At 71.7% G+C, this 57,671-nt stretch carries 51 protein-coding genes (2 of these 51 only partly in view); 23 read left to right on the top strand and 28 right to left on the bottom strand.

The window, feature by feature from the left end; all coding sequences use genetic code 11:
* A protein-coding gene (locus tag ABH941_RS23640) for a DUF2637 domain-containing protein (RefSeq protein ID WP_370131547.1) crosses the window boundary here: on the top strand, nucleotides 1–371 show its 3' portion. Its footprint begins 721 nt before the window's first position; 371 of the gene's 1,092 nt are visible here — the last part of the coding sequence; the start codon falls outside the window, past its left edge; it ends in the stop codon at nucleotides 369–371.
* Nucleotides 372–889: 518 nt separating this feature from the next.
* Here the strand turns inward: ABH941_RS23640 and ABH941_RS23645 are convergent.
* From ABH941_RS23645 to ABH941_RS23660, 4 genes are all read right to left on the bottom strand, one after another.
* A complete protein-coding gene (locus ABH941_RS23645; protein ID WP_370131447.1) occupies nucleotides 890–1,948 on the bottom strand; it encodes a hypothetical protein in 1,059 nt (352 codons plus the stop codon).
* Nucleotides 1,949–2,085: 137 nt separating this feature from the next.
* Entirely contained in the window at nucleotides 2,086–5,508 is a 3,423-nt protein-coding gene (locus tag ABH941_RS23650; protein WP_370131448.1) for a hypothetical protein, read from the bottom strand.
* A 256-nt stretch (nucleotides 5,509–5,764) separates the two neighbouring features.
* Nucleotides 5,765–6,700 (bottom strand): hypothetical protein, encoded by a 936-nt coding sequence (locus ABH941_RS23655; protein ID WP_370131449.1) that lies wholly within the window; start codon nucleotides 6,698–6,700, stop codon nucleotides 5,765–5,767.
* Between the two features lie 8 nt (nucleotides 6,701–6,708).
* Complete coding sequence (locus ABH941_RS23660; RefSeq protein ID WP_370131450.1) at nucleotides 6,709–9,423, bottom strand: DEAD/DEAH box helicase; 2,715 nt, start codon at nucleotides 9,421–9,423, stop codon at nucleotides 6,709–6,711.
* 450 nt (nucleotides 9,424–9,873) lie between these two features.
* Between ABH941_RS23660 and ABH941_RS23665 the strand changes: the two genes are divergently transcribed.
* From ABH941_RS23665 to ABH941_RS23675, 3 genes are all read left to right on the top strand, one after another.
* The gene (locus ABH941_RS23665) at nucleotides 9,874–10,257 is read left to right on the top strand and encodes a hypothetical protein (protein ID WP_370131451.1); all 384 of its coding nucleotides are present in this window, start codon (nucleotides 9,874–9,876) and stop codon (nucleotides 10,255–10,257) included.
* A gap of 84 nt (nucleotides 10,258–10,341) precedes the next feature.
* On the top strand, nucleotides 10,342–11,106 hold the full coding sequence (locus tag ABH941_RS23670) for an NUDIX domain-containing protein (RefSeq protein ID WP_370131452.1): 765 nt from the start codon (nucleotides 10,342–10,344) through the stop codon (nucleotides 11,104–11,106).
* Between the two features lie 615 nt (nucleotides 11,107–11,721).
* Entirely contained in the window at nucleotides 11,722–13,674 is a 1,953-nt protein-coding gene (locus tag ABH941_RS23675; RefSeq protein ID WP_370131453.1) for a hypothetical protein, read from the top strand.
* Between the two features lie 528 nt (nucleotides 13,675–14,202).
* Here ABH941_RS23675 and ABH941_RS23680 read toward each other — a convergent pair.
* The 5 genes from ABH941_RS23680 to ABH941_RS23700 all read right to left on the bottom strand — a co-directional run bounded on the left by ABH941_RS23680 (nucleotide 14,203) and on the right by ABH941_RS23700 (nucleotide 21,721).
* Nucleotides 14,203–14,976 carry a glycosyltransferase family 2 protein gene (locus tag ABH941_RS23680; RefSeq protein ID WP_370131454.1) on the bottom strand — a complete coding sequence of 258 codons (774 nt, stop codon included), beginning with the start codon at nucleotides 14,974–14,976 and terminating at the stop codon, nucleotides 14,203–14,205.
* 483 nt (nucleotides 14,977–15,459) lie between these two features.
* Nucleotides 15,460–17,376, bottom strand: coding sequence for a TniQ family protein (locus ABH941_RS23685; protein WP_370131455.1), 1,917 nt, complete (start codon nucleotides 17,374–17,376; stop codon nucleotides 15,460–15,462).
* 3 nt (nucleotides 17,377–17,379) lie between these two features.
* Entirely contained in the window at nucleotides 17,380–18,666 is a 1,287-nt protein-coding gene (locus tag ABH941_RS23690; protein ID WP_370131456.1) for an AAA family ATPase, read from the bottom strand.
* On the bottom strand, nucleotides 18,663–20,978 hold the full coding sequence (locus ABH941_RS23695) for a transposase (protein WP_370131457.1): 2,316 nt from the start codon (nucleotides 20,976–20,978) through the stop codon (nucleotides 18,663–18,665). The genes ABH941_RS23690 and ABH941_RS23695 overlap by 4 nt, the downstream gene beginning before the upstream one ends.
* Nucleotides 20,978–21,721: a TnsA-like heteromeric transposase endonuclease subunit gene (locus ABH941_RS23700; RefSeq protein WP_370131458.1), complete on the bottom strand. Its 744-nt coding sequence runs from the start codon at nucleotides 21,719–21,721 to the stop codon at nucleotides 20,978–20,980. Before ABH941_RS23700 ends, ABH941_RS23695 begins: the two co-directional genes overlap by 1 nt.
* Nucleotides 21,722–22,080: 359 nt before the next feature.
* Here ABH941_RS23700 and ABH941_RS23705 point away from each other — a divergent pair, with 359 nt between their 5' ends.
* From ABH941_RS23705 to ABH941_RS23780, 16 genes are all read left to right on the top strand, one after another.
* Nucleotides 22,081–23,073 (top strand): conjugal transfer protein, encoded by a 993-nt coding sequence (locus ABH941_RS23705; protein WP_370131459.1) that lies wholly within the window; start codon nucleotides 22,081–22,083, stop codon nucleotides 23,071–23,073.
* A 94-nt stretch (nucleotides 23,074–23,167) separates the two neighbouring features.
* On the top strand, nucleotides 23,168–23,395 hold the full coding sequence (locus tag ABH941_RS23710; protein WP_370131460.1) for a TcpD family membrane protein: 228 nt from the start codon (nucleotides 23,168–23,170) through the stop codon (nucleotides 23,393–23,395).
* Between the two features lie 14 nt (nucleotides 23,396–23,409).
* Nucleotides 23,410–23,979: a hypothetical protein gene (locus ABH941_RS23715; RefSeq protein WP_370131461.1), complete on the top strand. Its 570-nt coding sequence runs from the start codon at nucleotides 23,410–23,412 to the stop codon at nucleotides 23,977–23,979.
* A complete protein-coding gene (locus ABH941_RS23720; RefSeq protein ID WP_370131462.1) occupies nucleotides 23,976–24,818 on the top strand; it encodes a cell division protein FtsK in 843 nt (280 codons plus the stop codon). The genes ABH941_RS23715 and ABH941_RS23720 overlap by 4 nt, the downstream gene beginning before the upstream one ends.
* Nucleotides 24,815–25,678 carry a hypothetical protein gene (locus ABH941_RS23725; RefSeq protein WP_370131463.1) on the top strand — a complete coding sequence of 288 codons (864 nt, stop codon included), beginning with the start codon at nucleotides 24,815–24,817 and terminating at the stop codon, nucleotides 25,676–25,678. Before ABH941_RS23720 ends, ABH941_RS23725 begins: the two co-directional genes overlap by 4 nt.
* Nucleotides 25,675–28,299, top strand: coding sequence for an ATP-binding protein (locus ABH941_RS23730; RefSeq protein ID WP_370131464.1), 2,625 nt, complete (start codon nucleotides 25,675–25,677; stop codon nucleotides 28,297–28,299). Before ABH941_RS23725 ends, ABH941_RS23730 begins: the two co-directional genes overlap by 4 nt.
* 47 nt (nucleotides 28,300–28,346) lie before the next feature.
* Nucleotides 28,347–28,868 (top strand): hypothetical protein, encoded by a 522-nt coding sequence (locus ABH941_RS23735; protein WP_370131465.1) that lies wholly within the window; start codon nucleotides 28,347–28,349, stop codon nucleotides 28,866–28,868.
* A complete protein-coding gene (locus ABH941_RS23740) occupies nucleotides 28,865–30,922 on the top strand; it encodes a hypothetical protein (protein ID WP_370131466.1) in 2,058 nt (685 codons plus the stop codon). The genes ABH941_RS23735 and ABH941_RS23740 overlap by 4 nt, the downstream gene beginning before the upstream one ends.
* 99 nt (nucleotides 30,923–31,021) lie before the next feature.
* Nucleotides 31,022–31,807, top strand: a complete 786-nt coding sequence (locus tag ABH941_RS23745) for a hypothetical protein (protein WP_370131467.1) — start codon at nucleotides 31,022–31,024, stop codon at nucleotides 31,805–31,807.
* Nucleotides 31,808–31,814: 7 nt separating this feature from the next.
* Nucleotides 31,815–33,023, top strand: a complete 1,209-nt coding sequence (locus ABH941_RS23750) for a peptidase M23 (protein WP_370131468.1) — start codon at nucleotides 31,815–31,817, stop codon at nucleotides 33,021–33,023.
* Between the two features lie 153 nt (nucleotides 33,024–33,176).
* A complete protein-coding gene (locus ABH941_RS23755; RefSeq protein WP_370131469.1) occupies nucleotides 33,177–34,022 on the top strand; it encodes an LPXTG cell wall anchor domain-containing protein in 846 nt (281 codons plus the stop codon).
* A 103-nt stretch (nucleotides 34,023–34,125) separates the two neighbouring features.
* Nucleotides 34,126–34,947 (top strand): tryptophan synthase subunit alpha, encoded by an 822-nt coding sequence (locus ABH941_RS23760; protein WP_370131470.1) that lies wholly within the window; start codon nucleotides 34,126–34,128, stop codon nucleotides 34,945–34,947.
* A gap of 49 nt (nucleotides 34,948–34,996) precedes the next feature.
* Nucleotides 34,997–35,722, top strand: a complete 726-nt coding sequence (locus ABH941_RS23765; RefSeq protein WP_370131471.1) for an HNH endonuclease family protein — start codon at nucleotides 34,997–34,999, stop codon at nucleotides 35,720–35,722.
* 15 nt (nucleotides 35,723–35,737) lie between these two features.
* The gene (locus tag ABH941_RS23770) at nucleotides 35,738–35,926 is read left to right on the top strand and encodes a hypothetical protein (protein WP_370131472.1); all 189 of its coding nucleotides are present in this window, start codon (nucleotides 35,738–35,740) and stop codon (nucleotides 35,924–35,926) included.
* A gap of 141 nt (nucleotides 35,927–36,067) precedes the next feature.
* Entirely contained in the window at nucleotides 36,068–36,460 is a 393-nt protein-coding gene (locus tag ABH941_RS23775) for a hypothetical protein (RefSeq protein WP_370131473.1), read from the top strand.
* A gap of 266 nt (nucleotides 36,461–36,726) precedes the next feature.
* A complete protein-coding gene (locus ABH941_RS23780) occupies nucleotides 36,727–37,728 on the top strand; it encodes a hypothetical protein (RefSeq protein WP_370131474.1) in 1,002 nt (333 codons plus the stop codon).
* A 303-nt stretch (nucleotides 37,729–38,031) separates the two neighbouring features.
* Here the strand turns inward: ABH941_RS23780 and ABH941_RS23785 are convergent, their stop codons facing one another.
* From ABH941_RS23785 to ABH941_RS23795, 3 genes are all read right to left on the bottom strand, one after another.
* Nucleotides 38,032–38,922 (bottom strand): hypothetical protein, encoded by an 891-nt coding sequence (locus tag ABH941_RS23785; protein ID WP_370131475.1) that lies wholly within the window; start codon nucleotides 38,920–38,922, stop codon nucleotides 38,032–38,034.
* A gap of 127 nt (nucleotides 38,923–39,049) precedes the next feature.
* The gene (locus tag ABH941_RS23790; RefSeq protein WP_370131476.1) at nucleotides 39,050–39,952 is read right to left on the bottom strand and encodes a hypothetical protein; all 903 of its coding nucleotides are present in this window, start codon (nucleotides 39,950–39,952) and stop codon (nucleotides 39,050–39,052) included.
* Nucleotides 39,949–40,083, bottom strand: coding sequence for a hypothetical protein (locus ABH941_RS23795; RefSeq protein ID WP_370131477.1), 135 nt, complete (start codon nucleotides 40,081–40,083; stop codon nucleotides 39,949–39,951). The genes ABH941_RS23790 and ABH941_RS23795 overlap by 4 nt, the downstream gene beginning before the upstream one ends.
* Nucleotides 40,084–40,348: 265 nt before the next feature.
* Between ABH941_RS23795 and ABH941_RS23800 the strand changes: the two genes are divergently transcribed.
* Nucleotides 40,349–40,888, top strand: a complete 540-nt coding sequence (locus tag ABH941_RS23800) for a hypothetical protein (protein WP_370131478.1) — start codon at nucleotides 40,349–40,351, stop codon at nucleotides 40,886–40,888.
* 113 nt (nucleotides 40,889–41,001) lie between these two features.
* Here ABH941_RS23800 and ABH941_RS23805 read toward each other — a convergent pair whose 3' ends face one another.
* From ABH941_RS23805 to ABH941_RS23875, 15 genes are all read right to left on the bottom strand, one after another.
* Entirely contained in the window at nucleotides 41,002–42,042 is a 1,041-nt protein-coding gene (locus tag ABH941_RS23805) for a DUF4007 family protein (protein ID WP_370131479.1), read from the bottom strand.
* Between the two features lie 253 nt (nucleotides 42,043–42,295).
* Nucleotides 42,296–43,897: an AAA family ATPase gene (locus ABH941_RS23810; RefSeq protein WP_370131480.1), complete on the bottom strand. Its 1,602-nt coding sequence runs from the start codon at nucleotides 43,895–43,897 to the stop codon at nucleotides 42,296–42,298.
* A gap of 230 nt (nucleotides 43,898–44,127) precedes the next feature.
* The gene (locus tag ABH941_RS23815; protein ID WP_370131481.1) at nucleotides 44,128–44,778 is read right to left on the bottom strand and encodes a hypothetical protein; all 651 of its coding nucleotides are present in this window, start codon (nucleotides 44,776–44,778) and stop codon (nucleotides 44,128–44,130) included.
* Nucleotides 44,779–44,889: 111 nt separating this feature from the next.
* A complete protein-coding gene (locus ABH941_RS23820; protein ID WP_370131482.1) occupies nucleotides 44,890–46,092 on the bottom strand; it encodes a DUF6884 domain-containing protein in 1,203 nt (400 codons plus the stop codon).
* Nucleotides 46,093–46,324: 232 nt separating this feature from the next.
* Nucleotides 46,325–47,065: a hypothetical protein gene (locus ABH941_RS23825; RefSeq protein WP_370131483.1), complete on the bottom strand. Its 741-nt coding sequence runs from the start codon at nucleotides 47,063–47,065 to the stop codon at nucleotides 46,325–46,327.
* A gap of 33 nt (nucleotides 47,066–47,098) precedes the next feature.
* On the bottom strand, nucleotides 47,099–47,605 hold the full coding sequence (locus ABH941_RS23830; RefSeq protein WP_370131484.1) for a hypothetical protein: 507 nt from the start codon (nucleotides 47,603–47,605) through the stop codon (nucleotides 47,099–47,101).
* A gap of 251 nt (nucleotides 47,606–47,856) precedes the next feature.
* A complete protein-coding gene (locus ABH941_RS23835; protein ID WP_370131485.1) occupies nucleotides 47,857–48,537 on the bottom strand; it encodes a hypothetical protein in 681 nt (226 codons plus the stop codon).
* A 115-nt stretch (nucleotides 48,538–48,652) separates the two neighbouring features.
* A complete protein-coding gene (locus ABH941_RS23840) occupies nucleotides 48,653–49,288 on the bottom strand; it encodes a hypothetical protein (protein ID WP_370131486.1) in 636 nt (211 codons plus the stop codon).
* Nucleotides 49,289–49,376: 88 nt separating this feature from the next.
* Complete coding sequence (locus tag ABH941_RS23845) at nucleotides 49,377–49,583, bottom strand: hypothetical protein (RefSeq protein WP_370131487.1); 207 nt, start codon at nucleotides 49,581–49,583, stop codon at nucleotides 49,377–49,379.
* A gap of 607 nt (nucleotides 49,584–50,190) precedes the next feature.
* The gene (locus ABH941_RS23850) at nucleotides 50,191–50,421 is read right to left on the bottom strand and encodes a hypothetical protein (protein WP_370131488.1); all 231 of its coding nucleotides are present in this window, start codon (nucleotides 50,419–50,421) and stop codon (nucleotides 50,191–50,193) included.
* Nucleotides 50,422–50,553: 132 nt separating this feature from the next.
* A complete protein-coding gene (locus ABH941_RS23855; RefSeq protein ID WP_370131489.1) occupies nucleotides 50,554–51,513 on the bottom strand; it encodes a hypothetical protein in 960 nt (319 codons plus the stop codon).
* Complete coding sequence (locus tag ABH941_RS23860) at nucleotides 51,513–51,974, bottom strand: hypothetical protein (protein ID WP_370131490.1); 462 nt, start codon at nucleotides 51,972–51,974, stop codon at nucleotides 51,513–51,515. The genes ABH941_RS23855 and ABH941_RS23860 overlap by 1 nt, the downstream gene beginning before the upstream one ends.
* Before the next feature lie 11 nt (nucleotides 51,975–51,985).
* Entirely contained in the window at nucleotides 51,986–52,951 is a 966-nt protein-coding gene (locus ABH941_RS23865; RefSeq protein WP_370131491.1) for a hypothetical protein, read from the bottom strand.
* Nucleotides 52,952–53,506: 555 nt separating this feature from the next.
* Complete coding sequence (locus ABH941_RS23870) at nucleotides 53,507–54,658, bottom strand: DUF2637 domain-containing protein (RefSeq protein WP_370131492.1); 1,152 nt, start codon at nucleotides 54,656–54,658, stop codon at nucleotides 53,507–53,509.
* Between the two features lie 258 nt (nucleotides 54,659–54,916).
* Entirely contained in the window at nucleotides 54,917–55,102 is a 186-nt protein-coding gene (locus ABH941_RS23875) for a hypothetical protein (protein WP_370131493.1), read from the bottom strand.
* 299 nt (nucleotides 55,103–55,401) lie between these two features.
* On the opposite strand from ABH941_RS23875, the gene ABH941_RS23880 reads away from it, so the two are divergent.
* Nucleotides 55,402–56,157, top strand: coding sequence for a GntR family transcriptional regulator (locus tag ABH941_RS23880; RefSeq protein ID WP_370131495.1), 756 nt, complete (start codon nucleotides 55,402–55,404; stop codon nucleotides 56,155–56,157).
* Between the two features lie 178 nt (nucleotides 56,158–56,335).
* On the opposite strand, the gene ABH941_RS23885 is transcribed toward ABH941_RS23880, so the two are convergent.
* Nucleotides 56,336–57,220 (bottom strand): glycosyltransferase family 2 protein, encoded by an 885-nt coding sequence (locus ABH941_RS23885; protein WP_370131497.1) that lies wholly within the window; start codon nucleotides 57,218–57,220, stop codon nucleotides 56,336–56,338.
* 92 nt (nucleotides 57,221–57,312) lie between these two features.
* Here ABH941_RS23885 and ABH941_RS23890 point away from each other — a divergent pair, with 92 nt between their 5' ends.
* Nucleotides 57,313–57,671, top strand: the beginning of a protein-coding gene (locus ABH941_RS23890; protein WP_370131498.1) for a methyltransferase domain-containing protein. It continues 451 nt past the right edge of the window; 359 of the gene's 810 nt are visible here — the first part of the coding sequence; it begins with the start codon at nucleotides 57,313–57,315; the stop codon falls past the right edge of the window.

The raw sequence follows: 57,671 nt of genomic DNA on the forward strand, positions 1-57,671 counted from the left end.
CGGCCGGCGGAGCTCGGACACCGAAGCGCTCACCGCGGCCCCGGCGGTCGAAGCCCGCCCCTGCGGGGGCGACCACGGCAAAGCCCGCCCGGTCGGCCAAGCCCAAGGCCGTCAACCTCCCCCCACCCCCCGGCCAGAGCCCCAGCACACCGGGCTCACAGTCAGCCCCAGCAGCAGTAGCGCCGGCTTCGCCCGACCACCGCGCAGCGATCACCGGGATCAGCCAAGCCCAGGCCATCCGCTACGCCCTGGCCCAGAACCCCAATGCCGACGCTCCGACTCTGATCGCCTGGCTGCTTGATCACGGGCGCGAGGTCAACCGCGGCTCCGTTTTCCGGATATGGCAGTCCGTCAACCAGACAAACCCCTAACACCGCCACTGCGACGCGACCGGGGCCGCGAACGCGGGAGGTGCCGCGCCTCCGCACGTACCTCGTACATCCGTCTGCTGTCGGCGCCGGCGGACGTCGAGCCGGACTCTGCTGGAGTCCTCGCCGCTCTGGCGAGCCGAGTCGATCGCCGAACAGGCCCGGTCGCACGTCCGGCCCGCAGCGCCGGCATGCATGCACCCGCCCCGGCCCTCCGCGGCATGGAAACGCAGGACTGGACTGGACCCCATCGCGGGAACTGAACTGCAGGCCGAGCCACCGACCGGCAAGGACGGATCGGTGGCTCGACGACCCGAAGACCTGGGGTCCGGCCGCCCGGGGGGTGACTCAGCGCAGGAACCAGGAGGCCGCGCCGGCGGCCAGCGTGCAGAGCGGGACCAGGCCGGCCAGCACCCCCTTCAGGACCCGGCCACGGGGCCGGTCCTGCAATGAGCATTCGAAGCCGCCAACCTGCAGGCGTAGATACGGCCGCGGTCGCGACCCGTGGAACGGCGCGCCGCTCACCGCTCCGTCCACGCCGACGCGGTGGCCGCCGAGGTCGCCCGGGCACCGCGGCGGCGCGAGTCCTCCAGGCCGTACCGCTTCAAACGGCGCCGAACACGATCCCCGAGCGCGGCTGCATCACCATCAGGGGCCACGAGAGCCGCGGCCTGCGCCCAGGTCGCGGCACCGTCCATGGCCAGGTACGTGCGCAGCACGGCGCGATCCCGCGGTGAGAGCACTCCCTCGAGCCGCAGTTGAAGGTCCCCCGGCAGCGCGTCCAGGACGCTCTGCTCGGGGTCCACCCCGGGCGGTGACCACGTCGGAACCGGGCACGCCCTCTCGCGGAGGTAGGGGTCGACCGGGTCGAGCAGCATCAGCCGGCGTCCCGCGATCTGACGCCGGGTGAGCTGGCCGGCATCGGGCCCGGGCCCGGCGACCAGGTCCCACACGCGGCTCCGCAGATCAGCATCGCCGTACGGCCCGCTGCTCGCCTCGCGGTTCACTGCAAGGACGGCCTGGGCGAGGGCCGCGAGGAGTTGCGGGTGGTCGGCCGGCCCCGTGGGCCACAGGCGGTCGCCCTCCAGAACCCAGTCGACCAACCAGTGCCGCCGCAGGCCCTCCAAGTGCGCGTCCCGGGACGGAAGCCCGGCAGCGGCCACCGCGGTGGACAGGGCCGTCGACAGGGAGCGCATCGACCCGTAGACGGCGGAGATCCCGAACCGGGCCACCTGCTCCCACAGCACCAGAGAATCCACGCCGGGCACCGGTTCCTTGATCGGATCGGCGTAGACCTCGGCTCCGCTGCCCCAGGAGCCGTGACCGGTCTGCGTGGGAGGGAGGGGCGGTGCCGATACACTGCCCCCGCCTGCGGTCCAACCGTCGACCCGCAGAATCCGGTGGTCCCTATCGGGGACTCCCAGCACCGGGACGTAGGCCGGGAGGTCTCCGAGCGGCCGCCAGCGCGTGGCCACCCTGGGCGTCATCAGCGTGCCGGTCATCTGGGCTGCCCGCTGCGCCAGGCGGGCCAGCGGTTGCAGGCCGGCCTCCGGCTGGGCGTTGGGAGGTGAAGCGGGCAAGGGCGGTGGCATAACGGGTTCCTCCAGCTGGTCGGTTCGGGAGACAAGGACCTCTCACTGGTAGGCGACGGGCAGAACCCGGAACGGCAAAGAATCTTCGGAGCGCCGCCAGCGCCCCCGCGACGCCCGGCTACCGGCTACCGGCCCAGGGTGTGTGCGTCGATGTCACCGCTGTTGACCAACGCGATCCGCAGCCTCTCCACGGCCCGGGGCAGGTCGGGGGCGCCGTCGGCGGGGCGATCCGCTTCCAGAACCAGCCGGGCGTAGCGGCGGACCTCCGTGTCGTGCCACGGGTCCGATCCCGGGTGCTCGACGAGCTTGGCGAGCAGTTCCACCGCTGCCGGAACGTCGGGGCCCTTGGCCGCCCGGGCGGCAACGTCGTGCGGCCACTTCAGGACGCTCCCCGCGGAGCTGCCGGTCAGCTCCAGCCACGAGGACTGCGGCCAGCCGGCGCACCGGGCGAAGGCGCCCGCACCGGCAAGGCTTCCCGCTGGCAGTCCGGCGCCGACGGCGGTGCTCCATACCGCCTCCGCGGCGACCCGGCGCGAGCAGCACACAGCTTCGGGGGCGTCGCAGACCAGACCTGCGAGGCGCGCGAGCAAGCGCGAACACGCAGCCGGTCCTCCCGGGCCGTCGGCCAGTTCCTCCAGCAGCGGGGCCAGGGGGCCCAGGCGCTGGGAGTCGTGCAGCAGCAGGTCCGCGACATGGGTGACGGCGTCGTCGAGTGTGGTCCGAAGGGCGTCGAGGAGCTCGGTGCGGTCCAGGAGAGCCAGCAGGTCCGGGTCGGTAGGGCCCAGTCGGAGCCACAAGGCGGCCGGACTGCCAGGCCGCAGGGACAGCAGGTCGGCCGCATGGGCGGTTACCCACTGCGGGCGCGCGGCCAGAAGTTGCGGCAGCAGGGAAGCGATGGCCCGGGCGGTTTCCTCGTCCGTGTTCGTCAGCAAGGCGTCCAGGACATCCCAGACCTTGTCGCCTTCCACCTGGAGTGCCGGGTCGGCCAACCGTCTGACCAGCAGCACGTTCAGCGCGCGGCCGGCGGTGCGCCGGGTGTCCTGCGCTGCGACCCGGGCGGCCTCGGTGGCGGCCTCGGTGGCAGGGGCCGTGAGGCGTTCGGCCAGGGTCAGGAGCCGGACCTCGACGGCCTCGTGGGACGTGCCGACATCCGCCCCGGACCGGGTGATGGCCGCGGCCAGGGCGACCAGGGCGCGGTCGGCCATCCGCGCACCCGGGGTGGCCTCCGGGAGCGCCCGCGCTGCCGACAGCGCTGCCGTCAGGGCTGATGCCGCCGCGGCGTCGGAGGGCAGCATCTCGCCCTGGGCGACGTGGTCGGCTACGGCCTCCAGATAGGCGGCCGCCAGTTCGGGATCGTCGAGCGCGGCGGCGACCGCCCCCGGATCAGTGGCCCACGCGCTCCAGTCGATGCCCAGCAGCCGCCGAAGGGCCACGGCGTAGGGAAGGCCCCGATCCTCGGCGCGGGCGATCGCCCCGGCCGCAGTGACCGCCCCCTCGCTGCTCGAGGCCAGGAGCAGGTCGGACAGTGACACCCGGGTTGCCACGTCGTGGATGCGGTACGGCGTGAACTCGAGTCCGACGCGGGGATCCGGCGGGCCGGCGGGCTTCACGGCCCGCAGTGCGTCCAAGACGTCCTGCCAGGGCTGAAGGACTTCGGCGGGCAGCCATGGGGAGCCGTCCCACACCACCAGCCACGCTTCCGGCGGCCTGCCCGCGGCGCTGAGCTGCTGCGTGCCGAGCTTGAGAGCGTCGGCGTCGGGTACCGGGCCGAGGGTCTGGCTCAGCACGCTGTGCAGAGCGGGCAGTTGCTCGGGCGGGCATTCGGCCAGGACCGTCGAGGCCAGGTTCGCGCACTCGGGCCCCGGATGCTCGACTAGGACGCTGGGGAGAAGTGCAGTGGCCCGGTCCCACCAGTCCGGGTTCGTCGGCCCCTCCGCCTGCCGGCACTCCAGCAGGTGCGCCGCCACCAGCCGGTCGCGCAGAGCGGAGTCGGCCGACCCGATGCGCTCCAGGGCGACGGTGCGTTCCACCAGCGGGACGCCCTGGCCGGCGTCCTTGAACGCCAGGTCCAGGACGGCGCGAGCGATCACGGGCCCCAGGAAGGGCGCCGTGTCCTGGACCCGGGTACCGGTGAGGTCCTGGTTGAAGACGATGCGGGCCATCTGCGGCGCGAGCTGCGGGTCCATGCCCGCCACGTGGGCTGTCACGTCCTGGAGCAGCAGGCGCGCCAGGGAGCCGCGGAGGTACTTCGTCTCGACGGGGGCGTCGGCCAGCTCCGTGGTGCGCACCATCGCGCGCAGCAACCGGGCGGCGGCCTCCTGGGGCAGCGTCTCCTGGACCCGTTCGCGGACGAGGTCCTCGAGGTCGGCTTCCTCGAGCTGGGCCGCGCGGACGCGGTGGTCCCCTCGAACCGCCAGTTCCAGCAGCGCGGTCACAGTCTGGAGCCAGGTGGATGTGCGCCGCTCGGCGGGCACCGTGCACGCCCAGTCCGCGGCGAGCTTCTGGGTCCACCCCGGTACCGCCGGTGCGTTCTTGCGGATCCAGGCTCCCACTTGTGCGGCCATAGGTTCGGCCAGGTCCACGTCGGGACGGGCGGCCAGCCGCAGGAGTCCGTCCACGGCGTCCGGCCGTGCGTCCAGGATCGCCTGGAAGTGGTCGGCAAGCCACGCCGTGACGGCGGGGGCGGCCGTGGCGGTGAGGTGGTCCAGGTAGGGCAGGGCCGGCCAGGGTGCGGCGCCGGATTGCGGGTCGGGCAGCAGCAGGACGTCGTCCAGCAGAGCCAGCCACGCCCAGGACGGGCGTGACAGGAAGAAGTACGTGGTGGCGCGGGCGTCGTGCCATCCGGCGAGCTCGTTGGCGTCGGCCTGAGCAGGGCGGGTCAGGGCGGCGAGTTCCAGGATCCGGGCTGCCCGGCCGGGCAGTGGGACGAAGACCTGTCGGGCCAGTTCCAGTACGTCGTGGTACCGGTCGACGACGTCCGAGCGGTTGGCCTGGTGGCCGTGCAGGGTGGCGGAGGAGGAGCTGAATCCGCTGCCCCACCGGTCGGCGGCGGCCAGCTGCGCGGCTCCCAGCTCCTGTCCGTGCAGGAGCCGGGCGATCAGGGCCGCGCGTTCGCGGTGGTAGCCGCCGGGCCGGTTGGTCTGCGCGAGGAGGGCGTGGCGGGCGGCGACGAGGTTGGAGGCGTGCTCGGCGGTGATCGTCACCGGGGCGGTGGCGGGCGGGGCGCCGTCTTTGAGCAGGGCTTTGGGCAACGCCTTGCCGACCGCGGTCGCCAGGTCCTCGGCGGCACCGCGCATCCCCTTGGCCTCGCCGTTGGCGTTGTGCAGGGACAGCAGGGTGTCCATGGCGTTTCGTAGGCTGCTGTCGGCGATCTCCACGGCCTGCTCGAAGCCGGGGTCCTCCAGTAGGCGGCCGGCGTCCCGCAGCAGCCCGAGCGCGCGGATGCCGCCGGGGCCCTGCTGGGTCAGCGCACCGGCAAGGGTGTCGTCGACCAGTGCCAAAGGGCGCGGTGCGTCGGGGTCCGGCACGGGGGTGAGGCTGTTGGTCACCAGGCCACGGTAGCGGCCCGGAGGAGGAGTAATTCACCGCCCTGGGAACGGTGGTGACGCATATGCGTATCAGGGCAGGTCATCGCGTCGATATGGGTGAGCGGCGGATTCGATCCGCGTGCGGAGGACTGCCTGCGCCGTCGACCTGCCCTGGGGCGGGGAACCCCCAGGTACCTGGCGGTTGGAGGCGGGGTGGCGGTACGGCGTCGTCCGGGCCGCCGGTGTGCGGCGGACGGACGCCGACGCGTGCGGCCGCTCAGGAGGACGGCTCGGCTGCGGAGGCGGGAGCTTCAGGCAGGGAGGCCAGCCGTTCGCGGTCTCGCCTGGGGGTCAGTTGCTGCGTGGCATCGGTGAGCGGACGGCCCGGTGAGCGCAGGGCCGCGCGCAGGATGTCGGCGGCCCGGTCGGCGGCGCCGGCCGCGAGTAGTCGCGCCGCCGGGTCGGTGCCCGCGGGAAGGCCGTCCGGGATCAGGGGCCCGGGTGCCCGGGGCAGAGGCGGCAGAGGTGGGGGAGTGTTGAACATCCACCGCGAGTAGACCTCGAAGGCATCGGTCCGGTGCTCGGGCAGGGTCGGGGGGTGGTAGTTGGGCTGCAGGCTGCGATGCTCGGGATCATCGACGCCGGCGAAGAAGTCGGCGCCGCTTCGACCGTTGAGCAGCAGCAGCGTGAACGGTTCGACGTCCAGACAGCGGGCGAAGTGGTGGAGCGCCGCGGAGGCGTGGTCGCAGATGCCCTTGCGGCTGCGGCAGTCGCACCAGGTCTCGATGTCGGTCAGTTCCGGCAGCAGGTACAGGGAGCGGCTCTCCCCGATCTTGATGATCTCGGCCAGGGCGTCCTGGGCGGACCGGTCGGCCAAGACGTGGGCGCGGCTTCGGGCGAGGGACGACAGCTGGGACCACTTCGGCTCACCGAGCAGGGGGACATGGATCTGGACGCGCTGGCCAAAGGGAATGTGGGTGGAGAGGAACGCGGTGATGGTGCCGGGCTCCACGTACACGGCCGTGATCTTGCCCTCCTGGGCGAGGGCCTTGCCCGCGGCCAGGCGCCGGCGATCGGCAGCGAGAGCGGACAGGGCCCGCAGCCAGTTCCATCCGATCACCGTCTCGGGCACGCCGGACTGCGCGAGCGGCGCGACGGCCGGCAGGGCATGCCGGTAGGCCGTGCCGTAGAAGCCCCTGTACCGGTAGTCCATCGCCGGGGTCACCTGGGCCGGCGCAGGGCAACGAGGTCCGCGAGCTGGTCGTCGCCCAGCTCGGTCAGCCGCAGGTCCGTAGAATTGACGACCGAATCGGCCATCGTCCGCTTCGCGGCGAGCAGAGCCATCAGGCGCTCTTCGACCGTGCCCTCGCTGACGAGTCTGTGCACCTGGACCGGGCGGGTCTGACCGATCCGGTAGGCCCGGTCGGAAGCCTGGTCCATCACTGCGGGATTCCACCACTGGTCGTACTGGACGACGTGCTCGGCCCGCGTCAGCGTCAGCCCGGTACCCGCCGCCCGAAGCGAGAGCAGGAAGACCGGAAAGTCGCCGTCCTGAAAGCGGTCCACGAGCCGCTGGCGCTGGGCTGTCCCAGTGCTGCCGGTCAGGACCTCGTGGCGGACCCTGCGCCGCTCCAGGTGGCCCGCGATCAGGGAGGTCATCTCGACGTACTGGCTGAACACCAGCGCGGCCTGGCCCTCCGCGAGGATCTGGTCCACCAGGACGTCCAGCAGGTCGAGCTTGCCCGACCGGCCGCTCAGGTTCGCCGGGTCGGACTCCTTCAAGAACTGCGCCGGGTGGTTGCACACCTGGCGCAGCGACGTCAGGAGACGTAGGACCAGGCCGCGCCGTCCAATGCCGTCGCTGGCGCGGATCTCGGCAAGAGCCTCACGCGTGACAGCCTCGTAGAGCGCGCCTTGCTCCTTACTCAGCGGAACATACTGGTCGGTTTCGGTTTTTAGCGGCAATTCGGGTGCAATGCCCGGGTCGCTCTTGCGCCGGCGCAGCACGAACGGCGAGATCAGCGCGGCCAGCCGCGCCGCGGCCTTCGGGTCCTGGTCGGCCTCGATCGGCTTGGCGAAGCGCTCCCGGAACCGTGGCAGCGTCCCCAGCAGGTTCGGCACCGCCCAGTCCATGACAGCCCACAGATCGGACAGCGCGTTCTCCACCGGCGTTCCCGTCAACGCCACCCGGGCCTGTGCGGGAATTTTGCGCAGCGCCGTGGCGGTCGCGCTGAAGGGGTTCTTCACCATCTGGGCCTCGTCGGCGACCACGGCGGACCATACGGTCTCGCTGAGTGCGGCGGTGGACCGGCGCAGGGTGCCGTAGGTGGTCAGGACGAACGCGTCGCTCGGGAGCGTGTCCAGGCTTCGGGCAGGGCCGTGGAAACGCCGGACCGCAACGTGGGGAGCGAAGCGGCCGATCTCCCGCTCCCACGTCCCCAGGAGCGTCGCCGGGCACACGACCAGCGTCGGACCGGCTGTGCCGGGGCTCCGCTGCCGCAGCAGGTGCAGCGCGATCAGGGTGATCGTCTTGCCCAGGCCCATGTCGTCGGCCAGGATCCCACCGCCCAGCCCGTTGGTGGTCACCCGGTGCAGCCACGCCAGCCCGCGGGCCTGGTAGTGCCGAAGCTCCCCGTTCAGCGCCGCCGGGACCTCTGCCTGCTGCTCGGGTCCGGCCGTCAGGGCGGTGCGGACCTCGGCGAGCCAGCCGGCGGGGTGGACCTCGACGAGCTGCCCGTCGATCTCCGCTGTCCCGGTCAGCGCCGCGACCAGGGCGTCCGCGCCGCCCACCTCGCCCAGCCGCCAGCGCCGGGCCCGGCGCAGCAGCGCATCGTCGACGACCACCCAGCGGTCCCGCAATCTCACCACCGGGCGCTTGGACTCGGCCAGCAGGTCCATCTGGTCGTCAGTCAGATCCACCCCGCCCAGGGCGGCACGCCAGGAGAAGTTCAGCAGCTGGTCGGTGCTGAGGAGCGACGCTGGGGCCGCGGTGGCGGGCTTGGGCGCCACGACGGTCCGCCCCGTCAACGTACGCACCAGGTCACGAGGCCAGTGGACCGCGCAGTCCGCTCTGGCGAGCGAAACAACCGCCCCCCCGAGGAGATCCTGGACCTCCTGCGCGTCCAGCTCCAGGGTCCCGCGCTGGTCCCGGTCGCTCAGCAGCCGCCCGAGTGCCGACCACGCCCGAGCGGCCCGGCGCAGCGCCACCAACGACTCCATCTGCCGCACCGCGTCCGGGGACTGCGGCAGCGCCGGCTCCCTCCACAGCATTCCTGCGTCGAGCAGATGCTGCTGTCCTTCCAGGGCACCGGTGTCGTGGACCTGGACCACCGCGACCACCCCGGTCTCGGTGTCCGCGCCCAGCTCCAGGCGCAGCGAGATCCGGACCCCCAGCACCGACTGCCCGGCCAGGCCCGGGCTGCGCAGGACCAGGTGGGGCACGTGCTGCGGCGAAGGGGCGGCGAACGCCGGCGACCCGGTGGCCAGCGCAGCCCCGGGAGTGCGCGGCAGGAAGTCGGCCATCGCGTCGAGGAACGCCGACAGGACGAACGCCGGGTCGGTCATCGCCGGCCGGGCCGGGGCGGAATTCACCGACGCCGCGTGCGCGTGCGGCGGCATCGCGGACCTCAGCTGCTCGACGGCCTCGCGTTGGGCCTCGGTCAACCGCGCGAGCCTCCACGCGTCGTACCCGCTGGCGGTCAGCGTCTGATCCAGGCGGCCCTCGGCGACTAGCTCCAGCGCCAGCAGCACCGCCGCACCCCAGAACCGGCACGCCGGATCACCGCGCTGCTGAGTCCGGCAGCGCACCAGGACCGGCCACGCCTGCTCCAAGGACAGGTCGAAGTACGGGACCCGCCCCACCTTGGGACACCCGGACCGATCCGACCAGCGCACCACCGACAGGTCGCCGCTGCCCAACGAGACTCCGGCAGGCACGATCACCTTCTCTACCGGCCCCATCGTGGCCACCGGCCGCCAGAACAGAACCCGGCCCGCCCGCGGCGGATCCGCCGGGCGGAAAGTCGCCGGGAAGTCGACGAGCTCGTACCTGCCCACCTATCCCCACCCTCCCCCGACCATCGACCGCACACCATTCCCCTGCCAGTCTGTCCAGGCGGACCCAACCCCCGCCCGCAGGAGAACAGTTACACCCGAACGAGTGAATCGCACCGTGAACCGGACCCGAGCTCCCCGAGGAGCGGACACCAACCCGACACCGAGGACGTACCCGCACGCCCGGCAGCCCGGCGCCAACGAATAGGATCATCCTGGCAGCCGACGACCCGTGCCCAACCCTGGACCCCCACCACCGGAACACCTCCGCGCCAAACGGTCCGCACGGTCCATCGGGCACACGGTCACCGATCCTCAAGGAGCGATCACCCCATGGCCAAGCCCCACCAGACGACACCGGCGGCAACCGACGCTATCCGCGCCCTGCTGCACACCCACGACAGCACCGCGCTGCGCCGAGCGGCCGACGACAGCATTCTCGAGCGCGCCCGCCACGCCTACGGAACCGCCTACCACCTCAGCGGCGGACGCAGCGACCACGCCCACGCCCACGACGTCGCCCTGGTCAACGCACTGCACCACACCGCACCCGCCGTCGTCGCCTTCGCCCTGCACCACCTGACCCAACTCCTGCCGGACCTCACCGAGGAGCAGTGGGCCCGGCTGGACGAGGCGGCCGTCGAACTGGACCTCCAGATCTGCGAGGACCTGAGCGGCGCCAACGAACCCCTCCCGCACGCCACAGTCCAGCGGTAGGGCGGGACGGAACCGGCTCGGCACCTACCGCGTCGACCAGTGCACGCCGCCGGGGCCGGGCGGCAGGCCTGCCAGGATGGACCGGTGACCTCGCACCCGACGCAGCCGGACCCCGCCGTCTTCATGGACGTCCTCTCGCTACGCCTCCTGGAGACCGGAGTTCCACCCGTTCCGGCGCAGGCGATCGCGGCCATGGACCGTCTGTGGGAACAGTCGGTCGCCGCGAATCCCCACCTGTTCGACGGGCCCGTTGTCGCCTGCACGACCCTTGCCTGGAACGAACTCGATCGCGACCTTGCCCTGACCTGGACGAGAGCGACGTATCGGCACCGCTGCCTGCGCCAAGTCCTGGACAGCGCGTGGAAACCCTCCTCCGTGTTCGTTACCGTCCTGCAGCCCACCGACGGCGGCCTGGTCGCCGGACGCGAATCGCCGTCCACAGCCGCACCCGGCCGCTGGACGCTGCCCGGCGGCACCGCCGAACCACCGCCGCCAGGCCAACCGTTGGACCTGGCCGCACTGCGCAGCCACGCCGCTCGCGAGCTCGTCGAGGAGGTCGGCATCGAGACCGCACCCGAGAGGCTGACCCTGTACGGGGCAACCCAGGGAGAGCGCGGCAACGTCGGGCTGCACTTCCTGGCCGAACCCCTCCCCCTGGACGTGGTGCACGACCGGTACCAGAGCCTTCTCGACGCCGAGCGCGCCCGGGGCATCTCGGTGGAACTGGACCAGCTCACAGTCCTCGGCTCGGTCGCGCAACTACCGTCCCTGGGCTATTTCGTGGACTACCTCCCGCCGATCCTCCAGCGCTTCTCACCACCGCCCGCCCCCGGCCGGTATGGCCGGTAGACGATCCGAAGGCCATGGCACCACCACAGCCCCACCACACCGCGGCAGCCCGGGCCATCGCCCCGCCACCACCTGCTGAGCTGGCGGCTCCTGCTGCGGCGTCACAGGCGATGCGAGAGCACACGGCAGGGAGTATGCGGGACGGTCGATGAGGCCCGGTCAGAGTGAGCTGACGCTCGGTGGCCGGCAGGGGCGACGCGAGTTGGCACACCGTCGGTCGCTGCCCTGTCACAGCTCACCGCGTCCCGGGGCCGCATTCGTTTCCCCGGCACCCGTTTCGCCCCGCCGCAGCCGGTGCGACATCGCGCCGCAGTTGGCAAATAGCACGGTCGATCGCGCCTGGTCGGAGCGCCATGACGCTTCGTGGTTGGCAACGGCGACGCAGGTTAGCTGGCAAGCGGGCACCGGGCCGCTGCAGCTCACGGCACGTTGGTCGCCTTGCTCCCCGCCATTTGCCAACCAGCTCCCGGAGTTGCCGACTGTGCTGCGTTGAAACGGCCGGCCCCGGGCCTGATCAGCCCTGTCCGGCGCGACCACTGTCCACAGGCTGCTGCTCATAGCGTCGGCAAGCCGCCCATCTCCGTCGGGGCGGCGTTCGACGGAGGGAGGGTGGTCGTGGCGCGCACAGCGATGGATCAGCAGATCGAAGAGGGCGTGGAACAGGCGGCCGTGATGATCGGCCGGTTCCTGTCCGGTGCCCCACTCAGCGACGGTCCGAGGTCCCCGGGAGCCCTGGCCCGGTGGCAGCACGTACTGCTGAGACTGTTCGTACTGGCCTGGGGCGGTTGGGCGGGATGGACGTGGTGGGGGCTGCACCTGCACTCACGGGTGATCGTCGCCTCCAGTGTCATTGCTGCGGCGCTCGTGCCGGTGGTCGGTGTGGCCCACCTGCTGGGACGCGGACGCCGTGCCCACATGCGCACGCTGGTGGTGCCGCTGTCGTTGGCGCTGAAAGACCTCATGCCGGCGTGGGACGACGCCCAGCGGCTCAAGGCGGTGACCATCCCCGTCAACCGCTCGTACGTCAAGATCGCGCTCCCGGACTCCTGGAACGGGCAGGAGGGCCACGAGAAGATGCTCCGCGAACTGGTCGCGGCCCGGTTGGGCGGCAAGTGGGAGGGGCAGTGGAACCTGAGCAAGTACCCCTTCAACGTGACCTTCGTGCCCGCCAAGCCCAAGCAGGTCCACGAGGTCCCGGACAAGGTCGACTTCTTCTCCCCCGAGATGCAGGCCGCGATCGCCGCCTGCCGGCCCGGACAGATCGTGATCGGCCTGGACGAGCGCTCACAGCCGGTAATGAAGGAGATGACCGGGGAGACCCCGATGTGGGCTCTGTCGGTCGGATCCGGCGGTGGAAAGTCGAGCTTCCTGCAGCAGGTCATCACCCAACTGGTGTACCAGGGAGCCACCGTAGTCGGCGTCGACGTCAAGATGGCGTCCATCATCTGCTTCGAAGGCGTCCGCGGCATCCACCTGTACACCGACCCCGGCAACGTGGGCGACATGCGCGCGGCCATCACCTGGGTTGCCCAGGAGGTCGCGGCCCGCAACTACCTGAAGAAGCAGGACCCCACTAAGGAATTCGACCGACTGACCCTTATCCTTGAGGAGGGCAACGAATTCGGCGACGCCAGCAAGGCGTGGTGGAACGAGAACAAAGAAAAAGGCGAACCCGCCGCAGACCCCATGTGGACCGATATCGCCAGCATTATGCGCATGGGTCGGCACGTGAACGTCACCATCATCGGCGTATTCCAGGACCTGCGGGAAGCCGCGGTCGGAAACAGGGGCCTGCGGAACATGTTCCGCCTCATCATGATGGGAAACTTCAATGCCAACCAGTGGAAAATGATCGTCAACACCTCACCCATCCCCGAGAGCGTCGACAAGGCTGGCCGGATGCTGATCATCGAGGGCAACCGGCGCGTGTGGGTCCAGGTGCCGTTCGCCGAGCCCGCGGCCTTCCGCGACTACTGCGTCAAGCTGCGCCGGGAGAGGGGGTACAGCACGGCGGACCTGTACGGAGCTCCTCCGGTCCGCAGCCCCCAGCGACTTCCCTCGCTGCTGCAGGGCTCCCGCCCGATCGGCCCGCGCACCTCCCTGACGAAGGAACCCGAGACGTCGGCTGCTACCGCAGTCGCCCACCGCGACGTCCCCGCACTGCCGCAATCCCCCTCACGGCACCCCGCAGGCGAGGCCGGCCAAAGCACGGACGCCGGCAACGCCGCCCCCCGTGACCTGCCGCCGGGCATCGCAGACCAAGCGCCCGCCGACTGGGACCCCGAGGACGGGGCACCCCGGGACGAGACACCCGCTGTCGAGGACCCGGCGGACGCCGAAACCGAGCAGGCCCCCCAAGAGCAGCAGGGGCCAGAGTTGCTGTCGCTGATGCAGATCTCGCGCCGCATGGCGCAGGACGAGGGCATCGACATCGCGCCCAGCACGATGCGCTCCCACAAGCAGCGGCGCGTGGACTTTCCCAGGGGTGACATCGAGGCCGGACGAGAGGTCTACTCCTACGAGGCCATCGCGGAGTACTACCGACGCAACCCGCTCCAGAAGCCCTGAACCGAGACGGCCGACGTCCCCGGTGTGACGCCCGCACCCGGCGCCCACCGGGGCCGTCGGCCACGACCGCTTACGCCAGGGCTACGGACGAGGGAACGCAATCGCTGCTGCGCCTGCTGGCCCCTCCGCGCCAGGGCCGGCAGGGGCCCGCCGTCGACCCGCCCGAAGGCGCACCCCGGGGGCGGCGAACGGCACACCCCTTCATGATCATTTATGGTCGGGCTGCTCTGTCCCCGCTCGACGGGCGTCGGTGCCGGGACCTCGGGGCGGGCGGCCGCGGCCGCCAGGGAACTGCAGCCTTCAGCCGCGCCGAGGGGTGCGGTCCCGGGCGGTCCTCATCATTGGCCGCAGAGGCCCACCGGCTCGTGGTGAGCGCCTTTCCACAGGCCGGTGTCGAGCAGGCAGGGGCGCCTTAGTCGCCGCTCGGCTCCGGCCCTTCGGATCGCGGCTGTGTGGTGGGCGGATGCCGAAGGCGCCTGCCGGCGGATCGCCTCGCCCCTCGTTCTATGCCCCTGATCAAAGGTCGAGCTAGATCCGCGACTTGCGCAGCGAGTGCCACGCTGCTCCGGACAGGGCCAGAGTCGACTGAGGAGCCGAGAGTCGTTCGTGATCGCGGTAGAGCTTCCAGTTGTAGGGGATGAGCGCCAGCTTGTTCGATGAGAGCGATCCCGGCCTTTGTGCCCTGTAGACCGCCAGCGGCTCCTGCAGACCCCGAGCGGGAGTGCCATCCCGCATGATCGACAACCACAGTGCGTAGTCCTGCCGTTTGGGCATGTCCGGCATCAGCCTTGTGCCGAGGACGGAGCGGTCGTACATAGCGGTCAGAGCCCCGATGTGATCTTGGATCAACATCTCTCGGTAGCCGACGCGCTCTCGCGCCTTCACTACACGTCCGTTCGGAATGAAGTCGGCGGCCTCACCGTCGTACTGGGCGTCCACCTTGTAATAGGAGGTGAACGTCAGAGGCGCATCGGCCGTCGCAGCGAAGGCAAGCTGCTGCTCAACCTTGGCCGGAAGCCACATGTCGTCACTGTCGAGGAAGGCCACGTAGTCCCCTCGGGCGCGTTCCACAGCAAGGTTGCGTGCCCTGGCCGCGCCACCCCGCTCGGGCGCCGAATCCGGCAGGACGCGCTCGTCCTGCCGGGCGAGCTCCCTGAGTAGATCCATGGAGCCGTCGCAGGACGCATCGTCCGTGACCAGCAGCTCGACATCGGTGTGAGTCTGCGCAAGCACCGACCGGACCGAAGCGCCGAGAGTGGCCGCCGAATTGTGGACGGGCATCACGACCGAGACCAGCGGCACGGTTCTCCTCCATGCCAGACCAACGACGACAGCGCCCCACCAATGTAGTCGGGAGCAGCCCTCGGTCGGGTAGCCCTGCCCGCGGCCGTCGGACACCCAGGCCTTCGGTGTAGTTGCTGGGGCGGGCGTCACCAGTATCGCCGCCGCGGGTCCGCCCCAACGCTGAAGTCCCAAGCCGCCCGTTCGGCTCCTCGGGCCCACGGCCACGAAACAGGCATCAGCAGACTACGCCGAGACCGTGCTCCGGTGCCCGTGTCGCCCGCGGTTCTTCGGATGTGCGTGGTGCCCGGAGGCCGAATCAAAGTCACTGCCGGCTGGAGATCCCGCTCGCCAATAGGAAGGTCTCGGACGTACTCAGCCAGCTGCGACCGAGACTTTTAGTTGGCGGGTGGCCTTCCTCATCTGTCCAGGTCTGAGGTGTCTCGAGGGCGGTGGTTGGCGGGTCGTGTGGGTGATAGTTGGCGGGTTCGGGCCAGTCAACCGTTACTGTGCGTGAGCATCTGCGGCCTCGGCGATCTGGACCGCGAGGGCTTCGGCGGCCTCGAAAATCGCCGGGTAGTTCGGCTGGCGGCTGGTGGCCCGGGTGTCCCAGTGGGTGAGGGTGCGGAGTGCCGTTGATGTGCGGCTCAGGCTCGGGCTTGCTGGCGGGGATCCGCGGAAGGTGGGGGCGAGGAGGTATTCGCTGCCCGTCACCCGGCTCCAGATCAGTGTGGACGCGGAGTCTCGTGTCCAGTCTGTGGGCTGTGGTCCCTTGCCGCGGTGCAGGCGACGGAGCTGTTCCCATGCGCGGTCCTCGAGTTGCCAGTCGTTGAAGAGGCGGCGGCGGGCGAGGAAGTCTGCGGGCGCGTCCTGGGCTGCGATGTGCTCGGCGAGGTGGTCGATAGCGCCGGGAAAGTCGAAGTCGCGCCAGCGCGAGTTCAACCGGATCGGGTGAAGGACGCGGGGCTTCTCGGTGATCCATTCGGTGGGGATGCCGAGGAACCGCGCGGCCTCGTGGAAGTCCTCACCGGTGACTGACTGGACGAGCTGAACAGGGACGACACGCTTGAGCAGGGAACTCATGTGCCGGGGGATCCCGGTGTGCTCGGCGAAGTGCGCGAGCCATGCCGGGGGGAGGCTCTGGGGGATGTGCTCGGCGAGGAAACCGCGGTCCCGGACCGCGATGACTGGCTCGACGAGGGCGTCGGAGCGGTGTGTCGCAGCGACCCACTGGTCCGGTGCCCCGCGGCGGACCCAGAGGGCCGGGAACTCGAGTCGGTAGTCGTGGTCGATTCGCTGGCGCAAGCTCGGTGACGAGTCCCGGGCCAGGACCAGCCAGGTGTCGTCCCAGCGTTCGTTCGGTTGTGCTTCGATCTTGTGCAAGAGCGGGACGAGGGGGTCGTGGTGCGGTGCCGGCGGACGGCTGGCCAGGCGCTCGGCTGCCGCTAGGAGACCTGCTTGGGCGCGGGCGTCGGTGGGCGGGGTGCTCCAGGCGATAGCGGTCTTCCTGCCGCGGTTGCGCTCGTGAGGCCAGTCGGCGAGGGCGAGAGAGTCCTGCTCTGCGACGTGCTGGGCCAGCTCCGGGCGCAACTCCTTCGGAACCAGATGGAGAGAGCTGGGCCAGGCGGCCTTGATGATCGCTGACAGGACGTGCAGGTCGGCGAATTGCTGGAAGGCGCGGTCGGCGGGGTGGGAGGCCGCGAGCTGGTCCAGCAGCGTGCGCTGGAGGTTCGCCATGGTCGCGGTGAGCTCGGTGGCCGGCGGAGCGGCCTGGTCCAGGCGCTGGCCGCAGATCCCGGTGCGTTCGCCCGTGATGACGCGGTTGCGGCATTGAGCGGGGTGGAGTCCAGGGGTGGGGGATGCGGGCAGCAGGGACGGGCTGCTGTCGGCCTGTCCGCTCATCGCGGGCAGGCCGCAGGCGGGGCAGTCGTGCCGGAGAAAGACGTTGTGCTCCATGCAGGCGAAGGAGACCGCGAGGCGCCACTGCCGTCTCCAGGAGCCACCGAACCTGTTCTGGACCGGGGAACCGTCGCCGATCAGGCAGTGGGGGCAGAAGCGGGAGTAGGTGATCAGGATCCCGGCGGGGAACAGGTGGCGAGGACGCGCTGGGCTGCCCTGACGCACCAGCGCCCGGGTCAGGGGCGGGTAGCGCTCGAGGAACGGGAACAGCGTCAGTGCCTCGGCATCTGCTGTGGTGATCTTCGCCGCTTCGGCGAAGGCCTTCTGCTGTCCGGCTTCCAGCATCAGCAGGTGCTTGGCCGGCGTCGGCCGGCCGGGTTTGCTGCCGCCGAGGCCGATGCGCCAGATCAGCTGTGCGGGGGCCAGGTCCAGGCGGTGGGCCAGGCGGAGGAGGAAGCCGGGCAGGCTTTCGTCGGCGAGCGGGACCAGGGTCCTGGGCAGGGGATGGGGGGAAGGGTTCACCGGTCACCCGGCCGCTTCGGCGCCCTGCGGCCCCTTGTCGTCGAGGACGCCGTTCCTGGGCCGCTTCGTGCGGGCTGTCTTGGGGCGGGCAGCGGGCGGGTCGGCGGGGATGTCGGGTTCGTCCGATGGCTCCTCTGGCTCGTCGCGCCGCAGCACGATCTCGTCCAGCAGGGCCTCGTTGATCAGTTCCTTCCCGGAGTCCATCGCCTCCAGGGCTCCGTCTTCGAGCAGGCGACCCAGCAGTCCGACGACGCCGTCGGTGCGGCGCATGAGGTACTCGGGCATGCCGTGACCGGTGAGCATGCCCGGTTTGGCCTTCAGCAGCCGCAGGTGGCCCTCGATCCCTTGCAGGTGGTTGACGAAGACGTTGATCTGCCGCGGGGTGCCGTAGCGGAAGCGGTCGAGCTCGATGAACTCGAAACGGTGCTCGGTCTGGGTGATCTCCAGGCCGTGGATGCGGGTCGATTCCAGCGGCGTCATCTCCCACCGCCTGGTCTTCTTGTCCCATTCCGCCTCGCGCAGCAGGCCGGTGCCGGGGATGTTGACGCCGGCCAGGATCAGGGTCACCCCCAGGCTCATGAAGGCCCGGATCAGGTCCAGGACGTCCTGGTCGTCGGCCCGGTGCATCCGCAGTCGGCTGATGTCATCAAGGAGCATGGCCTTGACTCTGTGGTCCTCGAGCGAGTCGGCGACTTGACGGACCAGCTGCGGCAGGGTCGCTGAGCTGCGGATCTCCGCGCGGAAGAAGTTCAAGATCGCCTGGCATAGGCTTTTGGGGGTCGCGGTCACCGGGGTCGGGATATAGACGACCGGCGCGTGGAGGTCACGGGTTCCCGGCAGCGTCCCGGGGCCGAGGGCGCCGTGCAGGTCAAGCCAGCTGTCCTCGAAGACCGCCCCGGCCGAGCAGACGGAGGCGGTCTTTCCGTAGCCGCCCCAGCCGCTGACCATGACACCGGGGAAGGTCGGGTCGTCCTGCTTCATGGTGTTGCCCCGGAGCCGTCGCCGGATCAGCCTGCCGACCTTGTCGTGCATGGGTGTCTGCTGCAGCGGGAGGTTCACGTTCGTCAGCTGCCGGTAGAGGTCGTAGTCACCGCGGCGGGCCTCGGGGACCGTCCGCCACTGGTTCACGGTGATCGCCGCTGCGGGCAGCACCTGGCCTCGGTGGAGGCGGTAGTGCTGCCAGCCTGCGAAGGTGTCGCGGTGCGGCCGGTTGCCAAGGATTAGCTCGGCGATCCGGGCCCTGGAGGGCAGGCCGGCCAGCACGTCGTCGAGGTCGGGGGTGCGCGTCATGTGTCCTCCGGGACTGTCGGGTCGGTGTCCGGGTCTTCGCTGGCAGGGATCAGGAACATGGGGCGCTGGCGCAAGGCCTCGTCCAGCGTCGGTGGCGCGACGGGCTCGGTCCCGGCCAGGGCCTCTTCGCGCCGGCGTCGGCGGTCCGCGTCGACAGCCCGGTCGATGGCGTGGGCGTGCTTGGACCAGGCCACTGGCATCTCGGCCGGCACCGGGCCGGTCGGCTCCGGAACGGGGGTCGGAGCGACCGACGGAGCCGGAGCGGGGGGACGGTCCGCGGTGGCGGTCTCGGCGCGGGTGATCTCGCGGGCGCGGGCGACGCGGTCACGTTTCCCGTCCTGCTTCTTCGCCTGGCTGGGCCACTGGTCGACCGGGGTGACCGATCCGAGGATCTTCAGCAGGTGTTCCAGCAGTTCGCGCTCCGACCTGATCGTGATCTTGTTCGTCCTCAGATGTTCCAGCAGGGCATCGACGGACTTGTCGGAGAAGGCGGGGACCTCCCCTTCGGGTGGAAGGCCCTTCCAGGGCAGGACGTGCCATTCCTCGTGGTCGTCGGGGTCTTGGAAGAACACCTGCCGCCGGTCCCTTCGGTCACTGCGGACCACCCACTTGCCCGCGTGCTTGCCGCCGCGGGCGGAGGGCTGCAGGAACTGCGGCTTGTCCAGGACCGGGTGGTGATACCAGAGCCCGAGGATCTTCACTCCGCGTCGGGCGTGGATCTTCACGTGGTGCTTGCGCAGGGCCCGGTAGTAGAAGCTCGGCTCGGGAAAGTCCAGGTCGAAGCCGCCTTGCTCCATCGCTGCGGCGAACAGGGTGTTGGGGCTGTGGTCCTCGCCAGGAGCCCAGCTTGGGGCGTATTCGCCCAGTTTGTGGTTCTGCCAGATCTGGACGATCCAGGTGGCGATGATGTGTTCGGCCTGTGCGAGCGTGAGCGTGGCGTCGCGCTCCGGGTCGGCGCCGCGGTCGGCGACATCGACGCCGGTGAAGCCCAGCAGGTGCTCGAAGAGCATGGTCTGGATGGTGAGGAACTGGCGCTCGACCGCGAACTTGTCGGTCTGGCGCAGAACGCGGGCCGGCAGGATCCGGCAGCCCATCTCCCGCTCGGCCTCCACGAGGTCGTGGTTCTTGTAGGGGCCGCCGTGATCGGCGGTGACCGTCTCCGGCGCGAAGAACGGCAGCGCGGCGACCCGGTGCCCTGTGAACTCCGCGATCACGTCCGCCGGGACGCCGGTGTAGGGCCACTCCATGTCCTCGCCCCAGCCGTCCCTCATCGGCAGCGGCAGCATCACATCCCGCAGCAGCATCGCGATGTCGACCGAGGTGTCCGATTTCAACGTCAGCCGGAAGGCCGGCAGTCCGCGTGTGTAGAGGTCGAGCGCGAGGGTGAGGGTGGCTTTGACCGCGTCGCCGAACACCGTCTCGCGCAGCATCACCGGCATCGGTGTCGAATCCAGCACCAGGACCTGGCCCGGCCGGTGGACCACCAGGCCCTTGGAGACCCCGGCCTCCGCAGCGGCCTGGGCTGTGCGCGCGTAGCGCGGGCGGGCGCCCCCGGGTCCGAACCACTCCTCCCAGACCTCCGCGAACGTCCAGCGGGAAGGGACCTTCTCGATCGGGAACAAGGGGAACCGCTCATGGATGTACTGGTGCACCAGCCGGTGCCTGGCCGCCATGGTGATGCGGGCGCGATCCTCGCACTCCGCCTTGACCGCGAAGATCGCCTCGCGGACCTCTGGGGTGACGCTCCGGTGCCCACTGCGACGCCGAGTCCACCGCCCATCAGCGCAGGCCAGCAGCAGACTGTCGCCCGCCAGCCCCGACACCCGCTCCAGGCTGCGGAAACTCAAGTGCTGCAACCCCAGGCGCACAGCCTCGGGCCGGGGCATCGCCTTCACCTCCGCCACTTTCGCCCGGCGACGCTCGGTCAACGTCGTCCGATCCGGGTCGTAGGCCGGCCGGGGCTCGCCCGGCAGGGCCCGGGAAGGATGCCCCTCCCGGAATCCCGTCTCGACCTCCAGCACGTGCGCGGCCCGCAGCCGGGCCCGCACCAACTGGTCCGGAGTCAGGTCGGCCAGGGACCGCGACTGCCGGGACACCGGTGGCCGCCGGCTCTCCTGCGGTGCCGGCCGTAGCAGTCGCAGACCGGGGTGGTTGACGAGCCAGCGGAACGACCGCGTCTCGGCGCGGCCCGCGTCGTCGGCCAGCACGACCCGCCCGAACTGGGCCTGGACCTCCTGGATCGTCCACTCCGCGCCGTCGAAGGCAACCCGCCTTCCCGCCGCGACCTGCAGGAACCCACTCGCCGCCTTCATCACACCGCCCAGACCATCGAGCCGTCGACCAGGGGACTACCCAGGTCGACACCGAGCTCTCGCTGCCAGAGAAGCCGGACGATGCTGGCCCGGGCCACCGCGGGCAGGCTCGTCCTCCCCGCCAACTCGGCGAAGGTCACCGCGCTCCCGCCCAGGTCAGCGACCGCAGCAAGGAGTTGGTCCCTCATACCGAGCAGATCCCTCGCCAGCCGTCGGCGAGACGAGAGGTGATCGAGGACGCTCCACACATGCGGGCGCCAGCCCGCCACGACTGAGTACCGCCATCCACAGGCAGCGGCCGTCTCCCGGGCCGCCGCGAACTTCACCGCGTCGTTCTCCTTGACCAGATCCATCGGGCGGACGTCCAGCAGCCACATCCCGCCGTCGATCAGGGCCAGATAGTCCGGGATATGCCAGGCCCAGCCACCGGCGTACTCGAAGTCCAACCGGAACGGCTGTGACAGCACCTCCGTTGCGCGCAGGAAGTCCAACGCGACCAGCAGCTTCAACTCCTCCAGTGACTCGAAGCCGTGCCCGCGGCCGGTCGACGCCATCACCTCGAGCCCCGGCCGATGGCGCTGTCTCGCCCGCCAGGTGAAGCCGCGCATCGGCCGCGACGACAGGACAGGCACATGTCCCATGTCCCGAACCGGCCAGCTGACCTTGCCGTCTCCTACCTGCCAGGTCGAACTCCACCGAGCCGGCCAGTCGCCGCCGAGCCGGAGCCGTTCCCTCAGCTCCATATCGCCGTCGTACGAGACGGCCAAGTGATCCAAGCCACTCGAATCCGACGGGATCTTCGCCCTCGCTGCTGCCTCATTCACCTACCCACGACAGCACGGCCCCCCAGGCGCACGAGGCGGATCTTCGGAACTTTTCGTAGCTGAGCGTTACCGGGCCAAGGCCCGCCAACTATCGCCCACATCCGCCAACTAAAAATCTCGGTCGCACCAGCCAGCCGCACGCTCGTGCACAGAAAAATCCTCGGAAGTTATCCACAGGTCCCCTCTCGCAGGATTAGGAAGCGCCTCCCGAAGGCGGGGCGAATACCGATCGCCATTTCCCGCGCCGGGATCTGGACTACGCGAGCGAGGAGGAATTGATGGCGGGACTCAGGAAAATGCTGAACCTTCCCGAGCGTGCGCCCAAACCCGACAAGGCTCCGTCCGAGGAACCGGGGGCACCGCACGAACGCGGTCGGTCCGGTGGGGCGATGTGGGAGGAGGAGGCCGAGTCCGGGGCCCGGTCCGCGGCCCGCGGAGCCGGGCGGCTGCTGATCTGGGCGGTGATCGGCCTGTTGGCCCTGTCCGGCCTGCGGACCTGGATCTTCCCGGCCAAGAGCGCCCACGCGCCCGCGCCCGCCCCCTCGTCCTCCAGCGCCGACCAGGTTCCCACCGCCGAGGCGCAGCAGGTCGCGGCGCAATTCGCCCGCTCCTACATGTCCTGGGACAGCTCCGACCCGCAGATGCGGGCCAGCGAGTTGGCTGCTGATCTGCCGCAGGGCGCGGACCCGAAGATGGGGTGGAACGGCAGTGGCTACGAGAGCGCCGCGCAGACGATTCCGGGTGCGGTCACCCAGCTCGGCGGCGGCCGGGCCCGGGTCAGCGTCGATGTGCGCGTCTCGGTGACCGCCACCGTGGGCGGGAAGCAGATCGTCACCAACGGCTGGCGGGGCCTGCAGGTCCCGGTCGCCGAGGCCCGCGGGCGGGTGATCGTCACCGGGCAGCCCGCACTGGTGGGGCTGCCCGGGCCTATCGCCTACACCGTCCCCGCCCCGCCGGATCCCGACAACGCGCTGACGGGGGCCACGACCCAGACCGTGCAGCAGTTCCTGACCGCGTGGGCGGCCGGGAACCAGGGCCAGGCCGCGGCCCCGGGCGCGGTGATCCTGCCGCTGGGCGGGTCGATCTCGCTGTCCTCGCTGGACGGCTGGACGGTCGACGCCGGGACCGGCTCCAAGCGCTACGGCACCGCCACCGTCACCTGGAACCTGGCCGGCGCCCAACTGCAGCAGACGTACCGGGTCGTGCTGCTGCAGGTCGTCGCCGGCGGCGCTACCGCCTGGCAGGTCGACGGCGTCACCGCGGCCGGATAACTCCCTTCCCCCTTCTCCTCTTCTACCGCCCCGCTGGCCGCCGTGTCGCGGCCGGGGCGCCGTTTGCTCCACCTGCAGAAGGAGTCATCTCGTCATGGCCGGAAACAGCTTGGTCTCCTGGGCGCTGACGATCGTCGGCAGCCTGTTCGGCCTCGTTCTGGGAGTCCGTGCCTTCGGGCACTGGGCCAAGAAGGAATGGGGCGCCCTGATCACCCACTTCGTCGGCGCCGCGGTCGTCGCTTTCATGATCTTCTCGCCCGACCAGGCGGTCACGATCCTGAAGCTGATCGGCGCGAAGCTCGCCAGCGTCTTCACCGGCTGAGCGGGGGCCAGCCGATGCGAAGCGCACGCACCTACTCCCGCCACTGGGACATCGAGACCCGCCAGCACGAACTCCTGGGCCTGGACCTGGGCGAGGGCATTCCCCGCACCACCCTGAAGTACGGCTCCGTCATCTGCGCCGTCTGGTGGGGCCTGTGGCTGCTGGTCCTCGGGTTCCCACCCCAGCCGGTCGTCCCGCTCTTCCTCCTGCCACCGGTGGGCCTGACCTACTTCGGCGCGAAGAGGTCGCTGACCTACTGGCGCCGCACCAACCTCCTGATCTGGGGGGTGCGGCTGAACTACTTGCAGTCCGGTTTGCGGCCGGTCATCGGCCGCGGCCGCGTCCCCGCCCCGAAGGCCGGCCTGCGCTTGCGCGCCCGCCGGCTGGGCGAAGCCGTCCCCCAGCTCGCGCAACTACCTGGCCTGGAAGCCCTGTTCGGCGCAGATGGCCGGCCCGACCCGGCCGACAGTTACGGCCGCCCCGCCCGGCTGCGCCCGCGGGTGCGGCTGTACGGCCCCGACGCTGTCGCCCGCGCCCGCGCGAAGACCAGCCGCCGCTCCACACCGAAAGCCGACCCGCGATGACCAACCCCACCTGCCCGCGGCAGACGTCCCTGCCGCTGCCGCTGCGCACCCACGTCCGTCTGTCGGACCCGCACACCCGAGCCGCCCTGGACCTGACCACCGGGACCGTCCTGCTGGGCCTGGCCCAGGACGACACCCCAGTCGTGCTGCCCGACGACACCACCAACCTGATGGTCTGCGCCGGGTCGGGGGCCGGCACCAGCAGCACCCTGCAGACCCTGGCCGCCCAGGCCGCCGGCCTGGGTGCGCTCGTCGACATTCTGGACCCCCACCCCGCCACCGGCGCCCACCACTGGGGTCTGGGCCTGGGGCAAGTCGCCGTCCACCACCGCGTCCAGGACATCCACACCCGCCTGCTGGACCTCGCCCACCACCTCGACCGACCCGCCCCCGCGCACACCGGCGGCTGGACGGGGCGGCAGGTCGTCCTGGTGGAGAACGTCGCCACCTTGGTGCAGTCCCTGCGCCAGTACTGGTCCCACACCCGCCCCGAGACGCAACTGACCGAGGCTCCCGCCGTCACCGCCCTGGGCCAGCTCCTGGAAGGCGGACCCGGCCGGGGGGTCCAGGTCTGGGCTGGCAACCCCACCGCCGAGCTGCCCGGACTGCCCGGCGAGGTGCGCCGCCTGTTCCCGGCCCGCCTGATCGGGGGCGCCGGCCACGCGCTGTGGCACCGCGCAGCCCCCGAGGTCTGGGCGATCCCCGCCTACTCCTCCACCCCCGGCCGCCTGCACCTGGCCGCCGACCGGACCCTGACCACCCTGCAGGCCCTGTACCTGGACCACGCCGAGGCCCGGGCGATGGCCCGCGGCACCGCGACGCAAGGAGAGACCCGATGAACACCCTGAGGCGCCTGCTGCGCACCCGGTCACTCCTGCGACCCGCCACACCCCGCACCCCCGCGCCCGCCCACCCCCGCCCGGGGGTCCCGGACCGCGTCCTGCTCGCGGACCTGCCCATCCCCCTCACCCCCAGCACCGACCCGCTGATCGGCCTGGCCGCCGGCAACCAGCCGGTCCACCTGACCCCCGCCCACGGACACACCCTGGTGGTCATGCCCTCGGGGTACGGCGCCAGCAGCCTGCTGCAGAACGTCGCCGCGCAACTGGCCGCCACCGGTGTGCGCGTCGACATCCTCGACTTCCAGAACGAGCAGGGCTGGGCCCACGGCGTGGACGGCATCACCCACTGGAGCGAGCCGCTGGTGATCCACGCCTTCCTGCAGGACCTCGCCGAACAGGTCCGCAAGCAGCCCACCGCCCCGGCCCCCGCCGCGCGCACCCGGGTGCTGATCGTGGAGACCGCCGTCGCCCACGACCTCCCGCGCTTCCGGCGCGGACCCGGCTACGCGGCCGCGCCGCTGGACGCGCTCGTCGCGATCCTCGCCCACGGCCGCCCCCACGGCCTGCACGTGATCATGTCCGCCTACGGCGTCCCGCAGCCCCTGCGCGCCCCGGCCCGCCACCTGCTCACCACCCGCATCCTCGCCAACCCCGACATGGGGACCTGGGCGGCGCTGGCCGCACCCGGCGAGCGGCGGCCCACCGACAACAGCGACCACGTCGGCCGCGCGCGCCTGCTGGGCCCCAACGCGGCGCGCACCGAACTGCAACTGCTCTACCTGACCGGCCAGCAGGCCCTGGACCTGGCCACCGGGAACCACCCGACCACCACCCGGCCGAAGGGGCCCACCGCATGAGCGCCACCAGCAAGACCGCCAAGAAGTCCGTCTCGCGGGTCGGGCGCATGCTCGGCCTGGGCGCCGAGCGGATGATGCGCGAACCCCAACTGGTCGCCGTGGCCGACGGCCTGGTGGTCACCGACACCGCCGCCGAGGCGTTCTTCGTCCTGTCGTCCACCAACAGCGACCTCATGCCCGAGGAGCAGCAGGACTCCGAGCAGGACGCCGCCGCCCTCGCGCTGTCCAAGATCCTGCCCGGCTACGACTGCCACCTGAAGGTCATCTGGTCGCGCCTGGATGGAGAAACGTTTCGCCAGGAGGCGTTGAAGATCTTCAACGCCGGCGACGTCGAGGTGTTCGCCGACATGTGGGCGGCCCGCCTGGACCAGCTGGAACTGCCGCAGCGCCACATCCTGCTCGGCGTGCGGATCGCGGAGCGGGACTCGGCCGGCGGGGCCGCGGTCAAGAAGAAGGCCGCTGACACCCTCGGCATCGGCTCCACCGGCCTGGCCGACGGCGAACTCGCCCACCTGGACGCCCTGGTTCGCCGCCTGGAGCGGCGCCTGGAGTCCACGCCGTGGCGCGCCCGCGTCGCCCCGGTCGAACTGCTGGCCTGGGCCATCTCGCGCGAGTCCTACCGCCCCCAGCCCGCCCCGCCGCGCCTGCCCGCGGTCACCGGCGCCGCCCTGGTGCGCCTGACGCAGTCCAAGGCGATCCCGCAGCCGGACCACGTGCGCATGGTCGACGCCCGCGGCAACACCTGCGCATGGGTGTCCGTCCTGGTCATGCCCGCCTTCCCCGAGGAACTGGTCACCCCCGGAGACCAGGAGTGGCTGCGCTGCCTGTCCGAGATCAGCTACACCAACCCCCACACCGACTTCGAGCAACTGGTCCTGCCCGAGGCCTCCATCCGCTTCTCGGTCTGGCGCAAGGGCCGCGCCATCAAGGAAGTCGACAAGATCCGCCAGGCCGCCAAGGAGCAGCGGCGCTCCGCCGCCGAGGGCTCCGCCGGCGAGACGTTCGCCGAGATCGAGGAGACCGAGGTCGTTATGGAGGGCGTGCGCCAGCGCATGTCCCGCGACGGCATGACGCTGATGGAGGACCACCCGCGGCTGCTGGTGGTGTCCACCGAGAGCCTGGAGGACCTGCGGGCGCGCTGCGAGGCGGTCATCGGCCACTACTCCGGCGTCGACATCGAGGTGGTGGTCGCCGACGCCGAGCAGCGCGAACTGTGGCTGGAGGCGCAGATCGGCGACATGCTGCGGGTCCTGGACCTGGGCCACAAGCGCGGCACCGACGCCCTGGCCGCCAGCATGTTCTGGGGCGGCTCGGAGGCCGGCGACACCCAGGGGCCGATCGCGGGACTGCTGACCGGCACCACCCCCGGGGTGTGCCGGATCGACATCACCGCCGGTTCAGCGAGGGGCGATGCGACGACCACCGCGTTCGTGGGCCGCTCGGGGCGCGGCAAGACGACCTCGATGATGCTCGCCACGCTGACCGCCGCCATGAAGGGCGCGTTCGCGCTCATGCTCGGATTCAAGGGCGACGAGGGCGGCCTGATCAAGGCCGGCGAGTACCTGAAACTGCCCTCCCACCACGTCACCTGCGGCCTGGAGACCCCGGCGGTCTGCGACCTGTTCCGGCTCCTGCCCAAGGGCGACGCCGCCCTGCAGGTCGTCTCCCAGCTCCTGATCATCCTGCCGGAGCGGATGCGCGACGCCGGGGTGGAGACCCACCTGCTGAAGGTCTGCAACTGGGTCGCCGCCGGCGAGGACCCCGCGACCTGGCGCGTCGTGGAGATGCTCGCCCAGAGCCCGGACCCGCTGGCCGCCGACGCCGGACAGGCACTGACGGAACTGGCCCGCACCCAGCTCGGCGCACCGCTGCTCGGCGTCCCGCGCGAGGGCGCCTCCCCGCTGCGCCCCGAGCCGGGCCTGTGGCTCGTGCAGGTCCCGGGCCTGACGATGCCCCAGGCCGGCACGGCCCCACGGGACATGACGATGACCGAGCGCGTCTCCCTGGCGGTGATGCGCGGGCTGATCGCCTACGCCTTGAACACCTCCGCCCGCGCCGACCTGCGCAACCTGCCCAAGGTGGTGTCGATCCCCGAGGTCCACGTCCTGACCGGGACGGACGACGGGCGCCGCTTCCTGGACTACATCGCGCGCACCGGTAGGGCGTTGGACACCTCGCTGGCCATCGACACCCAGGACCCCAAGTCGCTGATGGGCCTGGACGGCGTGATGGAGGCCATCACCACGGTCTGCGGCTTCGAGCAGAGCACCGCCGTCCAGCAGGACGCGATGGCCGAACTGCTGCGCCTGCCGGTCGGCGAGGCCAGCCGGGCCCTGATCCACGGGGTCGGCAAGACCGGGTCCGGCGAGATCCGGCACGGCCACTGCATCGTGCGCGACCACCGCGACCGCGTCGCGACCATGCAGTGGGACGCCCCCTCCGAGGAACTCCTGCACGCGCTGTCGACCAACCCCAAGGACCAGGCAGCCGACCACCAAGCCGCCCAGAACCCGGACCCCGACGCCGCACGCCAGCACCCGGACGTCGAGGACACCGGAGCAGCCCCGGCGGACCCGTCCTCTGTCCACAGGCCCGCGGACCAAGCATCGGAGGACCGGTGACCACCCGCCGCCGGCCCCGCACCGCCCGGACCCGAAGGAGGACCGGCATGTCCCCGCGCCACCGCCGCCTCGTCGCGGCCGCCGTCCTGGCGGCCGCGGCCCTGGCCGGCTGCTCCGCCAGCCACACCGCCCGCACCGCCGACCACAAGGTCGGCGGTGCGGGCGCCACCGCCGGCGCCTACCTTCACGCCTGGCTGGACCTGCCCGCCGACGTCCGCACCATGTGCGAGCTGCAGACCCCGGCCATGCGCCCCGACTACTCGACCGACGGCGGCTCCCTGGCCGGCTGCGTCGCCGACTACACCGCCGACTTCACCGGCCAGGACACCCACCGCCCCGCGCTGACGCTGACGGTCACCGACGAGCAGCCCGTGCCGGCGACCGCCACCGAGCCCGCCGGGACCGGCGTCCTGGCGACGGGCCAGCGCACCGCGGAGCAGCCCTTCCGCTACGCCCTGCGCCTGGTACAGGCCGGCGGGAGCTGGCTGGTCGCGCAGGTCGCCGAGGTGGATCCGGACCGGTACGGCCACACCGGCGACCCCGTCGCCGCCGTCCTGGAGGCATCATGAACGCCCTGACCCGCCTGCGGGCCGCTCTCGCACGCCTGCCGCGCCCCGGTGACGTGGCCATCCGCGGATACGTCGCGGTCACCATGTGGAGTCCGCGCCCGCGCCGGCTCCTGCTCGCCTTGTTCCTGCTGCTGGTGGCGGCCGCCGTCCTGGCACCGGCCGCGCACGCCGACGGCGGCACTGCCCAGTACGAGCCGGCCGGCATCGGGGACCTGATGCCCAACCCGATCAAGCCCCCGGGCCAGGGCACCCTGTTCGAGTCGTACAGCCCGGACGCCTACGCGCTGGACGACGACCTGTCGTCCTCCATCTGGAGCGGGGACTTCGCCAACTGGACGCTGTACGAGGTCAGCACCGGCCTGATGATGGTCGTCGTCACCCTGGGGCGGGCCGCGGTCGTGCTGACGCAGTGGACGTTCAAGGTCGTCTCGCTGCCGCCGATCGAGACCGCGATCTCCAACGCCATCGCCGGGGCCGCCGGCCCGATGCTGACGACGTTCCTGCCCACCGCGGTCGCCATCGGCGGGTTCGTCGCCTGGTCCAAGCGCGGCAACGGCTCCCCGCTGGGCCAGATCGCCTGGGTCCTGGCCTCGGCTGCGATCGCCACCACGTTCCTGACCGCCCCCACCACCTGGGTCAAGGGCGTCGACAACGGCCGCCAGCTCGGCGCCACCGTCGCGATGGACACCATCGGCTCGGGCTTGTCGGGCAACACCGCCGCGGCCGTCCCGTTCAAGACCCCCGAGCCTGCGTGGTCCAGCAACGACACCGACAACACCCTGCGCAAGGCCTCCGACGCGGTCTGGCGCACCTACGTCGCCGTGCCGTGGTGCATCGCGGACCTCGGCTCCCTCAACGCGTGCCAGAAGTGGGGCAAAGACCTGCTGGACAAGGGCACCGACATGGACAGCCGCAAGGACTTCCTGTCCTCGACGCTGAACTCCGACACCGTCGGCGGCGACGCCGTGAAATGGCGTCAGGGCAAGGACCCCGGAGGCCGGCTGGCCGTCCTGTTCGCCGCCCTGGTCACCGTGGCGATCTTCTGCGCCCTGATGATCGGCCTGGCGTTCGCCACCCTCGCCTCCCTGATCGGCGCACTGATGCTCCTGGTGTGCGGGGTCGCATTCGCGACCCTGTGGTGCATCCCCGGCAAGCCCCGGCAGTGGGGCGTCCAATGGTTTGAGATGCTCATCGGCCTGGTCATGGTGTCCTTCACCTCCACCATGCTGCTCGGCTCCGTCATGGTCGTCTCGGTCGCGATGATGTCGCTGATGTCCACCTACGGGTGGCTCGCGGTCGCCGCCCTCAACATCACCGCCGCGATCATGGCCTGGAAGGTCAAGGGCCGCCTGGACGGGATCGTGTCGGCCGGCGGCGCGCAGATGGCCGGCCGCGGAGCCCTCGGCTCGGTGGGACGCGCCGTGCGGGCCTCGCGCCTGCGCCGAGCCGTCGCCTCCCGCGTCGGCCGCCGCCCCATGGGCGACATGGACCGGCACCCGCCGGCCGCGCCGTCCGGCGGCTCCACCGGACCGGGGCGGCGCAGCAGCACCAGCCGGACCTTCCCCAGCCCGCCCAGCCGCCCGGACACCGGCGACGCTCCCACCGTCACCCTCACCCGCACCGACCGGTCCGATCCGGCCCACGCACCGGGCGGTCACCTGCCGCCCTCCCGCCCGGGCCTGGGATCGGGACCCAGTAGCGGACCGGGACCCACCGGCCCCACCGGCCCCGGACCCTCCGGCCCCAGCGGCCTGGGCCCCGGGTCCAGGCCCTCCGGCCCCGCCGCCCCACCCTCCTCCGGCTCCTCGGGGCGCACCACCCCCGGCGGCGGCCGCCGCGCCGGCGGCGCGTACACCGTCCGACCCGGCGCGCCCTCGCCCAGCGGACCGCCGCCCTCCACCGGTACCACCCCCACCGTGATCCGCGGCACCACCGTGCCCCCGGGCACCGCCAACCCCACCGGGGCCCGGTTCCGCAGCTACCCGCCGCCCTCCTCCGGCCGGACCGCGCCGCCCTCCTCCGGCCGGACCGCGCCGCGCCCCACCGCCGGCTGACCTGACGCACCGCACCGCCTGCACCCGCGCGGTCCGCCCACCAGGGCGGACCGCCCGGGGCGGCCCCGCCATGCCCGCACCTCGACCACAGGAGTCGACATGTCTACAACTGACGAGCCCGCCGGGGGCCCGCCCACCAGCCCCGAGGACTGGCGCGAACTGCTGCGCCGCCAGGACCCGCCCGAGGAGTTCGCCGAACTGCCCCGGCGCCAGCGCCGCCGGGCCCGCAAGTACTGGCGCACCGCGCGCCGCGACGAGCGCGCCCAACGGATCCGCCGCCAGCGCTCGCAGACCCCCACCGGACTCCACATCCCGCTGACCGCCCTGGTCCTGGCCGCCGCGATCGCCGCCTACACCTGGGCATCCCCGCACCACTCCCACCCCGCCCGCGCCGCCACCGCGCCCACCTCCACAGCGGCTCCCCTCACCGCGCCCACCGCCACCGCCGCCGCCACGGCCACCGCGTCCGCGACCCCCGCCACCGTGCTGACCGACCGGCAGGTCGCGTCCGCGTTCATGACCGCCTACTGCACCCGCCTGCCGCTGCAGGACGGCTCGCACAACGCCGCCGTGGCCCGCGCCGCCCCCTACGCCTCACCGGCCCTGGTCGCGAACCTCGACGCGTACGACGACGCGGACTTCGACGTACTGGTCTCCCGACAGGCCACCGCGGCGCGCCCGACCGCGGTGACCGTCACCGAACCCACCACCGCCCAGCGGCCCGCCCCCGACACCGCGGTGCGGGTCTACCTGCAGGCCACCGCAACGATCGCGGTCACCGGCACCCATGACTACACCTACCAGCGGTCACTGACCCTCGAGATCTCGCGCTCCGACACCGGCAACCCGTGGACGGTCACCCGGGTCCTCGGACTGGGGCTGTGAGGCCCCGGTGAACGAACAGGAGATCGCCAAGCAGGCAGCCGGCGCGGCCATCCAAGCCGCAGGCGTCGCCACCAAGGGCCTGCAACTGAAAGCCGGGGTGATCGCCGCGGTCGTGCTCCTGATCGCCCTGATCGTGATCGGCCTGATGGCCCCCGCACCGGACGCCTCCGGGGCAACCTGCGCCGACTCCGGCCCGGGCATCACCAGCACCGACCCCGGCACGGGCACCGGCACCCCCGGCACGGGCACCGTCAACCAGGAGCAGGTCGCCGTGGCCACCACCATCGACACCGTCGCGATCCAGGAGGGACTGCCCGGCCGCGCCACCCTGGTCGCCCTGATGACGGGCCTGCAGGAGAGCTCGCTGACCGACATCGACCACGGCGACGCGGACTCCCTCGGCGTGTTCCAGCAGCGCCCCTCCATGGGCTGGGGCTCCAAGACCGACATCCTGAACGTCAACTACGCGACCCAGTCCTTCTTCCAGGGCCGCGGCACCAACAAGGGCCTGGTCGAGATCGCGAACTGGACCACCCTGCCACTGGGCACCGCCGCCCAGGACGTCCAGCACTCGCAGTACCCGGACCTCTACGCGGGCCAGGAGGACCTGGCCCGCCAGATCGCCGCCCAGGCCGGCATCGACCTCGAGCGCCCCGGCACCACCGGCTCCACCTCCGGCACCGCAGCAACCTCTGGCACCGCCTCCCCGGACAGCAGCACCGCGCCGGTCACCACCGCCAACCCCTGCGCCGCCCCTGTCACTGCGCCCACCGGGACGCCGGGCCAGCAGTTCAGCGACGGGACCCAGACCTGGAACGTGAACAACCCGCGCTCGGCCGCCCAGGCCATCGCCTGGGTCCTGGCGCACTCCGGCGCCGGCTCCACCGGCGGCTGGTACGACAAGTGCCTCGCGTTCACCGCCAACGTCTACGGCTGGTCCTACTCGGGCGTGAACACAGCCCTGGACGAATGGAACGCCATCCCCGCGGCCATGCGGCACCCCGGCGACCGCAACCCGCCCCCCGGAGCGCTCTTGTTCTGGTCCACCGGCAACCCCGCCGGCCACATCGCGATCTACGTCGGCGGCGGCCGCACCGCCAGCACCGACATCCTGCGCGTCGGCTACGTGGACGTCGTCCCGGCCAGCGAGATCGAGACCAAATGGCATGCCACTTACCTGGGTTGGGCCGTCCCCGACTTCCCGCACGGCGGCTGATCCGCGACCTGTGGACGACGCGGCCGGCAGCGACCGCGCCGTCCACAAGTGCGCCCGTCGCCAGAACTTGTCCACAGGCCCTGCGCCTGATGCTCGTTGTGGCGCCCGAGCAGCGGGCGACACCCAACCCCTGACCGAAAGGCCGGCTCCACCATGGGCAACACCCGCACTCGACTGGTCCGCCTGGCCGCCACAGCCGTGGTCGCCGCGGCCACCGGCGTCCTGGCCGCACCGGCCGCGATGGCCGACACCCCCACCACCCCGGCCAGCGCGACGGCCGCCGCCTCGGCCGCCGCTCAGACCAGCGCGCCCGCGGCATCCCCATCCGCCGCGGACACCACTGCCCCGGCCCCCAGCGGGGACCCCACCGACCCGGGCACCGATCCGACGAGCGCGCCGACCAGCCAGCCGACCGACCCGGGCAGCGACCCGACCGGCTCACCCACCACGCCGCCGCCGACCTCCGGCCCGACCAGCGGACCCACCGGCTCGCCCACCGGTGACCCGACCGGCTCACCCACCAGCCAGCCGACCGACCCGGGCAGCGACCCCACCGGCTCACCCACCACGCCGCCGCCAACCTCCGGCCCGACCAGCGGACCCACCGGCTCGCCCACCGGTGACCCGACCGGCTCACCCACCAGCGGACCCACCGGCAACCCCACCGGGAGCCCGACCGGCAACCCCACGAGCGGGCCCACGGGCAGCCCGACCGGCGGGCCCACCGGATCGCCGACCAGCGGACCCACCGACCCGGGCACCGACCCCAGCGCCACAGCGACCGCGACGGGCAGCACCACCGTCGTAGCCACCGCCTCGGGGAGCACCACACCCACCGCCGGCAGCAGCAGCACCGCGGCCGCCACCCTCGCCCACACCGGCGCCGACGACACCACCCCGCTGCTCCTGGCCGGCGGACTGATGATGACCGCCGGCGCAGCCACCCTCGCCCTGGTCCGCCGCCGCCCCGGACGCCACGCCCCCAACTCCAAGGCCTGACCGTGCACATCCCCCGGGGCAGTGGGACCCGCTCCCGCTGCCCCCGGGGCCGCACCGCACCCTCCGCCCACGTCCGGTCACCCCCTCGAAAGGCGCCCCCGTCGTGATCACCACCCCCGCCGCCGACCACCTCACCCACCTCTTCGCGGACCGCACCCGACCGCTGCTCGGCGCGTACTGGCCCGCAGGGTTCCCCAGTGCCGCCGGCGGCGTCGAGGCCCTGCGCGCCTTCGCCGCCGAGGGCGCCGACATCCTCGAAGTCGGCGCCCCGCACACCCACCCCCACCTCGACGGCCCGGCCATCACGGAAGCCCACCGGCACGCCCTGGACCACGGCTACGAAGTCGGCGACACCCTGGACACCATCTGGCAGCTGACCGCCACCCCCGGCACCGCCGTCGTCCTGATGAGCTACTGGGAACCGGTCCGCCAGTACGGTGCGACCCGGTTCGCCTTCGACCTCGCCCACGCCGGAGCAGCGGCCGCGATGATCCCCGACCTGCCCGAGGAGTACGCCGACGTCTGGCACCTCGCCATGCGCACCGCAGGGCTCCACACCCCCCGCTTCGTGCCCTGGCACACCACCACCGGCGACTTCGCCGCCCTGACACAGGCCACCGGCTGGCTCTACGCAGCAGCCGCCCCCGACCCCACCGGCTACCAGGGCGACCTGGACCTGACCACCTTCGCCGGACACGCCGCCCGGATAAGGCGGGCCGCCCCCCGAACCCCGCTGGTCGCCGGAATCGGCGTCTCCACCCCCGCCCGCGCCCGCGCCCTGGCCCCGCTCGTGGACGGCATCGTGATCGGCTCCCCGCTGATCCGCGCCGCCCTCGAACAACCCGGCGCCCCCGGCATCAAGGAAGCCGCCCGAACCGTCGGACGGTTCACCGACGCGCTTACCGCAGCCAGCGGCCCCCGATGACCGATGATCAAGAGAACCCGCTGATTCGCACCACCCCAGGAGCCGCGCCATGACCAGGCCCGCCCACCTCGCCGCCGGCACCGCCGCCCTGCTCCTGCTCACCGGCTGCGCCGCCACCGCCACCCAGGCCCAGACCCGTCCCGACAGCGCACCACAGGCAGGCACCGCGGCGGCCGCGCTGGCCGAACTGCCCGTCAAGGGCCGCGCACCGAAGACCGGCTACAACCGGGTCGGCGACTTCGGGCCCGCCTGGAGCGACAACACCTCCGCGCCCGGCGGCCACGACGGGTGCGACACCCGAGACCAGGTCCTGCGCCGCGACCTGACGAACGTGCGTTTCAAGGGCACCCCGCACTGCACGGTGGCCTCCGGAACCCTGCACGACCCCTACACCGGTCACACCATCGCCTTCGTCCGCGGCCCCCAGAGCACCCGCGTCCAGGTGGACCACATCGCGGCCCTGATGGACGTCTGGCAGACCGGCGCCCAACAACTGACCCAGGACCAGCGCGAAGCGCTGGCCAACGACCCTCTCGAACTCCTGGCCGTCGACGGCCCCACCAACGAGGCCAAGGGCGACGGCGACGCCGCCACCTGGCTCCCGCCGGCCAAGAGCTTCCGCTGCACCTACGCGGCCAGGCAGATCGCGGTCAAGGCCAAGTACCGGCTCTGGGTCACCCCGGCCGAAAAGGACGCCCTCCGGCAGGTCCTCGCGACGTGCCCCGGACAGCCGCTTCCCACCGAGTCCAGCGCCGGCGTCGCCTTCGCCCGGTAGTACAGGAGACCGACCGTGTCAGAAAACCGCGCCGTCACCCGTCCCCGAATCCCGGGCACCCGCGCACCGGCCGCCGCGCGACCGGCCCCGCTCTCGCCGCCACCGCAGTGGCGACACGACCTGATCTTCCGCGAGCCGACCGCGCCCCCGGCCGAGCAGAGCGACACCGCCCACGACGAACCCGGACCCGCGAGAACCCCCTGACCGCCCAGCGCGCACCTCCGAGGCGTCGAAAGCGGCCCGGGGAAGCCGACCCGGCAGGCCACGACCGGACGCGGCACCTGCTCGCACCGCGCAGAACCGAAACACCTCCCGGCACACCGGCCGACAAGGAACAATGGGGTCATGCGACTGCGCCAGGCCAACGCCATCCTCGAGGCCGCCCAAGCCGTCGACCGTCTCGGCCTGGGTTTCGACCTCGACCCGTTCGACTTCGACGACCCCCGACTGGCCGTCCAGGCACACCAGGACGACTTCCTGACCGGGTCCGCCGAAATCGACGCGGAGTCCGCGGACTGCCGTCGCTACCGACTGGACCTCGTGCCCGGTCCCGCGAAGTTCAGCGTCACGGTGAGGCTGCGCAGGGAAGAGCCCACCGAGAGCACCCTGCTCGAGGCGGCCTTCCAGATCTGGCACCACGAAGGCGAAGACGACCACGACGGCTTCCCGACCGGCGGCTTCGGCGACCACGTCGCCCGACTGGTCGCCGAGTCGATCGGCAAAGACGGCAGGCGTTAGCCCGCTCCCGCCGGACCGGACGAACCGCAGAGTCCAGCGAGTCCACTCCCGGCGTGGCGCACCGGAATTGCCTGCACCCCGTGATCAGATGGCTGAAACGGCAGCTCCAGGGCGCCGCGCCGAGATCCAGACCGACCCCCAGCTCGCTGGATCCTGATCGGCAGAAAGCTGCGCACCCTGTCGGTACAACACGCAACCGCTCCCCGCCTTCTTCTTCGATCGCGTCTCGCACGGGGGTCTGCGGACGCGCGGAACGAGGCAAGCCCATGCCAACCGGCACATCCCCCACGCAGCGCGCAGCACGATTGACCAGGGCCGTGCGCACCCGGATGGCGTGTACCGGGGAGCACTACACCGGCGTCCTACAGGACCTGGCAGCGCACCCGGCACGCAGCCTTATCCCGGCGGCGGCCACCGTCGACCAGGCGCGCTTGGAGAGCGAATTCCTCCACCGGGGATCGGGCCTGAGCGCGGTGGCCCGTCACCCGATGGGCCTGGTGCGGCTGCACCCGCGGCCCCAGTCCCTCACCGCGGTGCTCGAACGCGAGCCAGCCGTTGTACGCCACTGGGCGGAGCGTCTCCTGCCCATCGACGCGGGCCCGAGGGAGGAGATCGCGGGCATCTGCGGCCTTCGCTACAGCCGTGGCGCCCACCACGTCCGGCTCTACCGTCAGGACACGGACGCCTCCATCGAGCTGACCGGATTTCCCGTCCGCTGGTGGGACCGGGCAGTCCAGGCGATCCTCGCCAACGCCCGCACCGCGGGGGCGTCGGCCTGCTTCACCACTCCCGGCGGCCTTTGGACACGGTCCGAGCGGTGCTTGTACGACTGCATCACCGATAGCCACCGCGACCTGCGCCTGGGCAGCCAACTGCTGCGCCGGATCCGCCTGACGGCCGGCGAGGGGGTGATCGCCGGGACGGACGTGTGGTCCAGTCCGGCCGGGCGCAGGCAGTCCCAGTGGGTCGTGGAGACCGTACGGGGACCCGAGCACGATCGCCTGTTCGCGCTCCTGATGGATCCCCAGCTCGAACTCGGACTGACCGAGCTGCGCCGGACCTGCGGATGCGGGCAGGGCGAGGCACGGGGCCCCGGCGGATGCACCGCGGAGCTCGGCACTGCGGACGACAGCCAGCAGGTCCTCGTCCGTGACCTCCGATGGAGCGACAGCGCCGCCGACCGGGCCCGCCGTACCGCATCCCTGACCAAGGGGAACCGGCAGGCTTTCAAATCCTGGGACCAGATCGAGGCTTCGCCGGCACGCTGACACACGCTGCCGATCCGCGGGCGGCACTCATCCGGCCGGTGCCCGTGCGCCTCGGCGTCTACACAATCGAGGGCCGGGCCGGACCCCCGGATGGGATCTGGCCCGGCCCTCACTTCGGGGCAGCGCTCAGCGGCGCGGACAGGCGGGCACCCGGGCGCCTCGGCTACCCGTCAAGGCCCCTGCTCCGAGGGCAGTTGCCTGGTGCCGGCGTACCTGCCAGCCAGGCAGCGGGTCCCGTCACCACCGTGTCCGCTGTCCGCTGTCCGCGGGGGACGGGACGGTTCGGGGCCGCGTCGAGTTGGCTCATCGGCCGCTCCGTGTGGCCGCGCCCGTGGCCTGGGGGACGACCTGAGGGCGCGGTGCGCGCCGGGCTACCGCCCGGCCGCGCCAGCCGTGCGAGGAGCCGATGCGCCCCGCATGCTCGCCAGAGCGGTCGGCACCGGCACGGCTGGGGACCGCCGCAGCCTCGCGCGGGGCGCGGGCCACGGGACCGGCCAGGTGCAGCAGCTCCTGGACCGTGTCGGGGACCTGGGGCTCCTGGGGCTGCGGTGCCGGGGCCTCCAGCCTGCGGACCCGTGCCAGTATCGCGACGACGGCGTCCTCGTCGACGAACGAGAGGTCGATGCCCGCGCTGGCGTGGACCTCCCCGGCGACGGTCGCGCTCTGCTCCCACAACGGTCGCCCCTCCAGGCGGTCGGGGGCCTGCGGCGCGGGCCCGGCCAGGGCCGCCACCAGGTGCCACAGAACCCAGATGCGGAAGTCGCGGGCCCGGTAGCGCAGGGTGGAGCTGTCCTCGTACTGCAGGAACTCCTCGGCCCTGGCCGAGCGCAGCCACGTTCCCAGGGCCCGGGCGGCGCGAGTTGCCGCGGCCTCCACCTGCGCGAGGGTTCGCTGGAGCGCTGTCAGGAAGGTGGCCACCCGCCGGGCGGGGCCCCATACGGTGAGCCTGCGCTCGTCCTGCTGCCCGAAGCGGATGCCCTCGGTGAGCTCGCGGTAGGGCGTCCAGTTCGGGTTGAGCTTGAACGGGGTGTGCCAGTCCAGCCCGTGGACCTGGGCGAGGGTGACGGCGGCGCTGTGGTGCGCGCCGGCGCGGACACGGCTCGCGACGGGGAAGGCGAGCTCGGCGTCCACCCGGCCGGGCTCGGTCTCCCGGGGACGGGTGTGGGTGAAGTAGACGGGCGGTGTGGTGGTCACGGTGATCTCCTCTGTGGTGGTGTGGAGTGGCGCGCTGATCGGGCCGGGGTCCGCCGGACTCTCCCTGGCGCGGATTGCGCTGGCCGGGGCGTGGGCGGTGTCGAGCAGGCGGGCCGGCGATACTTCGCTACGGGGCCCCGGCGTGCTTGTCGGCGTCCAGGACGTAGCCCCGTCCGCCGCACCCGTTGCAGGCCTTGACATTCGCCGCGCGAGCGATGTCGATCCAGAACGCCGTCTGCTGGTGCCACGCTGCCAAGGCCTCGCCGTAGGTGGGGGCGACGACGTCTGCGGGAACCGGCAGGTACATACGCTGCTCGGCCAGAACGGGGACCTCGCGCCCGCGCTTGAGGTCCTGGCCGCGCCTGCCCCGGTCCGGCTGCCACCGCGACTTGGGGCGGTCGAACGGCACACGGATGCCCACGTACAGGCCGTCCGGCTCGCCGGCGCTGCCGTCGAAGCAGTACGCGACGTGCCGCATCGCCTGAACCTGGGCCTTCACGTGGGCGCGCAGGCCCGGAATGCGGCCGGGGAAGCAGTGCAGGTACTCCGGTCGATTGGCCAACGAGGACGGGAGCGAGGCCACCCACGGCGGGTCACCGGGTCCCGGCGGCTCGCAACCCTCCAAGACCCGAACCGGAGAGGGCAGCTCGTGCTCGGTCGGCTCCTGGTCGCGGGAGAGGGGGCTGTACAACTCGTACAGGACGTCGCGCTCCTCGCGGCTGCCCACAGCCTGGCGATCACGCCACTGCTCCGGCGTCAGTTCGCCGGGGTAGCGCTCGGAGACCGCGTCGGGTTCCCTGAGCCGGTGTCCGATGATCTCGGGCCCGGGTTGGAGCAGGGCGGTCAGGCACTGGGCCTGACGGTCGGTCGCCCACCAGTGCGATCCGGCGTTCCACCGCGTCATGGTCTGGCCGTCGGCGCGCATCTCGATGAGCTGGTGCGCCTGACCGCGTTCCGGCGGGAGATGGTAGAGCCAGCGGCCGTCGGGCAGCGCCAGCGCGTACTGCTCGAAGTCGGCGGCTGCCGTCACTGCGTCTCCTTGCCGGGCCACGTGATATTGCCGGCCGAGTCGACGGTGGCCCCGGCGTCCTGCACCCAGGCGAGGTACTCCTCGTCGCTGTAGCAGGCGGGCGATGCGTTGTGCGTGTCGTACCAGTCCATGCTCACATCTCCTTCAGGGGTCGCCTCGGGCGCCACTGCTCGGCTCCAGGGAGCGGAGAGCCCGATCTGATGACGCTTATAATGTACCATTCTGGCGACTCGAAGGGCTGTTATAAGAGACGTGCCTTTCGTTCTTCCTGCGGCCCGGAGCAGTGGCGGCGAGGTGCTGCTGTCCAGGCGGTTGCGTGCTGACGGCGACCCCCGGGCCGGGCTCATTGGCGAAAACGGTCCTCGGCGGCTGGCCGCTCCCCTACGCTCGGGTCGTGTGACCCATACACATCGTCACGCTGGAGGCGTTCTGCCGGCCGGTGTGCTCGTCGCCGACGAGAAGCTCCCCGACGGCCTGCCGTTCACAGCGCACGCCCTGACAATCACGCTGCCCGGCCTGGGCCCAGGGCCGGCCCTGCTGCTCATCCCCCAGTTCACGGCGACGATGACGGACGATGAGGGCGACACCTACAGCCCGCTGCCGTACATGCTGGACGCGGAGGGCTTCGAGCACATGGGGGAGGGGCTGCCCCTGCCGATCGGGACCCGCGGGGCGCCGGCTCAGACGCAGGGCTGGGCGCTGCGTCGCCGGCGGAACCAGGTGGAGGTCTCCCGGCGGCACAAGTCCCTGTGGCGGGGTCCGCTCGCCAGTGCCCAGGCGCAGGACACGGGCGGCGAGCTGTGGCGCCGCGCTCTCGGGCAGCAGGGCCGAGCGGTGGTACTGGTCCCGGAAACGGATCCGGGAGAGAAGCTGCCGGAGCTGGTGGCGATGTCCCTGACCGGTTCCTGGGCGGTGTTGCCAGCCAGAGGCTTCTGACCTGCGGCGGTCGGCCGCCGTGGCGGTGGACAGCGGACCGCCACCACTGACGGTGCCGCCGGCAGCTGAGACCTCCCGTGCGAGGGAACCCCTGCCGGACGTCGCGCGAGCTGTCAGCGCGCACCGGGCGGCGGCCCAACTGGCCGGGCCATCTGTCGGTCCCGCTCCTGAGGGACCGGCCCGGCGGCGGCACTGTACAAGCGGCCCAGGACCTGATCGGCCAGCAGGGAGGGAGGGCGGCGGAAGACGAGGGCCTGGTGCCCGTCGCCCGACTCGATGACCTCGAAAGCGTTGCCGTGGATCGCCGAAAGGCGTTCCAGGGCCGCGACGAGGACGCTGCGCGGAACCCTCAGCAGGCGGCCGGGCGCGCCGGGCTCGTGCGCGAGCCGGTCGACGGTCACACTGCCGGGTCGGTCGGGGCAGGTCCGGGCGGCGTAGTCCAGGCAGGCGTAGACGATCACGCCGGGCGGGGCGCTGCGCCCGGCCCAGGAGTGGGCGACCAGCACCTGGGATCCGGGCCCGGCTCCGGGGTCGCCGTCCTGGGTGTCGATCAGGTTGAGCGCGCGGAACGGGTGGTCGACCAGTTCCTCCAGGCTCTCGGGCCGGCTGCCGTTCTGCCGGGGGCCGTACATCGAGACCAGGCAGGCCACGTCCCGGTCGACCGCTGCACCCGAGGGCCGGGGCCATCCGGACTCGGCGGCGGCCAGCTGGACGCGCTCGACCAGCTGGGAGCGCGAGATCCGCGAAGCCCCGCAGTGCCCGAACAGGTAGTGCCAGGTGGGAACCCGGCAGGGGGCGGACACCAGCCAGTAGTGGAGCAGCCACAGGGTGGGCTCGAGTTCGAGGTAGGGGTCGGCGCCGCTCTCGTCGAGCAGCCAGTGGCCGCGGGCGGTGGGAGCCAGTACCCCGCGTTCGGCCGCGGGGTGGTGGTGGGACAGGCCGAACGCCTGCGACCAGAAGGCCATGGCGGCGACCATGCTGCTGCCGGTGCCCAGGAGAACCGGGGCGTCGGGGCGCGTGACGGTGGCGGGATCCTCCAGCAGGGCCTGGTGGAAGCGCAGGAGCCAGCCGTAGCGCGGTGCGTAGGTCCGATGGCGGGCGAAGCCGGCGCGCAGGCAGTCGCCGAGCGGGCCGGGCGAGGCCGGTGCGGACATGGGGGTGCCTCCGGTGGGTGCTGCCGCGTCGGCGGCGCGGATCAGGGGCGGCTCAGGGCGCGTCGGGGGGCCGGTGGCCCGCGCCGACCCGGTCCGCCCACAGGTGCCTCATCGGGGAACTCGCGACGTCGGTCGGGTGGACGGGGTGGCGCAGCCGGTGACGGCTGCGCCACCCGGGTGTCTCACCGCGCGGGCACGGGGTTGCGGCTGGTGGGGCCGGGTCCGCAGGTACGGGGTAGGGGTGCCGTGCTGCTCACGCGTGTTCGGTTCGACCGCGCAGCGCGATGATGCGCTGGTTGAGGAACACCCCGAGCGGGTGTTCGCCTCCGGTGGCGGACTCGATGATCCGTACGTCGAGTACGCCCTGCTCCTCGGCCACCGACCGGGCCTTCTCCAGCAGGGGCAGGCTGTTCCAGCCCCGTTGGGCGAGGTGTCCGATCAGGTCGACGGCGGCCTTCTGCGGCGGCGCGGCGGGTCGGATGGAGTCCGCGATGTCGGGCGCGTACTCGAACGGGGGCACCTGCGCGGGCTGGGCCTGCGGGTTGTGGGTCGGGTCGTCCGCCTCCGGGTACTCGCCCTCGCCCTCGGCGGAGACTGCCCAGGGCTGCTCCGGCTGGCCGGCGGTGGGCCAGTTCGGCGGTTCGTACGGCGGCCAGCCCTGCGACCCGTCCTGTTCGGCGGTCGGGTCGGTCGGTTGCTGGGCGGCAAGCCGGGCCCGCTGCGCCTCTTCCCTGGCGGCCCGGGCAGCGGCCTGCTCGGCCTCCTTCCGTTCGCGCTCGGCCGCCTTGACCAGGGCGATCCGGCGCTGCTCCAGCAGCGTCCCCAGGGCCATGGGGCGTCCCTGGACGGGCACTGCCGTCTGCAGAGCCTGCGCGTCCTCTGCCTGGCGGCCCAGTGCCCACAGCCCTTCCATGGTCAGGTCCGTGGCACCCAGGTGCTGGTAGGTGCGCTGCGCGAGTAGTTCCAGCAGGGTGACCGCGAGACGCCCGTCCATGTCCAGGACGGCCATGTCCAGCGCCCGGGCAGCGGCCGCCTGTGCCCACAGCTCGACCAGGGCGTCCAGGGTCAGGTCGCGGTCGCGGGCCCGATGGACCAGGGACAGGTCAAGGCCGGTCGGCTCGCCGAGCTGGGCCCAGTCCCGCAGCTGCTTGCCCAACTTCTCGCCGGGCTCCTCAATTCGGCCGGTGCCCTCTTCGATCGGGGACTTCGTGACGTCCAGGACCGCCCCGGCGTTGTCCATCGACCCGGTGAAGGTGAGGTCGTACTCCAGGCCCGCGCGCTGCTCGGCGCGCACGGGGATCCGCCGCACGACGTGGCCGCCGTTGCCGTCGTCTTCGATGACCGGCTCGACCAGCGAGTTGAGGACCAGCACTACCGCGCCCGGGTAAGCCTTCAGGGCACCGAGCAACCGGCGCTCGGAGGGCCGGTGCGCGGTCCACGCCGCTGAGGTCGTACCGCCCTTGATCTGGGTGTCGCGGTCGACCTTCTCCAGCAGGCCGCCCGGCCCGGACCAGTAGGCGGAGACCGTGTCCACGACGGCGACGTCGTGGTCGGTGCTGGCGGCCACGGCCAGGGCGGTGAACAGGTCGTCGGGGTCGAAGCGGGTCATCGTCAGGATCTGGTGCGGTACCCGGTGTGCGTACCGGTCCGCAGCGCCTCCGTTGGTGTCGATCACGGCCACGCGCTCGCCGAGGCCGCTCGCCATGAGGAGGGCGGTCAGGGTGCGGCCCGACCCGGACACGCCGTCGATGCCGATCCGCAGGTGGGAGCGGTGACGGACTGCTGGTTGGAACTGGAAACGGGTGTGCTGAACCAGGCCCTCCGCAGAAGCGGGGGCCTCAACGGCGGTAGCCATGAGGCGGGTCTCCCATATTCGTCTGTGCGGTGTCACGTTCGGGCAGGCCCGTCGGCCCTCGTGTGAGTCGGAGTCGGCTGTACGGCCGGTCGGGTGGAACGTGCCGCGGACGGGTGGTCCGGCACGGAGCGGTCCCGGTGCCGCGCAGGTGAATCATCCCTGCTCAGCACCGGGACCGAGCCCCGAATGACGCTTATAACTATACCATTATTCGAGTGTATTAATTGGGGTCAGGAGGTGCTCTTCTCCTGGTTCTCGTGCCAGCGGCGGGTCCAGAAGTTGTTGGGCCCGGCGTGCCAGAACGGCTGGCCGTTCTCCAGGTAGCCGTCCGGCCTGGGCCCTCGCTTCTCGCGGCGGTCCTCGACCTGGTTCATCCGCGCCTGCAGGGTCTCCGCCCACCAGAACGGCCGGGCGATCTCGTCGAATCCGTCCTCGGGCGGGAAGTAGTGCTTCGCGCGCAGCCCGGAGACTGTTTCCGCCTTCAGGCCCAGCAACTCTGTGGCGTGGTTCTTGTAGTAGCGCAGCGGGTTGCCTTCGCGCGGGTCGACGGTGGGCGCCACCGGACTCCATCGCCCCTTGCCCTTGATCTTCATCTCGGGGACCGGGTTGCCTTCGGCGTCCAGGTAGCCGATCGCCATCCCGAACGCCTTGACGACCTTCCAGGGGTACTGCGGGCTCTTGGCATCGGGGGGGTCGGACAGTTCGATGCCCATGGCGACGGCGACCGACCGCAGCGGGAACTCCGACTTGGAGTGGGCACTGCCGGCCGGGGCCCGATGCCACTTCTGCGCCGTCTGACGGGTCACGCCCAGGGCGCGCCCGATATCGGACAGATTGAGCAGGTCCTCGGGCTTCCAGCCCCGATGCGCGGTAGCTTCCATCGCCATCCTTGTCTCTTATAACTGGTATTAGATCGAGGTTACGTCATAAGAAATACTCCACCCCCTTCTTGGGCACCACCATTGCCGGGGAACAAACCCCACATCACACCCTCAAGCGGGCACCGCTGGACGGGGGCGTCGACGCGGACGGGGCCTGCGGCCGGGCTCGTACCGGTCCGCGAAGTACGCAAGGTGACGGCCTATCCCCAGGCCGGCCAGCGGCTGGTGCACCGACGGCCATGCGCCGCGGGCCAGTTCGCCGTAGGCGGCGCCGGCCAGCACGGTGACCTGGGCGGTGGAGACCGCCGCCTGGTGGGCCTGCCGGCTCAGGGTGTCCGCGCCGACCGTACCGGGACGCCCGGCCTTCAGGTCGTAGGCAAGAATCCGATCGTGCGGATCGAGCAGCCCGTACCGCGCCGAAAGGATCATCCAGCGGCCCCCCTCGGCGGTCATCGCCTCCGCTGCCCGGCGCGCGGCCCGGTGATAGCTCCCCGGCGCGTACATCTCCCCGGCCGAAGCCACCGCAGTCGCGTCCAGCTTTCGTCCCGAGCACGGAACCAGGACCAGCTTCTCCGGCGGCCACAGGGCCGCGGTCCGCCGACCCTCCCGCGTCACCACCCACCGACCCGGCGCCGCAACGGGCCCCGGCACCTGCCCGACCAGGCCCAGCGCCAGAAGGAACGCAAGATCCCCGGCGCTCGTGGACAGCGGAAGATCCCCGTACGGGTGCACCACCGCCGCTTTCAGCGCACTGCGCTGCGCCGCCGCTGTGACCTCGAGCGCCGAGTCGCGGAACTGGGCGATCAGGTCGAAGTGGTCCTCGTCGAAAGACCGCAGCGGCAGCGGCAGGCCGTGGTGGGCAGCGAGCGCCTGCGAAGCCACGAAGCGGTCGCGGAATCCGCGCCCGACCTCCCGGCCGGCCACGTCCTTGGCGACCAGGGAGCAACTTGCGTAGTTCGCGTGCAGCTTCACGGTCCCGCCGACGCGCTCATCCGGCTGGCCGAGGAAGGACACCTGCTCGGTGAACTCCCAAGCCGGATCCAACCGCCGGGTCAGCGCCGTGCTGGGGTAGGCCGCCGACGCCACCACTCCGTCGGGCACCGGGCAGACACCGACGAAGCCGCCCTCCTCCAGGGCGCCGGCAACCGCCTCCCACGACGGCAGCTCGCCGACGGGGCCGCGCACGATGCGGACCCGCCAGCCGTCGGTGCACACCACCAGATCCTCACCACCGGGCAACTGCGCCAGCGCGGACCGGGCACGCACCTCGTCCCAGCGCGGGCGGCTCCGGGCATCGGGCTTGACGTTGGTCAACGGAACTCCAAGGAGGTTGTTCGGAAGGGGGTGGGGGAGGGTGCGGTCGCGGGCCGGGAGCGGCAGCAACCCGGCACCGGGCTCGAACCGCCGACGGCCAGGGCCCGCGCTATGCACCTCGAGCCCGGCGTCGTCGGCCTCGCCTCCTCGACGGGGCGGCGTCCCGGCCGCTGCCGGGCAGCCTCCACGAGGCCGGAAGGATCGCCTCGATCACGTCGGTGCTGCTGACCGATCACTGCTCCGTGCGGACCGGGCAGGTGCCGGTCTCTTCGGTGGGGTGAGGAGCAGGGTGGGGCGCCAGCGAAGTGCCGGTGGCGTTGAACAGCGCCCGGGCGGCGTCCAGGAACCGGTAGCCGTTGGCGATCGGGTCCTCGCCTTCCGCGTCGCGCAGGTGCTCCACCCGGTCCGGGACCACGTCGCGCAAGTCCAGGCCGAGCAGGAGGCTCCCGTCGTCGCTGTACCGGAGCCGGTACTGCTCCCGCGGCACCCACCAGGCGTCCCAGGCGTACGCGGCGTGCCCGGGCTCGTAGCCGCCGACTTCCGCCCGCTCCCACGCCGGCGGTGCTTGTCCGTCGGCGGCAAGGTGGCGAAGGCTGAGCGGGCTGCGCCGGTGGCGGGGCATGCGGCCGTCGAGCATGGGGCAGGCCGCGTGGGAGTACGGGAAGCAGCCCTCGGGGTGGACCGCAGGCTCGGGAGTCCAGCCGTGCAGCCGGTCCTGTGGGCGGACCAGGAAGACCGCGGTGTCCTCCAGGCGCTGGGCGCAGACCTGGCAGCGCCCTTGGCGCAGCACGATCTTGCGGCGCCGGTTGTCGACGGCGCCGAACACCGCGGTGGTGGCGTGGGTGGTGTCGGGAAGTCCCGGGACGAGCGGCACCCTGCTGTGCGGGGTGATGTAAGGCACGGCCAGTCCCCCGGCTCGGGACAGGTTCTGGCAGCGCCGCGGGATCGGTGGACGGTCGGGTTCGAGTTCCATCGGGGTGCTCCTGGGGGACGACAGCGGGCCTGGTCAGTGCAGGAGGGGGCGGACGACCGCCTGCAGGGCGTCCAGCACCCGATCGCGGTCGTGCTGCGGCAGGTCGGGGGCGAACGCCAGGTGGAGGCGGACCTGGGCCTGGTCGTCCCACCAGGCGGTGCGGGTCTGTGCCTCGGCGGCCAGGCCGTCGGCGGCGATGCCAACCGCCCACGGCGTGAGGTCCGCTCCGGGTGCCAAGGTCGGCGCGGTGCCCTCAGCTGTGCTGCGGGCGCGCTCGTCCAGGATGTCGGCGCTGCGCAGTACTCCGTCGGCGGTGCGCTGGCTGGCGTCCTGGTAGACAGCTGGGTGCAGTGAGCGCAGGTGTTCGGCTTCGACGCGTTGCTGGACTGCGGTGAAGGTGGCCAGCAGGGAGTGGGCCTGGTCGTGGCGGATGGGACCGGCGGCGAGCGGGGCGACCAGGCCGTTCAAGACGGGGCGCCGGGCGGCGGCGAGGGCGAGTTGCGCCGCGTTGGCAGGTATCTGCGCGATGGGAGCGGTCATGAGGAAGGTCTCCAGGGATTGTCGGGTCGTTGCTGGGTGGGCGGGGGTGTTCAGCGGTCGCCGTGCCGGGTGTTGCGGGTGGACCGGGCAGGCGGGCCGGAGTCCGGCGGTCAGCGCTGCTCTCGACCGTTCGACCGGTTGTAGACGCCTGGCCACCGCGCACGGGGCCGGGGTGCCGCTGTGCTGCCCGCGGGTGCACCACGAAGGCGCAGGCTCGGCGGGGAGCCCGTGTCGGAGCTCCGACACGGGGTTCAGCCGCACCAGGTGCAGTGGAGCCGCTTGCGACCCGTGGCAGCGGCTTCTGGTCGCCGCCGGCCACTTTCCGGGGCGGGGTCCTTCGGCGGGGTGAAGCGGTACTCCTTCGCCGCAGGCCCGTGAGCGGGAGCCATCACGTCCCAGGCAACGATGTGCGAACCCGGCCGACGGAAGCCGACGGCCACCGTGTGCTTGTAGCGCACGAGCGTGACCTCCAGCAGCTCCGCGGACTCCGGGTCGGGGATGTCGGTGAGGTTGTACGGGTGTCGGCCACGATTGCTGGCCATCCAGGCCAGCCGGTCGCGCACCGCGTCCCCGCTGCGCAGGACCGGCGGCCCGAAGTTCCGGACCCGGTAGAAGCGCTTCACCTCGTTCGCACCCGTCGGTACGGGCGGCAGTGCGGCAGGCGCTCCCAGTCCGGGCAGGCAGTCGCGGGCGATCCGCCCGACGGTAGCCACGCAGTCGTGCTGGGTGACCACGATCCGGTCTACCCAGGGGCGACTGACGGCAGCGGCGCAGTGGGAGCGTGCGACGTCCACCGAATCGAGCTGGAGTGTGCGGTAGTCCACGAACTCGCGTCTGCCCACCGGTCGATAGCTGGTCACCGACCAGCGGCTCGGGCCCGGCTGCTCGCGCGGTGGCTGCGAAGGCGGCGAGGAGAAGTCGAAGTCGGGCACATGGCCTCCGGAGTTGGTGCGGCTGGGTGCAGGGGCGACCCGGCCAACGCAGGACGGTGCCGGGCGACCCGGCATGGCGGGGTGCACGGGAGAGGAGTCAACGGCCTCGATGTCGTCAGTCCACGTATGCGAGATCCTCGGGGGCGGTCGGCGACTTGTGCTGGCTGCCCTCCCATCGCACGAGGACCACGGCATCGCCGCTGATCGGGTCCGTTCCAAGCCCGGCGACGGTGCCCAAGCAGTGCTTCCCCCGGTGGTAGACGCCGTCGCCGGCGGCGAAGGCGGAGGTGCTCCCGGTCTCGCTGTTCGGTTGACCGGGTGTTGGCTCCCAGTCGCGGGTACGGCTGGTGGCGCGCGTCCCCGGGAGAGGGACCAGGTCGGCGGGAGCTGGAGCGTCGACGGGAAGGAAGCCCGCGCCCGTGACGGCCAGGTGCACCGAGCCCTGCGGGCCAAGGACTCGCACGACGTCGCCGACGGAGACGGACCGCAGGTCACCTGGCCAGGAGAGTCCCAGGTCATCGACCGGGGCACTGCGGCCAGGCAGCGGCTGCCGGTTCCCCAGGATGTAGGCGTCGTCGGCAGCACCCTCGGCGCTGTCTGCGCGCACGGTGAAGGCGACCTCGGCGCCGTCCTCGGCCAGGGCGATGCCAAGGGGATGACCGTTCCGGTAGCCGTCGAAGTTCGCAGCCCGACCCCTCGGGTCGGTCGCCACGTTCAGCAGCACGGTCGCACGGTAGGTGGCAGTGGTCATCGGGCGGCTCCAGGGGAAGGCGGATGGAAGGACACGTCGGCTCGGTTGCTTCGCAACCGTCCAGGCAAGCCGGTCGGCTGCGGCCGCTTCACTCCGGCTCGACCTCGTCCCGGCCGGGCACGAGGACCAGCAGGTTCTGCCGCCGAATCGGCCCGTCCCAGGCCACGCCGAGTTGGCGGATCACAGGGTTGCCGTTCCAGTGCAGGACCACGCCGACCGATCCGGCGGGGATCGCCCCGTTGGGGCACTTCACAAGCCGGACGCGGTCTCCACGGCTGAACTCTGGCTGCTCCACGGGCGCTCCCTAGCTGGTCAGCGGCCTGTCGCAGGCGAGCCGGGCGGCCATCTGCGAACGTATGACACTTATAATGTACCAAGACTAATGAGTGCAGACAAGTTATAAGCGACATGCGAGCTTGGCTCCCTGCGTTTGGGGGAATCCCACAGATGTGGATCCGCGCACGTGGCCGCGCCGCGATCGGCCCCTGGCCGCCGCAGGACTGTCGGCCGGGACGCGTCGAACTGGGTGCCGCTGGGCGGCCCGTGCGCCGGGCGGGCACGCTACGTGTCGCCCTTGGCCCAGTGAAATCGGCGGACCAACGGGACGGAGACCAGAGCGCACAGTCGCACGCCGCGGTACGTCGTGGCGCGGCCAAGGCCGCGGCACGTCATCGGGTTGAATGCAGCCCCGCCGGCTGCACGCCGCGCAGCCCGTCACGGACGCGCTCGGCGACACCCACCGCTTGAACCGCCGGTCCCCGCGCTCACCGGGACCCACCAACAGCCTGACCCGGTGTCACATGATGGCGCGAGCCGGCCCTGGGGGCATGGTTGAGCCCGCGAGGCGCATCGGGGCCCACCATCCCTCCCAGGGGCCGACCGGTGGAGAGCTCAGCCCGCTCTCACAGGCCCAAGGCGCCGCAGGCCTTCGTCACCAGGGATACCGCGACGAGAAGCGCGAGGATCGCGATCACCCGACGAGCGCTGACCGGCCTCGGACCATCCTCGAGCACGTACTCGTCGGGTGTCCCTCCGCCGTGGAAATCCCGTCGATGCTGCCGCCTCACCGCGTCCAGCCCCACGCGATCGGTGGGATACGTGGTGCGGCACGCCTCGCAGCGGTAGCTCGTCACCGCGGGACCCTCCATTTCTCAAGACGGGCGCCGCCCGACCGGGCGCACCGGAGCCGGCCGGGGCGGGCCGACCACCGAAGGCTCCCTACCCGTGAGGTAGGGAGCCGGTAGGCGACACGTAGTTCTCGCAGGTCAGGAAGGTGGTTGGCGGGGAAGTAGGCGAACAGCGTGGCCTCCTGGATCGGATAGGGGAGTGAAGTCCTGGGGAACGTCGACACGTCGTACACCGGGTCGGTTCACGCCGCCCACCTTGACGCCCCTGCTGACGTCGATGCCGCTGCTCACCAGTCGCTCCCGCAGGTCGGCCATCGTGACCGCCTGCCGGCCGGGGCGGGTGTGCAGGTCCTCCAACAGCTCTCGTAGGTGCACACCGTTCCTCTTCCCGATCATGGCGTGCACCCATTCGAACAGCGCGATCTGCCGCTCTTCCTTGGTGCGGCGCCCGCCGGGCAGGGTGCCGTCGCCGTCGCCGTCGTCGTCCCACGGATCTTCGAGCTCAGTGTCTCCCAAGTCCCATTCGAGTGCGGTGGATTCACCGTCATCGCTCAGACGGCGCTGGCGTTCCTCGGCGGCGAGGCCCACGAAGTAGGCCACCGGAACGAGCGGAACGAGGATCACGAGCACGACGACGAGCAGGTCGACGATGTAGCGAACCGCGGCCACCAAGGCGATGCACCCAACCGCCGCCGTCGCCACGACCACGTCCGCGGTGACGCGCTCGGCCTTCTTCGCCGCAGGTGTCGTCGGTTTCTCGGCACCCTGTCCGTCAGCTGTCGGTGCCGACTTGCGGGCCGCGCGCAGGGTCATCGCCTTCCGCACAAGAATCACGGTGCCGCGGTGAACGGCCTTGTGGCCGCCTCGCACGACCAGGTACGGCCGCAGGTCGGGAAGAGCGAACGCCCGCTGACGGGGCACAGGGTCCGGATCATCCGTATCTGCGTTCTGGCGCGTGAGCTCGTCGGGCTCGGGTACCCACGCGTCCTCGCCCTTCGCGAACGGCGGCTGCCCGGGCACCGGGCCGGGGCCCACCGGCGAGGCACCGGTATCGGCCCGGTCGTCGGCCGCATCGCCCTTGCGCAGGTCAACGACCATTACCGGCCCACCACCTCGATCAGTCCCGAGGACAGCACGGTGGTCGTGATGGCCCACACCCCGCCAGCCGCGGCGAAGATCGGCGGCGCGAGGATTCCCAGCACCGACGCGGGGAAGGGCCGCAGCTTCGAGCCCCAGGCGATGACGGCCAGGCACATGGCCACAGCCCCCATCCCGACCGAGGCCCCGCCCCCGAAACCCTGCTGGACAGCCTTGGCGAAACCGTCGCTCACATTGCCCGGAGCGCTCCACACCCCGCCGGCCATGGAGTACAGCTGGCCGGCGATGAAGCCGACCACGATGGCGCTGTTGTGGTTCAGCTGGATCCGGCCCCGGCCGCGGATGCCCAGGATCAGGACAACGGTCACCACCAGGGCCGCGCCGGCGGCCGTGAGACTTCCCAGGAACTGCACGCCCGACGACGGGGCTGCAAGGTTCACGTACGCGCTAGCAGTGTGCATGTGACTACCTCTCAGTTTGTGCCGTGAAGGGCGAGGACGGTGAACGCGGTGGCCAACGGGATCCGCAGCATCCAGGCGACGGCCTTCCAGACCTTCGAGGTCGGATCGGCCTTCTGCAGCCAGACCCGCAGGCGGGCGTCCACGGGCCACAGGACCATCGGAATGCCGACAGCCACCGTCCAGGTGGGCGGGAACGTGTTGAGCAGGCCCACGACGACGATGGAACTCAACAGGACCTTGACGCCGCCCCGGCCGCCCAAGACAGCACTGGTGAGGCCGATGACGAGCGTGACCCCGTCGACCGGCACCACGTACTGCGGCGCGGCGGTGATGGCGCGCTCGAACGCACCGGACATGCCGACGCCCCAACCGACACCGGCGGCGGTGCCGTTGTAGAGGATGAGCCGCCACCGAGGGCTGCTCTCCTCCCCAGGCGGTGCCTTGACGCTCTGGACAAGAAGCTGCCCCAGGCCAGCAATACGACCGCTTCCGGGTTCCTCCTCCCGGTCACCCGGCTGCTCCGTATCGGGCTCCGGGTCCTCGGAGGCGGCGCCGGCTGCTGCGGCCGGCTTGGCGAGCTCGACCGGCTCGGCGACGGGGGCCTGCGCGGGCGCCGCTTGAGGCCGGGCTGCCTGGCCGGCGTGATTGTTGGGAAGCCGCCCGGTGTTGGTGTCGAGGTCGGCGTCCTGGTGCTGGTAGAGGTCCGACCACCAGGTGTTGCGGGGCTCCTCGCCGGAGGCCTGGGCGGTGGTGGCCAGGGGAGCGGTGGGAGTCGTCGTGGCCTGAGGCTGTGGCGCAGTCGTGGTGGGGGTCGGGCCACTCGATGTCAGATCCGTTGCGCCGGACATGACGCTGATGCCTGTGGCCGGGTCACCGGAGGGCGCGGCCGCTGGGACCGGTGCGACCTCCGCGAGCACCTCGTCGATCGAGGCGAGGACGTCGTTGACGTCGACGGCTTGAGACTGATCCGTAGTCATATCGTCCTCCATCCGAAGCGGGTGATCGCCGCGATCATGCGGCTGCGGGCCGCGAGTTCATCGGGGCCGGGAAGAGTGGGATCGGCCTGCGAGCTTGCGGGCACGGCAGGAACGGGATCCTGGGGAGAGTTCTGGCCGCCAGGGACGCGCCGGCAGTCGCAGACGGGCTCTGGAGCGAAACCACGAAGTTGAGTCAGGCGAGCCCCGGAGGTGCGGGGATGAATGGTGATCGTGGCGCCCTCGTCCTCAACCTCGTGGCTGCGCCGGAACAGGGCCGCGATGCGGTGCCAGATCCTCGGGGCACCAGAGCGTGGAATGGGAGCCCCGCAGAACCGAACGTCCTCCATGTCCGAGGGGAGGGCGCCACCCTGCGGTGCCGCGCCTGCCCCTGCCAGACGGTGGCCGGATCCACCGGGGCACCCTCTGCTTTCCAACGCCGTGACTTGCAACTCTCCACAGGGCATGGCGAACCGGTAGGCGGGGCGAGAGCCCTCAAGCGGGACTTCCCGCGCGCCGAGGCGCACGCGTCGAGCGGATGAGCCAGGCGGATCCTCGCTATACACGACGCTGGGCATCCGACTTCGCCCCTTCCTTGATCGCCTTGGACAGGTACGCCTCTGATCTACCGATGCGGGCAGCGAAGTCGATCTGCCTCAGATCGGGTTCCGCTGCCTTGGCGGCGTGCCAGCTTGCGGCGGCGGCTGCCCTTTCCCGTTGGGGCCCGGTGGGCCCACGAACCGCGACATGAACGGCGGTCGGCCTGGCGGCGCGAGCCGCTCGGGGCGACCGCTGGCCGCGGCGTTGCCCGGGCGGGTTCACGGTTTCCGGTTCCTGCTCGGTGGCCTGCTGGGCGTCGGGCGGGTTCACGGTTTCCGGTTCCTGCTCGGTGGCCTGCTGGGCGTCGGGCGGGTTCACGGTTTCCGGTTCCTGCTCGGTGGCCTGCTGGATGTCGGGCGGGTTCACGGTTTCCGGTTCCTGCTCGGTGGCCTGCTGGATGTCGGGCGGGTTCACGGTTTCCGGTTCCTGCTCGGTCCTCGCAGCAAGTTGCAGAGCCGCTTCGACGTGCACCTCGAGCGACTCGGACGTGGAGGCGGGATCGGTTGGGCCGGCCGTGCTGTGGCTTCCGCTGGCAATCGGCACGCCGTAGCGAGCCAGACGCAGCGGGAGCGCCAGCTCCACCGGCGTCTTCCGGCGCCAGTTCCTCCCGTATTTCGCCTTCAAGCGTGTCCGGTAGACCAGTCTGTCGATCTCCGTCTGGAGGACCGCTTCGTAGTTCCGGAACTCGTACAGGACCATCCGACGCCACATCCGGAACGTGGTGACGGGCGCGAGCACCCAGCGGATCAACCGGATCGGTTCGATGTGCCGGTCGGCGGTGATCTCCGCGATCCGGCCCACCGCGTGCCTGGCGGCTTCGACGACCACGATGAACAACATCGGGATGGTGGCGTGCATCCCGACGCCGAGAGCGTCCCGCGCCGCTGCGCCGTTGAACACGATCGTTCCGAGCGTCAGCAGCCAGGCGCACTGGCGCAGCAGCGGAAAGGGCATCCGCAGCCAGGTCAGAACGAGGTCCAGAGCCAGCAGCACGCCGATGCCGCAGTCGACACCGATGGGGAAGACGTGGGAGAACCGGCCGAAGCCCTGGCTGTAGGCGACGGTGGAGACGGCTGCGTAGGAGCCCGCGAACCCGATGCCGGCGATCACCAGGGAGCCGACTGCGACCGCATGGATGATCCTCCGCTGCGCAGGCTGGAGGGCCACCCGGCGGCCTGGTGCGGCCGTGGCGGTGTCCGTCCTGCGTGTCGTTGCGTCAGTCATCGTGCGTCTCCGGGGCGTGGGGTGCGGGATGTCAGGTCCGGGGGCGGCGGACCGCGGACGGTCTCTGGGTTGATCGCGGGACTAAGAGCGACCGGGCCAGTCGCGGATCGCCGCGGCTGTACGGCCCGCTCGTTCGGGAACGGGTCACCTGCCGGCCTGCAGGAGCCGGTCGAGCAGTCGCGCTGCGGCGACCGCTGCCCGGGCGGCTGCCTCGGGCGCCACGGACGCCCGGATGACCGCGGAGCGCAGCGTGCGCGACCTCGCCGCGGTTGCCGACGGCTGGGGTCGGAGTAGGGCCGGTGCGGAACGCCCGACGGTGCGGTGCTGCATGGTCACTCCTCTGGTGGCTGGGCGTACTGATCCGGATCGGGCCGATGAGGCCCGGGTACGGGCTGAGGATCGGCGCTGGCGGTGGAGGCTCGGCGACCACCGGACTACACTTAAGTTGCTTAGCAACATAAGCTACACAAGCAGGAAGGTACGCGGTGATCACCGCGTCGTCAACTCGCAGTCGTCGGAGGAAGAGTGAGGGCACCGCTGTGCAGCGAATCGATGTTCGACCCAGACGACCGGCACAGTGCGTGACCGGAGAGTTCGCCCGTAGCGGGGTGACGGCTACTCTGTGGCACATGACCACGCCACAAAGCGGCGGCCGGGGGAGCGTGCAGCGGATCTTCGAGGATCTGCGCCACCGCATCGAGGCTGGCCACTACCCCACGCCGGGACGGCTCCCCAGCAAGAAGGAGCTCGCCGATGAGTTCAACGTGAGTCCGGAGACGATCCGCAAAGTCTCCGACCGGTTGAAGGACGCCGGGCTGGTCAGCGGGCAGCAGGGCGTCGGGCTCTGGATCCGGGTGCGGCGCCTGACTCCGTGGATGGCGCACACCTCCGACGGGGCAAGCCCTGCTGCGGCATGGCAGGCCGAAGTCACCGCCGCAGGTGCCGTGCCGGCCCTGGACCTGCCGGTCACCAGCGTGGAACGCGCGCCCGATCAGGTCGCCGAGCAGCTACGGCTGGACAAGGGCGCCTTCGCAGTGGTGCGGCGGACGCTGCGCCGGGTCGACGGCGAGCCGGTCCAGATCGCGGACCACTGGTTCCCCAGGGACCTGGCGATGGACTCCCTGCTCATGGAGGCGGCGCACCTTCCTTCCATCGAGGAGGCCCTTCGCTCCATCGGCCGCCCGCAGGTCAGTCACGTCGATCGTGTCTGGTCCGCGCTGGCGACCCCGGAGGAGGCCAAGCGGCTGGGAATGAAGGAGACAACCGCCACGGCGACCACCCGCCGGACCCGCGTCGGGTTCGACGGCGAGGGGCGCCCGATCAGGTTCTCGCTCGGCAGCGCCCGTGGTGACAGCGAGGTCCTGGTCTATGAACTGCCCGGTTGACCGGACCGACGGGCTCCCGCGGGAGGCCGACCGACCCGGTGCGCCGGGTACAACCGTCGGCCCGCTCGGCCGCCTGAAGGGCCACGCCCGGACCCGCGTGGGGGGGTGACCTCGGCGGGTGTTCGGCCGGGTTCGGGAACGGATCTCCCGTGGCATGCCCGCACACCGCCCCGGGCCGCTACACGATCGGCGGCCGGCCTGCGAGGGTAAGGCGGACCACCGTGCGCCAGCTCATCGGATCACGCTTCCCGTAGCCGCCGCGCAGACCCTCCGCCATCCCGCGGAACCACACCATCAGCTGCCCGGAGTGCCGCAGCCGCCACGTGCTCAGGACCGTCCACACGGCCAGGTACACCGGAACGAGCGGGGCGGGCAGCCGGCGCAGGGCGACCCAGGCCCGATTCCTGGCCACCAAGCGGTAGTACGGGGCATGCCGGGCCGGATCGGTGGCGGGGTGGTGGACCTGGACGCCTGCGGCGTACCACCCGGTGCGTCCCCGCGACCACAGCCTCCAGGCCAGGTCCACGCCCTCGTGAAACATGAAGAAGTCCGGCCACTCGCCTGCCCGTTCGAACTCGCTCCGCCGGATCAGCACGATCCCCTCGGCCATCACCGTCACCGTACCGGCGCGGGCCGCGTCCGAGGAGCGCAGGCGCGGCACCCACCGGCCCAGCGTCACCCCACTGTCCGGATCGACGATCCGCGGCTGCACATACGCCGCCTGCGGGTGAGCAGCGAACTCCGCGAGCAGGCGCACCAGCGTGTCCGGCCCCGGCAGGACGGCGTCGTTGTCGAAGAACAGCAGGTACTCGCCCGCGTCCGGCGAACCACCCAAGGCCTGCGCGCCGACGTTGCGCCCCTGGGGGATACCCAGGTTCGTCTCCAGCGCGACCGACACCGCGCCGTCGGGGACCCAGTCGGGCGTGCACCCATTGCCCACCAGGACGGTACGCAGCCGCACCCCCACCTGGCCCTGCAGCGACGCCAGGGCGGCGCGCATCTCCGGGCCCCGGTCGTTCATGGTCAGCACAACCGCGTCCACCGTCGGCAGATCCGGATCCATCGAACTCCTCAGCCGCCTTCGTACCCGCTCGGGTGACACCGACCCTACCCAACCCAGCCCAGGCCACCGCCCACCCCCCGTACGGTGCCCCCATGACCCATACACCGCCGCACGGATTCGCCTCGGTGGACACCCAGCACAATCCATCCCAATGGGTGACGGTCCTGGACCAGCTCACCGCCGAGCCGCTCTACGCCCACTACAAGCAGCGCTTGCGCGCACACCTCCACCCCGGCCCCGGCCACCTGCTCCTGGACGTCGGCGCCGGCACCGGCGACGCGGCCCGAACCCTCCAGGAGGAGCACGGTGCCCGTGTCGTCGGCATCGACCGCTCCCTGACCATGGCAGGCGAATGCCAGCGGCGCGGCCTGGACCGGGTGGTGGCCGCCGACGCTCACCACCTCCCCTTCCGTGACGCCGCCTTCGACGGAGCCTGGGCCGACCGCGTCCT

Source organism: Streptacidiphilus sp. EB103A (assembly GCF_041261405.1).
Lineage (GTDB): Bacteria > Actinomycetota > Actinomycetes > Streptomycetales > Streptomycetaceae > Streptacidiphilus.

Bases quoted from the DNA above. Each gene is read 5' to 3' on its own strand.
- ABH941_RS23805 (WP_370131479.1), bottom strand. From the start codon at position 42,042: ATGTCCGCACCGGCCTCGCCCGGCCCGCTCGGCGACTGCCTGCGCGCC.
- ABH941_RS23695 (WP_370131457.1), bottom strand. From the start codon at position 20,978: ATGAAGGCGGCGAGTGGGTTCCTGCAGGTCGCGGCGGGAAGGCGGGTT.
- ABH941_RS23855 (WP_370131489.1), bottom strand. From the start codon at position 51,513: ATGGTCGTTGACCTGCGCAAGGGCGATGCGGCCGACGACCGGGCCGAT.
- ABH941_RS23700 (WP_370131458.1), bottom strand. From the start codon at position 21,721: ATGGAGCTGAGGGAACGGCTCCGGCTCGGCGGCGACTGGCCGGCTCGG.
- ABH941_RS23880 (WP_370131495.1), top strand. From the start codon at position 55,402: ATGACCACGCCACAAAGCGGCGGCCGGGGGAGCGTGCAGCGGATCTTC.
- ABH941_RS23710 (WP_370131460.1), top strand. From the start codon at position 23,168: ATGGCCGGAAACAGCTTGGTCTCCTGGGCGCTGACGATCGTCGGCAGC.
- ABH941_RS23765 (WP_370131471.1), top strand. From the start codon at position 34,997: ATGACCAGGCCCGCCCACCTCGCCGCCGGCACCGCCGCCCTGCTCCTG.
- ABH941_RS23875 (WP_370131493.1), bottom strand. From the start codon at position 55,102: ATGCAGCACCGCACCGTCGGGCGTTCCGCACCGGCCCTACTCCGACCC.
- ABH941_RS23690 (WP_370131456.1), bottom strand. From the start codon at position 18,666: ATGACGCGCACCCCCGACCTCGACGACGTGCTGGCCGGCCTGCCCTCC.
- ABH941_RS23840 (WP_370131486.1), bottom strand. From the start codon at position 49,288: ATGACCACTGCCACCTACCGTGCGACCGTGCTGCTGAACGTGGCGACC.
- ABH941_RS23795 (WP_370131477.1), bottom strand. From the start codon at position 40,083: ATGGACTGGTACGACACGCACAACGCATCGCCCGCCTGCTACAGCGAC.
- ABH941_RS23665 (WP_370131451.1), top strand. From the start codon at position 9,874: ATGGCCAAGCCCCACCAGACGACACCGGCGGCAACCGACGCTATCCGC.
- ABH941_RS23735 (WP_370131465.1), top strand. From the start codon at position 28,347: ATGTCCCCGCGCCACCGCCGCCTCGTCGCGGCCGCCGTCCTGGCGGCC.
- ABH941_RS23755 (WP_370131469.1), top strand. From the start codon at position 33,177: ATGGGCAACACCCGCACTCGACTGGTCCGCCTGGCCGCCACAGCCGTG.
- ABH941_RS23775 (WP_370131473.1), top strand. From the start codon at position 36,068: ATGCGACTGCGCCAGGCCAACGCCATCCTCGAGGCCGCCCAAGCCGTC.
- ABH941_RS23830 (WP_370131484.1), bottom strand. From the start codon at position 47,605: ATGACCGCTCCCATCGCGCAGATACCTGCCAACGCGGCGCAACTCGCC.
- ABH941_RS23810 (WP_370131480.1), bottom strand. From the start codon at position 43,897: ATGGCTACCGCCGTTGAGGCCCCCGCTTCTGCGGAGGGCCTGGTTCAG.
- ABH941_RS23885 (WP_370131497.1), bottom strand. From the start codon at position 57,220: ATGGATCCGGATCTGCCGACGGTGGACGCGGTTGTGCTGACCATGAAC.
- ABH941_RS23720 (WP_370131462.1), top strand. From the start codon at position 23,976: ATGACCAACCCCACCTGCCCGCGGCAGACGTCCCTGCCGCTGCCGCTG.
- ABH941_RS23740 (WP_370131466.1), top strand. From the start codon at position 28,865: ATGAACGCCCTGACCCGCCTGCGGGCCGCTCTCGCACGCCTGCCGCGC.
- ABH941_RS23655 (WP_370131449.1), bottom strand. From the start codon at position 6,700: ATGGACTACCGGTACAGGGGCTTCTACGGCACGGCCTACCGGCATGCC.
- ABH941_RS23825 (WP_370131483.1), bottom strand. From the start codon at position 47,065: ATGGAACTCGAACCCGACCGTCCACCGATCCCGCGGCGCTGCCAGAAC.
- ABH941_RS23860 (WP_370131490.1), bottom strand. From the start codon at position 51,974: ATGCACACTGCTAGCGCGTACGTGAACCTTGCAGCCCCGTCGTCGGGC.
- ABH941_RS23730 (WP_370131464.1), top strand. From the start codon at position 25,675: ATGAGCGCCACCAGCAAGACCGCCAAGAAGTCCGTCTCGCGGGTCGGG.
- ABH941_RS23705 (WP_370131459.1), top strand. From the start codon at position 22,081: ATGGCGGGACTCAGGAAAATGCTGAACCTTCCCGAGCGTGCGCCCAAA.
- ABH941_RS23815 (WP_370131481.1), bottom strand. From the start codon at position 44,778: ATGGAAGCTACCGCGCATCGGGGCTGGAAGCCCGAGGACCTGCTCAAT.
- ABH941_RS23745 (WP_370131467.1), top strand. From the start codon at position 31,022: ATGTCTACAACTGACGAGCCCGCCGGGGGCCCGCCCACCAGCCCCGAG.
- ABH941_RS23715 (WP_370131461.1), top strand. From the start codon at position 23,410: ATGCGAAGCGCACGCACCTACTCCCGCCACTGGGACATCGAGACCCGC.
- ABH941_RS23780 (WP_370131474.1), top strand. From the start codon at position 36,727: ATGCCAACCGGCACATCCCCCACGCAGCGCGCAGCACGATTGACCAGG.
- ABH941_RS23725 (WP_370131463.1), top strand. From the start codon at position 24,815: ATGAACACCCTGAGGCGCCTGCTGCGCACCCGGTCACTCCTGCGACCC.
- ABH941_RS23865 (WP_370131491.1), bottom strand. From the start codon at position 52,951: ATGACTACGGATCAGTCTCAAGCCGTCGACGTCAACGACGTCCTCGCC.